Annotated in this window: 55 protein-coding genes and 1 tRNA gene (2 of these 56 cut by a window edge); 12 read left to right on the forward strand and 44 right to left on the reverse strand. The window is 56.2% G+C overall.

Features of this window, described 5'->3' with window-relative positions:
• The 3 genes in view from ybgF to tolB are tightly spaced (at most 40 nt apart) and all read right to left on the reverse strand, a layout consistent with a single transcriptional unit that may run on beyond the window.
• A protein-coding gene (ybgF, locus tag B9Z45_RS03395; protein ID WP_108405826.1) for a tol-pal system protein YbgF crosses the window boundary here: on the reverse strand, positions 1–38 show its beginning. 736 nt of this gene lie to the left of the window's left edge; 38 of the gene's 774 nt are visible here — the first part of the coding sequence; the start codon lies at positions 36–38; the stop codon falls past the left edge of the window.
• 5 nt (positions 39–43) lie between these two features.
• Positions 44–580 carry a peptidoglycan-associated lipoprotein Pal gene (gene pal, locus B9Z45_RS03400; protein WP_108405827.1) on the reverse strand — a complete coding sequence of 179 codons (537 nt, stop codon included), beginning with the start codon at positions 578–580 and terminating at the stop codon, positions 44–46.
• Positions 581–620: 40 nt separating this feature from the next.
• Entirely contained in the window at positions 621–1,913 is a 1,293-nt protein-coding gene (tolB, locus tag B9Z45_RS03405; RefSeq protein ID WP_108405902.1) for a Tol-Pal system beta propeller repeat protein TolB, read from the reverse strand.
• Between the two features lie 99 nt (positions 1,914–2,012).
• On the opposite strand from tolB, the gene msbA reads away from it, so the two are divergent.
• Complete coding sequence (msbA, locus tag B9Z45_RS03410; RefSeq protein WP_108405828.1) at positions 2,013–3,785, forward strand: lipid A export permease/ATP-binding protein MsbA; 1,773 nt, start codon at positions 2,013–2,015, stop codon at positions 3,783–3,785.
• Positions 3,786–3,792: 7 nt separating this feature from the next.
• Here msbA and rng read toward each other — a convergent pair whose 3' ends face one another.
• The 9 genes from rng to B9Z45_RS03455 all read right to left on the reverse strand — a co-directional run bounded on the left by rng (position 3,793) and on the right by B9Z45_RS03455 (position 11,406).
• Complete coding sequence (gene rng / locus B9Z45_RS03415) at positions 3,793–5,265, reverse strand: ribonuclease G (protein ID WP_108405829.1); 1,473 nt, start codon at positions 5,263–5,265, stop codon at positions 3,793–3,795.
• A 68-nt stretch (positions 5,266–5,333) separates the two neighbouring features.
• Positions 5,334–5,936, reverse strand: a complete 603-nt coding sequence (locus B9Z45_RS03420) for a nucleoside triphosphate pyrophosphatase (protein WP_108405830.1) — start codon at positions 5,934–5,936, stop codon at positions 5,334–5,336.
• Positions 5,933–6,400: a 23S rRNA (pseudouridine(1915)-N(3))-methyltransferase RlmH gene (gene rlmH, locus B9Z45_RS03425; RefSeq protein ID WP_108405831.1), complete on the reverse strand. Its 468-nt coding sequence runs from the start codon at positions 6,398–6,400 to the stop codon at positions 5,933–5,935. Before rlmH ends, B9Z45_RS03420 begins: the two co-directional genes overlap by 4 nt.
• A 6-nt stretch (positions 6,401–6,406) precedes the next feature.
• Positions 6,407–7,144: a ribosome silencing factor gene (rsfS, locus tag B9Z45_RS03430; RefSeq protein WP_108405832.1), complete on the reverse strand. Its 738-nt coding sequence runs from the start codon at positions 7,142–7,144 to the stop codon at positions 6,407–6,409.
• Positions 7,144–7,785 carry a nicotinate (nicotinamide) nucleotide adenylyltransferase gene (gene nadD, locus B9Z45_RS03435; RefSeq protein ID WP_108405833.1) on the reverse strand — a complete coding sequence of 214 codons (642 nt, stop codon included), beginning with the start codon at positions 7,783–7,785 and terminating at the stop codon, positions 7,144–7,146. Before nadD ends, rsfS begins: the two co-directional genes overlap by 1 nt.
• Complete coding sequence (hemF, locus tag B9Z45_RS03440; protein ID WP_108405834.1) at positions 7,776–8,696, reverse strand: oxygen-dependent coproporphyrinogen oxidase; 921 nt, start codon at positions 8,694–8,696, stop codon at positions 7,776–7,778. The genes nadD and hemF overlap by 10 nt, the downstream gene beginning before the upstream one ends.
• Positions 8,680–9,375, reverse strand: coding sequence for a 1-acyl-sn-glycerol-3-phosphate acyltransferase (locus B9Z45_RS03445; protein WP_233252059.1), 696 nt, complete (start codon positions 9,373–9,375; stop codon positions 8,680–8,682). Before B9Z45_RS03445 ends, hemF begins: the two co-directional genes overlap by 17 nt.
• Before the next feature lie 15 nt (positions 9,376–9,390).
• Positions 9,391–10,671 carry a phosphoribosylamine--glycine ligase gene (purD, locus tag B9Z45_RS03450; protein ID WP_108405835.1) on the reverse strand — a complete coding sequence of 427 codons (1,281 nt, stop codon included), beginning with the start codon at positions 10,669–10,671 and terminating at the stop codon, positions 9,391–9,393.
• Between the two features lie 9 nt (positions 10,672–10,680).
• Positions 10,681–11,406, reverse strand: coding sequence for a YebC/PmpR family DNA-binding transcriptional regulator (locus tag B9Z45_RS03455; protein WP_108405836.1), 726 nt, complete (start codon positions 11,404–11,406; stop codon positions 10,681–10,683).
• A gap of 71 nt (positions 11,407–11,477) precedes the next feature.
• Between B9Z45_RS03455 and B9Z45_RS03460 the strand changes: the two genes are divergently transcribed.
• Positions 11,478–13,001 (forward strand): helicase HerA-like C-terminal domain-containing protein, encoded by a 1,524-nt coding sequence (locus tag B9Z45_RS03460; RefSeq protein WP_108405837.1) that lies wholly within the window; start codon positions 11,478–11,480, stop codon positions 12,999–13,001.
• Between the two features lie 65 nt (positions 13,002–13,066).
• Here B9Z45_RS03460 and rplI read toward each other — a convergent pair whose 3' ends face one another.
• The 6 genes from rplI to ppsA form a co-directional block, all read right to left on the reverse strand.
• Positions 13,067–13,519 (reverse strand): 50S ribosomal protein L9, encoded by a 453-nt coding sequence (gene rplI / locus B9Z45_RS03465; protein ID WP_108405838.1) that lies wholly within the window; start codon positions 13,517–13,519, stop codon positions 13,067–13,069.
• A gap of 11 nt (positions 13,520–13,530) precedes the next feature.
• Entirely contained in the window at positions 13,531–13,812 is a 282-nt protein-coding gene (gene rpsR, locus B9Z45_RS03470) for a 30S ribosomal protein S18 (RefSeq protein WP_019427495.1), read from the reverse strand.
• Positions 13,813–13,826: 14 nt separating this feature from the next.
• Positions 13,827–14,099 carry a primosomal replication protein N gene (gene priB, locus B9Z45_RS03475; RefSeq protein ID WP_233252060.1) on the reverse strand — a complete coding sequence of 91 codons (273 nt, stop codon included), beginning with the start codon at positions 14,097–14,099 and terminating at the stop codon, positions 13,827–13,829.
• A 32-nt stretch (positions 14,100–14,131) separates the two neighbouring features.
• Positions 14,132–14,497 carry a 30S ribosomal protein S6 gene (gene rpsF / locus B9Z45_RS03480; RefSeq protein ID WP_108405840.1) on the reverse strand — a complete coding sequence of 122 codons (366 nt, stop codon included), beginning with the start codon at positions 14,495–14,497 and terminating at the stop codon, positions 14,132–14,134.
• Positions 14,498–14,591: 94 nt separating this feature from the next.
• On the reverse strand, positions 14,592–16,694 hold the full coding sequence (locus tag B9Z45_RS03485) for a VC_2705 family sodium/solute symporter (protein WP_108405841.1): 2,103 nt from the start codon (positions 16,692–16,694) through the stop codon (positions 14,592–14,594).
• A gap of 33 nt (positions 16,695–16,727) precedes the next feature.
• On the reverse strand, positions 16,728–19,118 hold the full coding sequence (gene ppsA / locus B9Z45_RS03490; RefSeq protein ID WP_108405842.1) for a phosphoenolpyruvate synthase: 2,391 nt from the start codon (positions 19,116–19,118) through the stop codon (positions 16,728–16,730).
• A 142-nt stretch (positions 19,119–19,260) separates the two neighbouring features.
• Here ppsA and B9Z45_RS03495 point away from each other — a divergent pair, with 142 nt between their 5' ends.
• Positions 19,261–20,082, forward strand: coding sequence for a pyruvate, water dikinase regulatory protein (locus B9Z45_RS03495; RefSeq protein ID WP_108405843.1), 822 nt, complete (start codon positions 19,261–19,263; stop codon positions 20,080–20,082).
• Between the two features lie 40 nt (positions 20,083–20,122).
• Here the strand turns inward: B9Z45_RS03495 and glmM are convergent, their stop codons facing one another.
• The 4 genes from glmM to B9Z45_RS03515 form a co-directional block, all read right to left on the reverse strand.
• Complete coding sequence (glmM, locus tag B9Z45_RS03500; RefSeq protein ID WP_108405844.1) at positions 20,123–21,451, reverse strand: phosphoglucosamine mutase; 1,329 nt, start codon at positions 21,449–21,451, stop codon at positions 20,123–20,125.
• A 102-nt stretch (positions 21,452–21,553) separates the two neighbouring features.
• Entirely contained in the window at positions 21,554–22,423 is an 870-nt protein-coding gene (folP, locus tag B9Z45_RS03505) for a dihydropteroate synthase (RefSeq protein ID WP_108405845.1), read from the reverse strand.
• A gap of 63 nt (positions 22,424–22,486) precedes the next feature.
• On the reverse strand, positions 22,487–24,406 hold the full coding sequence (ftsH, locus tag B9Z45_RS03510; RefSeq protein ID WP_108405846.1) for an ATP-dependent zinc metalloprotease FtsH: 1,920 nt from the start codon (positions 24,404–24,406) through the stop codon (positions 22,487–22,489).
• Between the two features lie 106 nt (positions 24,407–24,512).
• Positions 24,513–25,175, reverse strand: coding sequence for an RlmE family RNA methyltransferase (locus B9Z45_RS03515; RefSeq protein ID WP_108405847.1), 663 nt, complete (start codon positions 25,173–25,175; stop codon positions 24,513–24,515).
• Positions 25,176–25,206: 31 nt separating this feature from the next.
• On the opposite strand from B9Z45_RS03515, the gene B9Z45_RS03520 reads away from it, so the two are divergent.
• Positions 25,207–25,680, forward strand: a complete 474-nt coding sequence (locus B9Z45_RS03520; protein WP_108405848.1) for a YhbY family RNA-binding protein — start codon at positions 25,207–25,209, stop codon at positions 25,678–25,680.
• 71 nt (positions 25,681–25,751) lie between these two features.
• On the opposite strand, the gene greA is transcribed toward B9Z45_RS03520, so the two are convergent.
• The 19 genes from greA to rpsB form a co-directional block, all read right to left on the reverse strand.
• Positions 25,752–26,228: a transcription elongation factor GreA gene (gene greA, locus B9Z45_RS03525; protein WP_108405849.1), complete on the reverse strand. Its 477-nt coding sequence runs from the start codon at positions 26,226–26,228 to the stop codon at positions 25,752–25,754.
• 91 nt (positions 26,229–26,319) lie between these two features.
• Positions 26,320–29,580, reverse strand: coding sequence for a carbamoyl-phosphate synthase large subunit (gene carB / locus B9Z45_RS03530; protein WP_108405850.1), 3,261 nt, complete (start codon positions 29,578–29,580; stop codon positions 26,320–26,322).
• 1 nt (position 29,581) lies between these two features.
• Positions 29,582–30,745: a glutamine-hydrolyzing carbamoyl-phosphate synthase small subunit gene (gene carA, locus B9Z45_RS03535; RefSeq protein WP_199221833.1), complete on the reverse strand. Its 1,164-nt coding sequence runs from the start codon at positions 30,743–30,745 to the stop codon at positions 29,582–29,584.
• Positions 30,746–30,945: 200 nt separating this feature from the next.
• Positions 30,946–31,719: an RNA methyltransferase gene (locus B9Z45_RS03540; protein WP_108405851.1), complete on the reverse strand. Its 774-nt coding sequence runs from the start codon at positions 31,717–31,719 to the stop codon at positions 30,946–30,948.
• On the reverse strand, positions 31,719–32,333 hold the full coding sequence (rnhB, locus tag B9Z45_RS03545) for a ribonuclease HII (RefSeq protein ID WP_108405852.1): 615 nt from the start codon (positions 32,331–32,333) through the stop codon (positions 31,719–31,721). Before rnhB ends, B9Z45_RS03540 begins: the two co-directional genes overlap by 1 nt.
• A complete protein-coding gene (gene lpxB / locus B9Z45_RS03550; protein WP_199221834.1) occupies positions 32,305–33,486 on the reverse strand; it encodes a lipid-A-disaccharide synthase in 1,182 nt (393 codons plus the stop codon). The genes rnhB and lpxB overlap by 29 nt, the downstream gene beginning before the upstream one ends.
• The gene (locus B9Z45_RS03555) at positions 33,486–34,586 is read right to left on the reverse strand and encodes a DegT/DnrJ/EryC1/StrS aminotransferase family protein (protein ID WP_108405853.1); all 1,101 of its coding nucleotides are present in this window, start codon (positions 34,584–34,586) and stop codon (positions 33,486–33,488) included. Before B9Z45_RS03555 ends, lpxB begins: the two co-directional genes overlap by 1 nt.
• A gap of 25 nt (positions 34,587–34,611) precedes the next feature.
• A complete protein-coding gene (locus B9Z45_RS03560) occupies positions 34,612–35,553 on the reverse strand; it encodes a Gfo/Idh/MocA family protein (protein ID WP_108405854.1) in 942 nt (313 codons plus the stop codon).
• A 52-nt stretch (positions 35,554–35,605) separates the two neighbouring features.
• The gene (gene lpxA / locus B9Z45_RS03565) at positions 35,606–36,421 is read right to left on the reverse strand and encodes an acyl-ACP--UDP-N-acetylglucosamine O-acyltransferase (protein ID WP_108405855.1); all 816 of its coding nucleotides are present in this window, start codon (positions 36,419–36,421) and stop codon (positions 35,606–35,608) included.
• 6 nt (positions 36,422–36,427) lie between these two features.
• Positions 36,428–36,868, reverse strand: coding sequence for a 3-hydroxyacyl-ACP dehydratase FabZ (fabZ, locus tag B9Z45_RS03570; protein WP_108405856.1), 441 nt, complete (start codon positions 36,866–36,868; stop codon positions 36,428–36,430).
• On the reverse strand, positions 36,865–37,857 hold the full coding sequence (lpxD, locus tag B9Z45_RS03575) for a UDP-3-O-(3-hydroxymyristoyl)glucosamine N-acyltransferase (RefSeq protein WP_108405906.1): 993 nt from the start codon (positions 37,855–37,857) through the stop codon (positions 36,865–36,867). The genes fabZ and lpxD overlap by 4 nt, the downstream gene beginning before the upstream one ends.
• Before the next feature lie 24 nt (positions 37,858–37,881).
• Complete coding sequence (locus B9Z45_RS03580; RefSeq protein WP_108405857.1) at positions 37,882–38,400, reverse strand: OmpH family outer membrane protein; 519 nt, start codon at positions 38,398–38,400, stop codon at positions 37,882–37,884.
• The gene (gene bamA / locus B9Z45_RS03585; RefSeq protein ID WP_108405858.1) at positions 38,400–40,724 is read right to left on the reverse strand and encodes an outer membrane protein assembly factor BamA; all 2,325 of its coding nucleotides are present in this window, start codon (positions 40,722–40,724) and stop codon (positions 38,400–38,402) included. Before bamA ends, B9Z45_RS03580 begins: the two co-directional genes overlap by 1 nt.
• 225 nt (positions 40,725–40,949) lie before the next feature.
• On the reverse strand, positions 40,950–42,143 hold the full coding sequence (gene ispC / locus B9Z45_RS03590) for a 1-deoxy-D-xylulose-5-phosphate reductoisomerase (RefSeq protein ID WP_108405859.1): 1,194 nt from the start codon (positions 42,141–42,143) through the stop codon (positions 40,950–40,952).
• Between the two features lie 16 nt (positions 42,144–42,159).
• Complete coding sequence (locus B9Z45_RS03595; protein WP_108405860.1) at positions 42,160–43,008, reverse strand: phosphatidate cytidylyltransferase; 849 nt, start codon at positions 43,006–43,008, stop codon at positions 42,160–42,162.
• 66 nt (positions 43,009–43,074) lie between these two features.
• On the reverse strand, positions 43,075–43,635 hold the full coding sequence (frr, locus tag B9Z45_RS03600; protein WP_108405861.1) for a ribosome recycling factor: 561 nt from the start codon (positions 43,633–43,635) through the stop codon (positions 43,075–43,077).
• 24 nt (positions 43,636–43,659) lie between these two features.
• Positions 43,660–44,382 carry a UMP kinase gene (gene pyrH / locus B9Z45_RS03605; protein WP_108405862.1) on the reverse strand — a complete coding sequence of 241 codons (723 nt, stop codon included), beginning with the start codon at positions 44,380–44,382 and terminating at the stop codon, positions 43,660–43,662.
• Positions 44,383–44,441: 59 nt separating this feature from the next.
• Positions 44,442–45,335 carry a translation elongation factor Ts gene (gene tsf / locus B9Z45_RS03610; RefSeq protein WP_108405863.1) on the reverse strand — a complete coding sequence of 298 codons (894 nt, stop codon included), beginning with the start codon at positions 45,333–45,335 and terminating at the stop codon, positions 44,442–44,444.
• Positions 45,336–45,413: 78 nt separating this feature from the next.
• A complete protein-coding gene (rpsB, locus tag B9Z45_RS03615) occupies positions 45,414–46,163 on the reverse strand; it encodes a 30S ribosomal protein S2 (protein WP_108405864.1) in 750 nt (249 codons plus the stop codon).
• A 221-nt stretch (positions 46,164–46,384) separates the two neighbouring features.
• Here rpsB and B9Z45_RS03620 point away from each other — a divergent pair, with 221 nt between their 5' ends.
• Together B9Z45_RS03620 and B9Z45_RS03625 are read left to right on the forward strand one after the other, a co-directional pair.
• Positions 46,385–47,740 (forward strand): amidase, encoded by a 1,356-nt coding sequence (locus tag B9Z45_RS03620; protein ID WP_108405865.1) that lies wholly within the window; start codon positions 46,385–46,387, stop codon positions 47,738–47,740.
• 5 nt (positions 47,741–47,745) lie between these two features.
• Positions 47,746–49,236, forward strand: a complete 1,491-nt coding sequence (locus tag B9Z45_RS03625; RefSeq protein ID WP_199221835.1) for an NAD(P)H-hydrate dehydratase — start codon at positions 47,746–47,748, stop codon at positions 49,234–49,236.
• A 97-nt stretch (positions 49,237–49,333) separates the two neighbouring features.
• On the opposite strand, the gene rnr is transcribed toward B9Z45_RS03625, so the two are convergent.
• Positions 49,334–51,610, reverse strand: a complete 2,277-nt coding sequence (rnr, locus tag B9Z45_RS03630; protein WP_108405867.1) for a ribonuclease R — start codon at positions 51,608–51,610, stop codon at positions 49,334–49,336.
• Positions 51,611–51,628: 18 nt separating this feature from the next.
• Here rnr and B9Z45_RS03635 point away from each other — a divergent pair.
• Positions 51,629–51,713 (forward strand) — tRNA-Leu (locus B9Z45_RS03635).
• A 141-nt stretch (positions 51,714–51,854) separates the two neighbouring features.
• Here the strand turns inward: B9Z45_RS03635 and rimO are convergent.
• Together rimO and phaR are read right to left on the reverse strand one after the other, a co-directional pair.
• Positions 51,855–53,252: a 30S ribosomal protein S12 methylthiotransferase RimO gene (gene rimO / locus B9Z45_RS03640; protein WP_108405868.1), complete on the reverse strand. Its 1,398-nt coding sequence runs from the start codon at positions 53,250–53,252 to the stop codon at positions 51,855–51,857.
• Between the two features lie 58 nt (positions 53,253–53,310).
• Complete coding sequence (gene phaR, locus B9Z45_RS03645; protein ID WP_370445801.1) at positions 53,311–53,889, reverse strand: polyhydroxyalkanoate synthesis repressor PhaR; 579 nt, start codon at positions 53,887–53,889, stop codon at positions 53,311–53,313.
• A gap of 187 nt (positions 53,890–54,076) precedes the next feature.
• Here phaR and B9Z45_RS03650 point away from each other — a divergent pair, with 187 nt between their 5' ends.
• The 5 genes in view from B9Z45_RS03650 to B9Z45_RS03670 are tightly spaced (at most 5 nt apart) and all read left to right on the forward strand, a layout consistent with a single transcriptional unit that may run on beyond the window.
• A complete protein-coding gene (locus B9Z45_RS03650; protein ID WP_108405869.1) occupies positions 54,077–54,715 on the forward strand; it encodes a riboflavin synthase in 639 nt (212 codons plus the stop codon).
• Positions 54,712–55,839: a bifunctional 3,4-dihydroxy-2-butanone-4-phosphate synthase/GTP cyclohydrolase II gene (ribBA, locus tag B9Z45_RS03655; RefSeq protein ID WP_108405870.1), complete on the forward strand. Its 1,128-nt coding sequence runs from the start codon at positions 54,712–54,714 to the stop codon at positions 55,837–55,839. The genes B9Z45_RS03650 and ribBA overlap by 4 nt, the downstream gene beginning before the upstream one ends.
• Positions 55,840–55,843: 4 nt before the next feature.
• Positions 55,844–56,350, forward strand: coding sequence for a 6,7-dimethyl-8-ribityllumazine synthase (gene ribH, locus B9Z45_RS03660; protein ID WP_108405871.1), 507 nt, complete (start codon positions 55,844–55,846; stop codon positions 56,348–56,350).
• Positions 56,350–56,892, forward strand: a complete 543-nt coding sequence (gene nusB / locus B9Z45_RS03665) for a transcription antitermination factor NusB (protein ID WP_108405872.1) — start codon at positions 56,350–56,352, stop codon at positions 56,890–56,892. Before ribH ends, nusB begins: the two co-directional genes overlap by 1 nt.
• A gap of 5 nt (positions 56,893–56,897) precedes the next feature.
• A protein-coding gene (locus tag B9Z45_RS03670; RefSeq protein ID WP_108405873.1) for a pyridoxal phosphate-dependent aminotransferase crosses the window boundary here: on the forward strand, positions 56,898–57,388 show its 5' portion. 697 nt of this gene lie beyond the right edge of the window; the window shows 491 of its 1,188 coding nt (coding positions 1–491); the start codon lies at positions 56,898–56,900; the stop codon falls past the right edge of the window.

Consider the following 57,388-nt stretch of genomic DNA (forward strand, 5'->3'; position numbering starts at 1 on the left):
CTGGGCCATACAAACCTGGAAATCAGACGCGCGCTCATGGTTTTCAGTACCGGATTTCGACGCGGCGGTTTTTAGCCAGATCGGCTTCGGCCGCGCCTTGCGCCGCTGGCTTTTCCTTGCCATAACTGACAGCCTCCATCTGACTCTCTGGCACACCCAACAGGCTCAAAGACTGCCGCACCGCCTCGGCGCGCTTTTGACCCAATGCCAGGTTGTATTCACGGCCACCGCGCTCATCGGTGTGCCCTTCAAGGTTGGCCTTGCGTTGTTTGTTGGCTTGCAAGAAACGGGCATGGTTTTCAAGCACAGGGCGGGCTTCTGTGCGGACAACAAAACTGTCGTAGTCAAAATACACCACGTGTGCCACGCCCACAGGGCCAATGCCCGAGCCCGACTTGTCGGCCACCACCGAAGCAACACCAGTTTGAGCAACACCTTGCGGGTCAGCAATGCCTTGTGTCGACACACCCGAAGAAGTGGCGGATTTGTCTTCGACCGGGACATCGTCCAGTTTCACGCCAGACGCACAGCCAGCCAACAGCGCCACAAACAACAAACTGGCCAATAATTTCTTCGTCATGATTTTCCTCGTCAATTATAAAAAGTGAATGTTCAAAATTTCATTTGCGGACCGGACCCCAATGGGGCTCCCGGATGTCGCCACCTTGCCCCGCAAGGCGTGCTTTGATTCGACCGTCCAGTGTGGTGGTCATCAAGGATTCGCGTCCTTGAAAAACCGTTGCATAAACCAACAAGCGGCTATTGGGCGCAAAACTGGGGCGTTCGTCTGCGGATGTATCTGTCAATGCAGTTACTTGGCCAGAGGACAAATCCATCAAATGCAAGCGAAATCCACCGCCTGAACGTGAAACGTAGGCCAACCAACGGCCATCCGGGCTGACTGCTGGAGAGATGTTGTAGGTGCCTGAAAAAGTCACACGCTCGGCAGGCCCGCCTTGCACTGGCATGCGGTAAATTTGCGGGCTTCCACCTCGGTCACTGACAAAAAACAAGGCACTGCCATCGGGCGAAAAAGCCGGCTCGGTGTTGATGCTGCCCGACTGCGTCAAACGGCGAGGCTCGCCGCCATTCAGGTCGATGCGGTACAGCTGAGATCCACCATCCCGGCTGAGGGTTGCGGCCAACCCGTTGCCATCGGCACTCCAGGCAGGCGCACTGTTGGAGCCTTTAAAGTTGGCCACAGCCCGGCGTTGTCCTGTGGACAATTCGTGGACATAGACCACCGGCTTGCGCAGTTCAAACGACACATAGGCCAATTGGGCACCATTGGGCGACCATGAAGGGGAAATGATTGGCTCCGGGCTGCTCAAGGCCGACTTGGCGTTTTCTCCGTCAGAGTCTGCGATCCACAAGACATAGCGGCCACCCGACTTGGTGACATAACTGATGCGTGATGCAAATGCACCCGGGGTGCCTGTGAGTTGCTGGTAAACCCAGTCGGCGATGCGGTGTGCCGACAAGCGCAAGTCGCCTGCAGCCACTGTGTCCTTGAAATCACCTTTGTCCTGACCTTTCACCGCATCCCACAAACGGGCACGCACATCAAACCGGCCATCGGCCAGTCGGGTCACAGAACCCGCCACCAGGGCTTCAGCAGACAACTGGCGCCACGGGGACCAGTCGGGCTGACTGGTCTCATCCAGCAAGGCTGTGCCGGCAGCCAGGCCCTTGAACTGACCGCTGCGCTCCAGATCGGCTTGAACAATCGACGCCAGCTTTTGCGGTGCCGCAGCTTCACCCTTAAAGGGTCCAATCACCACGGGCAACTGGGTCATGCCCACACCTGTCACTTCGACCCGAAACTGGGCCCAGGCGGGCAGGGCCAGCGCACTCAAAACCAGCAGTTTCAAAAGCCTGGGCAATAGGCCAATACGCAATAAATCAAGCTTCATGTCGTTGGGGCGTTCATTGAAATCGAACAAACCGTGATCGTACACCGTGGAAATGACTTTTAAGCCCCACTTCCAGTGGCGTTAACTACAATCTGGCGCATGAGTCAGACCCCACCCCCTTCCAATTCGCCGTCCAGCATCCGGGGAAGGTTGCAGCGCTTGGTTCCCTATTTCGGGGGTCAGAGGGGCATCTGGGCCGTGGCGATCCTGGCCACCCTGATGGCGGCCTTGACCGAACCGATGATTCCAGCCTTGTTTCAGCCCTTACTGGACAAAGGCTTTTCGGAAAACAAACTGCCCTTGTGGACCGTTCCCGCTGCCGTTGTGGGCCTTTTCACAGTGCGTGGAATCGCCAACTTCATCGCGCAATATGCACTTTCCAGGCTGACCAATGACGGGATGGAAAAACTCAGATCGCAGCTTTTTGCCCAACTCATGAAAGCGGACCTGTCGCTTTTTTCAAAGCAATCGGCCAGCGCACTCTCCAACACCATCGTTTACGAAGTCCAGACCGGCGCCTCGCAATTGGTCTCAGCGGTGATTTCACTGGCCCGAGACAGTTTCACACTGATCGCCCTGCTGGGTTATCTGATGTGGCTGAACTGGAAACTCACCCTGGTGGTTTTCACGGTGGCGCCAGGCTTGAGCTGGATCATCAAGGCCTTGTCGCGCAGGCTTTACAGATTGACCAAGGAAAGCCAAAGCGCCACCGACGACCTGGCCTATGTGGTCGAAGAAAACGTGCTGGCGCACCGTGTTGTGCGTCTCCAGGGCGGACAAGCCCACCAAACCGCACGTTTTGGCCACCTGGCCAAAGTGCTTCGCCGACTGGCCCTGAAGACCACCGTGGCATCGGCTGGGATGGCGCCACTCACGCAGATCATGGCGGCTTTGTCGCTGTCCATGGTGTTGGTGATTGCGCTTTACCAAAGTCAGAACGGCGCTTCAGGTGCGACGGTGGGTGGGTTTGTTGCCTTCATCACGGCCATGCTAATGCTGATCGCGCCCATCAAGCGACTGGCCGAAATATCCAGCCCGATCACCCGGGGATTGGCCGCCCTAGAACGGGGCTTGGCCTTGTTGCACGAGGCCAAGGAAGAGACTCAAGGGACGCACACCATTTCGCGCGCACAAGGAGCTGTGGCCTGGCAAGATGTGCATTTGCAGTTCAGTCCGGATGGCCAGCCAGCCCTGTCCGGGGTCACCCTGAAAGTCAACCCCGGCGAAACCGTGGCCTTCGTGGGCACTTCAGGGGCCGGCAAAACCACCCTGGTTCAGTTGCTCCCACGGTTTGTACAACCCAGCTCTGGCGAAGTCTCCATGGATGGCGTCCCTCTTCAGGATTGGGACCTGACCAGCTTGCGGCAACAAATCGCCATGGTCAGCCAGGATGTGGTGATGCTCAACGACACCGTCGCCGCCAATGTGTGTCTGGGGCATGAAGCCAACAAAGAGCGCATTGAAGCCAGCCTGAAAGCGGCCAACTTATGGGACCACATCTTGCAAATGCCCTTGGGAGTGGACACCCTTTTGGGTCACAACGCCAGCCAACTCTCCGGAGGACAGCGCCAGCGCCTGGCGATTGCACGTGCCTTGTACAAAGATGCGCCTATTTTGATTCTGGACGAAGCCACCTCAGCCTTGGACAACGAGTCGGAACGGCTGGTTCAGGACGCCTTGCAAAAGCTCATGCAAGGGAGAACCACCTTGATCGTGGCGCATCGCCTGACCACCATCGAGCACGCAGACCGGGTCGTCGTGATGGCTAAAGGCCGCATTGTCGAACAAGGCACTCCCGCAGAATTGCTGGCCAAGGGCGGCGCCTACGCGCGCTTGCACCACCGGGGCGAAGGTGCCGGCGAAGAGATGTAAGGCCCCCTCAGAGCAATACAACGTCGTATTGCTCTGGACCCATGGACGTTTCAACCTGCAGCGAGATCGGCTTGGCAATAAAGTCCGACAGGCCTGCAAGATGCTGGCTTTCTTCATCCAGCAACAAATCGATCACTGCCGAGGTGGCCAGGATGCGAAACTCGCGTGGATTGAATTGACGCGCTTCTCGCAAGATCTCTCGCAGAATGTCGTACACCACCGAGCGAGGCGTCTTGACGATGCCCTTGCCTTGGCAACTGGGGCAAGGCTCGCACAGCATATGGGCCAACGATTCACGGGTGCGTTTGCGCGTCATCTCCAGCAAGCCCAGGGATGAAAAACCACCCGCCATGGTTTTAACGCGATCGCGGGCCAATTGTTTGCGAAACTCCGCCAGCACCGCCTCTTGGTGCTCTGGGCGGCTCATGTCAATGAAGTCGGCAATGATGATGCCACCCAGATTGCGCAGGCGCAATTGGCGGGCAATGGCTTGTGCCGCTTCGAGATTTGTCTTGAAAATGGTGTCTTCAAAATTGCGTGCTCCCACATAACCACCGGTGTTCACATCCACCGTGGTCAGTGCCTCGGTCTGGTCGATGATCAGGTAGCCCCCTGATTTCAGCTCAACACGACGGCCCAGCGCCTTGGCGATTTCTTCGTCGATGGCATACAAATCAAAAATTGGGCGCTCTCCTTTGTACAACTGCAAGCGCTCGGCCGCTTTGGGCATGAACTCGCGGCCAAAAGCCTCCAGCTTGGCAAACTGCTCTTGAGAGTCGATGCGAATGCTTTGGGTGGCCTCGCCCACCAAGTCGCGCAAGACGCGTTGCAGCAGGGTCAGGTCTTGGTGCAGCAAGGAAGCAGGCGGCAAACGCATCGAGGCCTCCTTGATGCGGGCCCAAGTCTTGCGCAAATACGAAACGTCTTCTTGCAGCTCTTCATCACTGGAGTCTTCGGCATTGGTGCGCAAAATAAAGCCACCACCGGAAGGCCCCACCAAGGCCTGCAGCCTTAGGCGCAAGGCATCGCGCTGTTCTGAGGGAATTTTTTGCGATACGCCGATGTGGTCGTCTTGTGGCAAGAACACCAGATGGCGGCCTGCAATGCTGATCTGAGTAGACAGGCGGGCACCCTTGGTGCCCATGGGGTCTTTGATGACCTGAACCATGATGGCGCGCCCCTCAAACACCTGCTTTTCAATGGGCACCAGGGGTTGGCCCGTTCGGGCCGCTGCAGCCTCTCCCTCTGCGTGCTTTTGCCACACGTCGGCGACATGCAAAAAAGCAGCCTTGTCCAACCCGATGTCGATGAAAGCCGACTGCATGCCAGGCAAGACCCGCGCGACTTTGCCTAAGTAAACATTGCCCACCAGGCCACGCTCCAGCGTACGCTCGACATGCAACTCTTGCACCGCACCAAATTCGACCACTGCGACCCGGGTTTCCTGGGGCGACCAATTGACCAAAATATCTTGTTGCATGGATGGAATCAGGTTGGGGAATTTGAAATCGACTCAACTCGCTCAAGCACACCGCCAAGGCACACAGCTCAACAGCGAATGCCCAAGGACCGCAACAAACAGGCGGTCTCAAAAAGCGGCAATCCCATGATGCCTGAATAACTGCCCCGGATCTGTTCAATATGGGCAGCCGCCCTGCCCTGCACACCGTAGGCCCCAGCTTTGCCCATGGGCTCACCGCTTGCCACATATGCCTTGATCTGCGCGGGAGTCATGGGGGCAAACCGGACCCAGGAAACCGATACAGCCGATAACCGTTTTCGACCCTTTTGAACCGCAACCGCCGTCAAGATCCGATGGGTTTGACCCGCCAAAAGCTTCAGAATCCTTTGGGCATCGGCTTCATGAAGCGGTTTACCCAAAATGTCACGGCCCAGACACACCGTGGTGTCTGCGCAGAGAACCGGGGCTATCGGCAGTCCCTGGTTCTGCATACGCCGAACGGCGGCATCGAGCTTCAAACCTGTGACCCGAGCGACATAACGCGCAGGCGCTTCGGCGCCAAGCACTGCTTCCAAAGACTCTGCGTCCTCTTCAGGGCCAGCCAGCAGCAAGGTATGCGCCACGCCAATTTGGTCCAGCAATTGGCTGCGCCTCGGGCTTTGGGAGGCCAGGTAGATGAAATCGCTCATTCGCGGTGGTAGGGATGGTTGGCGTTGATCGACCAGGCACGGTAGAGTTGCTCAATCAAGAGCACCCGGGCCATGGCATGGGGCAAGGTCAGGTCAGAAAGGCGGATACGCTCGTGCGCGGCCTGCCTGAATTCGGGCGCCAAGCCGTCGGGACCACCGATCACCAGGGCCACATCGTCTCCCCCCAGTTGCCATCCGGTCAGGCGAGCTGCAAGGGCTTGGGTGGTCAGGTGGGTGCCACGCTCGTCGAGCACCACGATGCGGGTGCCACGCGGAATCGCAGCTTCAATCCGAAGACGTTCGGCGGCGTAAAGACTGGTCAGGGTTTTAGAGCCCCGAGGCTCGGTTTTCACAGCCTTGAGCTCCACCTTGAGCTCAGGGGGAAAACGTTTGGCATAGTCATCCCAGGCGGTTTGTGCCCAATCGGGGACACGCAGGCCGACCGCAACGATCAGCAGCTTCATGAAAAATCAATCGGCTTTGCGGCGAGTAGCAGCTTGCACGGCCTTGCGAGCAGGCGCTTTTTTGGCAGCGGCTTTCGCTACGGGTTTGGTAGCCGGTTTGGCGCTGGGTTTGCCCACGGTTTTAACGGTGGGTTTGCTGGTGGCGCGTGTCGGCTTGGCTGCTGGCTTGACGGTTTTCTTGGCAGGGGCCTTGCCCGCTGTTTTAGCCGGCGCCTTGACAGCCGGCTTGACCGATTTGGCGGGCGCCTTCAGTGCTGGTTTGGCTTTGGCGGCAGGAGATGCTGCTGTCTTTTTCGCCGCGGGGGTTTTCACGGTCGCTTTCTTGGCCACCGAATTGCGAATGTGTCCCTTGACTTCGGCAGTCGCAGCCGGTTTGGGCGCACCGAATTTCAAGCGCACAGGGGTACCGCCCCAAATTTCTTCGAGGTTGTAGTAGCTGCGAATGGTCGGCTGCATGATGTGCACCACGGCCTGGCCGCAGTCCACGATGATCCATTCACCATTGCCTTCGCCCTCCATACGGGGCTTGCCAAAACCAGCATTGCGGACTTTGTCGCGCACGCTGGCAGCCAAGGCTTTGGTCTGGCGGTTCGATGTGCCGGATGCAATGATGACCCGCTCAAACAGCGAAGACAGGTGCTCGGTGTCAAACACCTGAATCTCTTGGGCCTTGACGTCCTCCAGTGCGTCCACGATGGCTCGCTGGAGTTTTTGAATGTCTTTTTTGGCAGCGGTTTCGGTCATCAATTGGGCCTGTAAAGGTGGTGTTCGTGAATATAGCGTTCAACAGCGGGGGGTACCAGGCCAGTCATGGCCTGCTCCGAGGCCGCCAGTGCGCGGATGTCCGTGGCACTGTGGGGCATCAGCGGCATCTTCAAGGTGAGAATATGCGCTTGCAACGTGTCAGAAATAGGCGAAGGTGACTGCAGCGTGCCGGGCTCTTCATTCCAGGCACGCACGGCTTTATCCCGCCCTGCGGCGCAGATTATAGCGATGCGCCCAATTTCAGAGATATTTCGCCAGGCTGCCAGAGAGCGGCGCTGGTCGTCACCGATCAACAAATACAACTGCGCACCAGGAAACTCAGCTTGCAGTTCGTGCAATGTGTCCACGGTGTAACTGGGGCCTGTGCGATGTATTTCCCGCTCGTCCACCACCACTTGCGGCAAATGTCCAAAGGCCAGTCGAGCCATTGCCAACCGGTGCTCGGCGCCTGTCAAGTTGCGTGGTTTGTGCCAGGCCTGGCCCGTAGGCAGTACGCGAACCTGGTCAAGTTGCAGTTGCGCGATGGCGGCCTCAAGCAAGGCCACATGCGCCAGATGGGGCGGATCAAATGCTCCGCCAAAGACACCCAGTCGGGTGAATGGAGAAAGGCTCAAACCCAATCCTTGGGCACCAGGAAGTGGCTGAGCAGGCGCTCCTCTGGTGAGCCTGCTTCGTCCTTGCGCTGATACGACCAGCGCACCTCAGGTGGCATGGACAGCAAAATCGACTCGGTGCGGCCACCCGATTGCAAGCCAAAGTGGGTGCCCCGGTCCCAGACCAGGTTGAACTCGACGTAGCGACCGCGGCGGTAAAGTTGAAAATCCCGCTCCCGCTCGCCATAGGCCGTGTCTTTGCGGCGCTGAACAATCGGAAGGTAGGCAGGCAGTAAGGCATCTCCCACGCTTTGCAACATGGCAAAGCTCTGCGCCATACCCAACTCCGAAAAGTCGTCAAAGAAAATGCCTCCCACGCCCCGCTGCTCATAGCGGTGCTTGTTGCTGAAATAATCATCACACCAGGTCTTGAAGCGGGGGTGCAAAGCATCACCAAACGGGACCAGCGCGTCTTTGCAGGTTCGGTGAAAGTGCACCGCGTCTTCATCAAAGCCGTAATACGGTGTCAGGTCCATACCCCCCCCAAACCAGGCCACAGGCGGACCACCCTGGGGCTTGGCTGCAATCATGCGGACATTCATGTGAACCGTGGGCACGTAGGGATTGCGGGGGTGGAACACCAAAGAAACGCCCATGGCCTCAAAGGCCGAACCGGCCAGTTCTGGACGGTGCTGCGTGGCCGAGGGGGGCAACTGCGGCCCGGTGACGTGCGAAAAACCACAACCTGCACGCTCAAAAATACGCCCGCCCTCCAATATTTTGGTGATGCCATTGCCTTGAAGTTTTTCACCTGGATCTTTTTGCCAAGCATCGACTAAGAAAGTTGCTTCATCCATGTCGGCCAGGGCACCGGTGATGCGGGACTGCAAGCCAAGGAGGTAATTTTTGACCGTATCGAGTTCAAACGAAGTGTTCATGGGAAGAATCTTTTGACGGAAAACAGCCATTATTGGGGGGGGCACCTGGAGGTGGCGCAGACCCATGTGGGCTAGGGCTCCAGGGCACGATGGGGGACATTTGGAGTTCATGGAAACCCTTGACACCCGCAAACACACTGGCCATGTGAGCGTAGTCCTCTTCGACCCGTCCTGTTAGATCATAAAAATCCACCATGCTCAAGCAACGCTTGCCCCAATCGAGTTTGACCAAGGCCAAAGGCACCTGCGCACCTGTCGCCAACTGGTAAAAACCGCTGCGCCAACCGGGGGTAAGGCTGCGTGTGCCCTCAGGGGTCACGCCCATCCAGAGCAGTTGGTTTTGAAGTTTGCGCTCCTCAAACAAATGAACCATCTGACCCACCACACCTCGCGAAGAGCTGCGATGGATGGGTATACCCCCCACCCAACGCAACCAAGCTCCAATCACGGGCAACTTGAACAGCGAGTCCTTGCCCCAAAAATGCGCCGGAAAACCCATCGCCCATTTGGCCAGGATGCCAATCGGAAAATCCCAGTTGCTGGTATGCGGGTAGATGATGACCAAGCCCTGGCGTTTTGGTAAACCGTCAAACTCAAGGCGCCAGCCCAGCAGCTTCAAAACCCAGCGGGCCAGGCGGGAACCTTGAAAACTCACGGGTTGGGTCTGTAATGCGCTCATGGAGTGTCTCGTTGTTCAATTTTTCAGGGCGCGGAATCCAATGTCCTTGCGCATCTGCATTCCATCAAATTCAATGGGGCTGGCTGTCTGGTAAGCCTTTTGCTGCGCCTGACGCACCGAGTCAGCCAATGCGGTAACGCAAAGGACACGCCCCCCGGAGGTCAAAATTTGACCGTCCATTTCGGTTGTCCCTGCATGAAAGACCATGGCCTCGTCGTTGTCCTCGGGCAAGCCGCTGATGGGGTCACCTTTGCGCGGATTCACAGGGTAGCCTGCAGCTGCCATCACCACCCCCAGGGCCACCCGGCGGTCCCACTCCATTTCAAGGCTATCAAGGCCTTCTGATGTGGCCGCCATAAGGACTTCCAAAAAATCTGATTTCAGGCGCATCAAAATCGGTTGGGTCTCAGGGTCGCCCATTCGGCAGTTGAACTCCAGGGTTTTGATGCGGCCTTGAGGGTCGATCATCAGCCCCGCATACAAAAAGCCCGTGTAGACGATGCCGTCTTTTTCCATGCCCCGGATGGTGGGCAGGATGACTTCGCGCATGGCGCGGGTGTGCACCTCGGCCGTGACGACCGGCGCGGGCGAATACGCGCCCATGCCCCCTGTATTAGGGCCTTCGTCACCATCGAGCAAGCGTTTATGGTCCTGGCTAGTGGCCAGGGCGGCAACGTGCTTGCCATCGCACAGCACCATGAAACTGGCTTCCTCGCCTTGCAAGAATTCCTCGATCACCACCCGGGCGCCACCCGTGTTGTGGGCCACACCCAGCGCAGTGTCTGTCAGCATGAAATCGATGGCTTCGTGGGCTTGAGCCAACGTCATCGCCACAACCACCCCTTTGCCAGCGGCCAAACCATCGGCTTTGACCACGATAGGGGCACCTTTGCGGTCCACGTAGGCATGGGCCAAGGCCGTGTCGGTGAATGTTTCGAACTCGGCCGTGGGAATGCCATGGCGCTGCATGAAGGCTTTGGAAAAGGCCTTGGAGCTTTCAAGCTGGGCTGCCGCCTGGGTGGGGCCAAAAATGCGTAAACCATGGGCGCGAAAATCATCCACGATGCCCGCAGCCAAAGGCGCCTCAGGGCCGACCAGGGTCAAAAACACGCTGTTGTCGATGGCCCACTGACGCAAGAGCGCCAAATCGGTGATCGGCACATTGATCAGGTCAGGGTCTTTGGCCGTGCCGCCGTTACCAGGCGCCACATAAACCTGCTGAATTCGTGGCGACTGCGCCAACTTCCAGGCCATAGCATGCTCCCGGCCACCACTGCCCACTACCAATACTTTCATCAAACTTCCTTAATCTTCAAACTCTGCATTGTGGAAAACGTTTTGAACGTCGTCCAAGTCTTCCAATACATCCAACAGTTTTTGCATTTTGGCAGCTTCTTCCCCCAAAAGTGACACGGTATTTTCTGCCCGCATGGTCACTTCAGCCATTTCAGCGACCAGTCCCGCTGCTTCCAAAGCGTTTTTGACAGCTTCAAAATCAGCAGGGGCAGTCAACACCTCGATGGCGCCGTCCTCATCGGTGATCACGTCCTCAGCGCCGGCTTCCAAGGCCACCTCCATGACTTTGTCTTCGTTGGTTCCGGGAGCGAAAACCAGCTGACCACAATTTTTAAACTGAAACGCCACCGAACCTTCGGTGCCCAAGTTGCCACCATGTTTGCTCAAGGCGTGGCGCACTTCGGCAACAGTGCGAACTCGGTTGTCGGTCATGGTGTCCAAGATGATGGCGGCTCCCCCGATCCCATAGCCTTCGTAGCGGATCTCTTCGTAGCTCACCCCTTCGAGGTTGCCCGTGGCCTTGTCGACGTTGCGCTTGATGGTGTCAGCGGGCATGTTGGCCGCCTTGGCCTTCTCAATGGCCAGGCGCAAACGCGGATTGGCGCTGACATCACCACCACCGGTTCGGGCCGCCACCATGATTTCACGGACCACCCGGGTCCAGATGCGTTGGCGTTTTTCGTCCTGACGACCTTTTCGGTGCTGAATATTTGCCCATTTACTGTGGCCAGCCATCGGAAATTCCTTGAATGTTGATTTAACCTAGAGTCTGAATTTTACGTTTCACAAGCAGGAGGAAACCAAACATGGCCGAACCAATGCTGATTGCTCAAAATGCGCAGGTCCAATGCCACCTATTGCCCGGACTTGCCAACCGACATGGCCTGATCACCGGCGCCACAGGCACGGGCAAAACCGTGACCCTGCAGACCCTGGCTGAGCAGTTTTCTCGTTTGGGTGTACCTGTCTTCATGGCCGATGTGAAAGGCGATCTGACCGGCATCAGCCAGCCTGGCCGAATTGGCGAAAAACTCGCCGCCGTACTGAAAGACCGAGGCCTCGCCCTGCCCGAACCCGCCGCCTGCCCCACCACTTTGTGGGATATTTTTGGCGAACAAGGGCATCCCGTGCGCGCCACCATCTCGGACATGGGTCCCTTGTTGTTGACCCGCATGTTGGGCCTGAACGAAACCCAGGCGGGCGTTCTGAATCTTGTTTTCAAGATCGCCGATGAGCATGGCTTGCTGCTTTTGGACATGAAAGACCTGCGAGCCATGTTGCAGTATGTGGGTGACAACGCCAAAAACTTCACCACCGAATACGGCAACATCAGTGCGGCCAGCATTGGCGCCATTCAGCGCGGTTTGCTGCAAATCGAAAGCCAGGGTGGCGACCAGTTCTTTGGTGAGCCCATGCTCAACATTGAAGACTTCATGCAAACCGATGCCCAAGGCAAGGGTGTGGTTAACATTCTGGCCGCTGACAAGCTGATGAACTCCCCGCGCTTGTACGCCACTTTTTTGCTGTGGCTGCTTTCTGAATTGTTTGAAGTACTGCCCGAGATCGGCGACGCCGACAAGCCAAAACTTATTTTCTTCTTTGATGAAGCACATTTGCTGTTCAAGGACGCGCCTGCGGCTTTGGTCGAGCGCATCGAACTCGTGGTCCGACTGGTCCGCTCCAAAGGCGTGGGGGTTTATTTCGTCACCCAAAACCCGCTTGATATACCGGACAGCGTTCTGGGCCAACTTGGCAACCGAGTTCAGCATGCCTTGCGCGCTTACACCCCACGCGATCAAAAAGCAGTGGCTGCCACCGCGCAGACCATGCGGCCCAAGGCGGGGCTGAACATCGAAACGGCCATCACCGAGCTTGCCGTAGGTGAAGCCCTCGTGAGTTTTCTGGATGCCAAGGGGCGCCCTTGTGAGACAGAACGCGTATTTGTGCTGCCCCCAGCCAGTCAGCTAGGCCCAATTGCTGCGGCCCAACGGCAATCATTGATCCAGAATTCTTTGGTCGCAGGGATTTACGAAACCGCCAACGACCGCGATTCTGCCTACGAGAAGATCAAGGATCAAACACTGGCGAACAAGGCGGGCACAGCCCAAGCATTACCGGGTATGGCCACAGAAGCAGCGGACAAGGATGGCGGCCTGATGGGCGGCCTGTCAGATCTGATTTTTGGATCCAAAGGCCCACGAGGCGCCCAGCGAGATGGCATGGCCCAGATGGTGGTCAAGAGTGCTGTGCGCACGGTTGGATCGGCCATTGGATGTGAAATCGTGCGCGGCGTGCTGGGGAGCTTGATCGGATCTAGTCGACGCCGGTAATTTTTTCCCAAAAAAAACCGCCTGGTCTTGACCAGGCGGTTCTTTCAAGGGTGAAGACGACCTTATCAGGCAGTCTCGCCCAAAACTGTCACGGTCACGTCGACCACCACATCGGTGTGCAAGGCCACCGCTACAGTGGATTCGCTCACGGTTTTGATAGGGCCGTGAGGCATGCGGATCTGTGACTTGAGCAGCTTGTAGCCTTGCTTGTTCAGCTCTTCGGCAATGTCCTGGTTGGTCACAGAACCAAACAAACGACCATCCACGCCAGCCTTTTGTGACAGCTTGACGACCAGACCCGACAGTTTCTCGCCTTGGGCTTGTGCTTCAGCCAGTTTGGCAGCAGCGGCTTTTTCGAGTTCAACACGGCGAGCTTCAAACTCGGCCTTGTTGTTTTCGGTCGCACGGCGAGCACGGCCTTGAGGAATCAGAAAATTGCGAGCGTAACCGTCTTTGACTTTGACGATATCGCCCAAATTACCAAGGTTCACAACCTTTTCGAGCAGAATGATTTGCATGGTTGGGCTCCTTAGACTTTGTGCTGGTCGGTGTAGGGCAACATGGCCAGAAAGCGCGCACGCTTGATGGCAGTGTTGAGCTGACGCTGGAAAATGGCGCGAGTGCCAGTCAGGCGTGCAGGAATGATCTTGCCGTTTTCGGCGATGAAGTCACGCAAGGTGTCCACATCTTTGTAGTCGATTTCTTCGACGCCGGTCACTGTGAAGCGGCAAAAACGCTTGCGCTTAAAAAGCAGCGATTGGGTATTGCGCTTTGGGCGCTTGTCTTTGTTGAACTTTTTGAACGTGGCCATGGGGCCTCCTGAAATTAATCTTGCTGAAACTCTTGAATGTGCAACACGACACTTTTGCCTTGTCGAGGGGTGGCCAAAAAGCCTTTGAACGTCCAAACACTGCCTACCGCTTGCTTGACCAGAGCTTCTGCCAGGGACCCGAAGGCCAAGGCGCGAAGTTTGAGCTGGACTTTTCGGGCTTGACCGGCCTCTTGTATTTCAGAGGCGTGCTCAAGAATCAAATCCAGAGCGGGCAAACCGGCGGGGGTGTAACGCAGAGCGTTTTGCTCGGCAATACAGGCAGTCAATTCTGTGCTGTTCACTCCTCAACAGGCCAGCATCAAGCGGCGAATTCGGCTTGTTGTGATTTACGGGCTTCTTCGCGCTCGACCGTCTTCATCATGGAAGAAGGACCGGCGTCTGCTTTCTTCTTGAGCACAGTCAGGTGACGCAAAACGGCATCGTTGAACTTGAAGGCATGCTCCAGTTCAGCCATGACGGCTTGATCGGCTTCAATATTGACGCACAGGTAGTGGGCTTTGCCCAGTTTGTTGATCTGGTATGCCAACTGACGGCGGCCCCAGTCTTCAACACGGTGGATGTTGCCACCGCCGGCAGTGATCATGCCTTTGTATCGCTCCAGCATGGCCGGAACTTGTTCGGACTGATCGGGATGGATCAGCAAAATGATTTCGTAATGACGCATTGAGACTCCTTGCGGTTAACCTAAAAGGTTGGAAAAGCCGCCCCCAGCGTCTGTTGGGGTGCGGCAAGGCGAAGCCTCGAATTATAGCTTTAATTCAGAGGCCGGGATAGCCAGGCTCTGAGGCCACGACCTCTTTACGGGGGCCAATCCAACGCGTGGGCACAAGTAAAGTGAGTAAAACCATCACCAAAAGGCCTGCGGGCACACCGAAAACACCTGCAGACAATGGCTGGATACCTAACCATAGGCCGCCAATTGGGTCCAGCCCCCATATTTGGCGAAAACCGGGGGCATTGATGAGCATGTAATAAAGGGTGACACCCAAGCCCGTCAGCATGCCGGCAACAACTGCAAGTCGGTGGACCTTGGGCCACAGCATGCCCAAAACCATGCCAGGGAAAAATGCAGCAGCGGCCAATGAAAAGGAGGTTGATACAAGCGCCAGGATCTCTGCTGGCTTGAAAGCAGCCACGACAGCGGCCAGCATGGCCACGGTCAGCAAAGCAAATTTGGACAAAATGACCCGCCCTTCAGACGATTTGGGTTTGTGCTCTCGCCCTGGCCCGATGTCGTGCACCAAAGCGTTGCTGATGGTCAGCAGCAAGCCGTCTGCTGTCGACAAAGCAGCGGCCAAACCCCCTGCGGCAACCAAGCCTGAGACCACGAAAGGCATTCCACCAAGTTCTGGCGTGGCCAGCATGATCATGTCAGCCCCCAGCTTCAATTCACCCAATTGCAAAACCCGGTCACCATTGACATCAGAAAATTCCAGCAAAGCAGAATCAAGACGCGCCCATTGGGCCATCCAGCTGGGCAAATCCTCAAAACTGCTTCCCACGAGGCTGTTCAACACCTCAAACTTGACCAATACAGCCACAGCGGGGACGCTCAAGTACAGCAAACCAATGAAGAACAAGGACCACGCCACAGAACTGCGCGTTTCGGCCACCGAAGGCAGGGTGTAAAAGCGTGTCAACAAATGCGGCATGCCCGCTGTTCCGATCATGAGGCAAAACACCAAAGCCAAAAAATTGAGGCGGGATTCACCAAACAACTTGACCTCTTCGGGACTGCCATCCGGCTGCCCCGCGAAGGCTTGGGCGTGGGGGGGCATGCCCCCCAAAGGTTTGGCACGCTCACGGTTTTCATGCATGGCGCGAGTCCACTGCTCACGCGCTGAAGCCGCATCGCGCGGCACCGACAACAGCTCACGCCGGGCTTGCGCAATGGCTGCGTAATCGGCAGATTGCGCCTTGAGCGTGCGAATTTTTCCCTCCAACTCTTGGCGCAATTCGATCATTGACTGTTCGACATTCTCCAAACGCGACTCAAACACTTTTGCCCGACGCGCGAACTCTTGACGCACCTCGATTTCAGCAGGGTCGTTGACCAGTTTTTTTTCAATCGCTTCAATTTGGGCCAGTTGCTGCCCATAGACCAAAGGTGCCAGGGGTGTTCCCAGTTGCTTGTAAGCCAGCCAGGAAACGGGAATCATGAAGGCCATCAACAACATGATGTATTGGGCCACCTGGGTCCAGGTGATGGCACGCATACCTCCCAGAAAGGAGCACAGCAAAACGCCGCCCAATCCGAGCAAAATGCCGATTTCAAACTGAACGCCCGTCAAACGGGATGCGATCAGCCCGATGCCATAGATCTGGGCAACCACGTATGTGAACGAGCACAACACCGATGCCAGGGCCGCGATGATGCGAGGCCAGCGTCCGCCATAGCGGCGGTCAAAGTAGTCTGGCAAGGTGTAGAGCTTCATGGCTCGCAAATGGGGGGCGATCAACAATGCGACCAAACAAAACCCACCTGTCCACCCCATCACGTAAGCCAAGCCACCGGGCTGCTGACCACTGCCAGAAAACCCCTGCAAATAAAGTGCACCGGACAAGCTGATGAATGAGGCTGCACTCATCCAATCTGCCGCAGTGGCCATGCCGTTGTACATGGCTGGAATGCGCCGCCCGGCGACGTAATACTCGTCCTCGTCAGAGGTCCGGCTCGAAATGCCAATCAAGGCATAAATCATCACCGTGCTGAATAAAAAGATGGGGCCAATCAAGTTGCGTGACAAGCCCCATCGCTCTGCCAAGGCCATGGCGCCAACCAAGCTGACAAGGATGGCAATGTAAATCAGTACATTGCGATGAAGCCGCCGATGGTATGCCGCAGTTTGAATGGATGCCATACTTTGAGACAACAAAGATCCGTGCTCAAAAAATCAGCGGCCCAGTTGGGTCCAGGTTTCGATCACCGTGTCCGGGTTGAGCGAAATGGAGCTGATCCCCTGGTCCATCAACCAACGAGCGAAGTCCGGATGGTCACTGGGGCCCTGGCCGCAAATACCGATGTATTTGCCTTGTGACAAACAAGCCTCGATCGCTTGCGAAATAAGCGCCGTCACGGCTGGATCGCGCTCATCAAAGTCCATCGCCAGCAGGGGCATGCCTGAGTCACGGTCAAGGCCCAAGGTCAATTGCGTCAGATCGTTCGATCCGATCGAAAAACCATCAAAAAACGCCAGGAACTGCTTGGCCAGAATGGCGTTGCTGGGCACTTCGCACATCATGATGAGCTTCAGGTCGTCTTCGCCACGTCGCAAACCCTGGGTGGCCAGCAAACGGGTCACCTTTTCGGCCTGCCCCAGCGTGCGAACAAAGGGCACCATGATCTGCACATTGGTCAGGCCCATCTCGCCGCGCACACGCTTGATTGCTTCGCATTCCATGGCAAAAGCTTCGCCAAAGTCTTCGCTGATGTAACGCGCTGCACCCCGAAAGCCCAGCATCGGGTTTTCTTCTTCCGGCTCGTATCGGCTTCCACCAATCAGCTTGCGGTATTCGTTGCTCTTGAAATCGGAAAGACGCACGATCACGGGCTTTGGCCAGAATGCCGCAGCGATGCTCGCAACCCCTTCAGCCACCTTGTCCACATAAAACGCACGCGGAGATGCATGGCCACGGGCCACAGATTCCACAGCCTTTTTCAGGTCGGCGTCGATTGCTGGGTAGTCTAGGATGGCTTTGGGGTGCACGCCAATGTTGTTGTTGATGATGAACTCCAGACGCGCCAGTCCGACACCCGCGTTGGGCAGCTGGGCAAAATCAAAAGCCAACTGGGGGTTGCCCACGTTCATCATGATTTTGGTTTTGATCTCGGGCAACACGCCACGCTGGATCTCACTGATTTCGGTTTCGAGCAAGCCGTCATAAATATGGCCGGTATCACCTTCAGCGCAGCTGACAGTCACAAGAGTGCCTTCATGCAACGCTTCCGTGGCGTTACCGCAGCCCACGACCGCTGGAATGCCCAACTCGCGGGCAATGATGGCGGCGTGACAGGTACGCCCGCCACGGTTGGTGACGATGGCGCTAGCCCGCTTCATCACAGGCTCCCAGTTCGGGTCGGTCATGTCTGTCACCAGCACGTCCCCAGGCTGCACCTGGTCCATTTCGCTGATGTTGTGAACAAGACGGACCGGGCCTGTGCCAATCTTCTGACCAATCGCCCGCCCCTCAGCCAGGATCACGCTTTTGCCTTTGAGCTTGTATCGCAGTTCGGGGGTGCCTTTGGCCTGACTTTTGACGGTTTCCGGGCGGGCTTGCAGGATGTAAAGCAAACCATCCGTGCCGTCTTTTCCCCACTCGATGTCCATCGGGCGGCCGTAATGCCGCTCAATGATCACCGCATATCGGGCCAGCTGCTCGACTTCATCATCTGTCAGGCTATAGCGGTTTCGCAATTCAGCAGGCACATCGGTGGTTTTGACCAGCTTGCCAGAAGCGGCTTTCTCTTCTGGGGTGGCAAATACCATTTCGATCAGCTTGGAGCCCAGGTTACGCCGGATGACGCAGCGCTTGCCGGCAGCCAGCATGGGCTTGTGAACATAAAACTCATCGGGATTGACCGCGCCCTGCACCACTGTCTCACCCAAACCGTAGCTTGAAGTGATGAACACCACGTCTTCAAAACCCGACTCGGTATCAATGGTGAACATCACGCCTGCCGCACCCAAATCAGAGCGAACCATGCGCTGAACACCCGCTGACAAGGCCACATCGGCATGGGCAAAACCCTTGTGCACCCGATAACTGATAGCCCGGTCGTTGTAAAGGGATGCGAAGACTTCTTTCATCTTGTGCAGCACATCTTCGATGCCCACCACGTTCAAAAAGCTCTCTTGCTGCCCAGCGAACGAGGCATCAGGCAGATCTTCGGCTGTGGCGGAAGAGCGCACAGCGAATGAAGCATCGAGGTTACTGCCTTGCATGCGAACAAACTCTTCGCGAATGGCTTTTTCAAGATCGGCCGGAAAAGGTTGGTCCACGACCATGGCACGAATTTCTGCACCTGCTGCGGCCAAGGCACGGACGTCCTCGGTGTCCAGGGCATCCAGTCGGGTGTTGATGCGCTCGGTCAAGCCACCGAAGGCCAGAAACTGCCGAAAAGCATGGGCGGTCGTGGCAAAACCTGTCGGCACACGCACTCCGGAAGGCAACTGGGAAATCATCTCCCCCAAACTGGCGTTTTTGCCACCGACCGACTCCACATCGGTCATGCGCAAATGCTCAAACGGGACGACCAGGGCGGTCTCACTGAAAAGATCAGGCATTAAAAGCTCCAAAGTTAAAACCAGGCTCCATGAGGCAGGACGGGGTTTTGTTGTTCTTGGTGTGAACCGCCGTCCGGGGTGCCATGGATAATCAGATCATTTTAGGGGGCTCGGCACCCCGTCATTTAATTTTTTCAAGCCCATGTCAAAACGCACTGTCTTTTTCGTTTCCGATGGCACTGGCATCACTGCCGAGACTTTCGGCAACGCCATCCTGGCCCAGTTCGACATGAAAACCAGGCATGTGCGTCTGCCCTTTACAGACACCATCGACAAAGCCCACCAGGCGGTGCGGCAGATCAACCACACCGCTGACACCGAAGGCAACAAGCCGATCGTATTCACCACCTTGGTGAACATGGATGTGCTCAAAGTCTTACAAGCGCATTGCCAAGGCATGCTGCTGGACATGTTTGGCACCTTCGTGAATCCGCTGGAAAACGAGTTGGGCATCAAGTCACATCACCGGGTGGGTCGTTTTTCGGATGTGAGCAAAAGCAAGGAATACCACGACCGCATTGAGGCCATCAACTTCTCTTTGGCCCATGACGATGGGCAATCCAACCGCGATCTTGACTCTGCCGAGGTGATTTTGGTCGGTGTGAGTCGAAGCGGAAAGACACCAACCAGCCTATATTTGGCCATGCAGCATGGGCTGAAAGCTGCCAACTACCCCTTGATCCCCGAAGACTTTGACCGCAAGCAACTGCCACCAGCCTTGGTGCCACACCGTAAAAAAATCTTCGGCTTGAGCATTCATCCCGATCGGCTGGCTGAAATTCGCGCCGAACGTCGGCCCAACTCACGTTACGCCAGTCTGGAAAATTGCCGCATGGAAGTCTCTGAGGCAGAAGCCATGATGCGCCGGTCTGGCATCCGCTGGCTGTCCACCACTACCAAATCGATCGAAGAAATTGCGACAACCATCTTGCAAGAAATCAAGCCCGACCGGTTGATTTATTGAGCCTCTGGCTTACCGCCATTGCAACGACAAGGCGGTGGATTCACGCGAGTGTTGCAGCGATCCGTTCGGCGCACTTGCGAGCCTGCAAGGCAACGCGTGCCTCCACCATCACACGAACTAAAGGCTCGGTGCCACTGGCGCGAATCAAAACACGCCCAGAATCGCCCAACTCAGACTCCGCAGCCCGCTTGGCATCCCATAAAGCTTCATGGCCTTCCCAATCAAAGCCTGGCGCCAAACGCACATTGATCAAGGTTTGCGGAAACAGTGTGATGTCCTCGAGCAGTTGCGCCATTGTCTGACCACTGCCCACGCAGGCTTGCAGCACCTGCAAAGCACTCACCAAACCGTCTCCCGTGGTGTGCTTGTCAAGGGCTAACAAATGGCCAGAGCCTTCACCACCCAGCAGCCAGCCTTTGTCGTGCAAGACTTCCAGCACATAACGGTCACCCACTTTCGCTCGCACAAATTGAACACCGCGTCGCTTGAATGCCAATTCGACAGCCAAGTTGGTCATCAAGGTGCCCACGACCCCCGGCACGGCTTCATCACGGGCCAGTCGGTCAGCGACCATCAGATACAACAGCTCATCGCCGTTGAAAAGGCGGCCAGTGGCATCCACAAATTGCAACCGATCGGCATCACCATCCAGAGCAATGCCGTAATGGGCACCATGGTCCTTGACAGCCTGCACCAAGGCCTCGGGGTGCGTGGCCCCCACAGCCTTGTTGATGTTCAGTCCGTCGGGCGAACAACCGATCGCGATCACCTCGGCGCCCAGTTCGTGAAACACTTTGGGGGCAATTTGGTAGGCCGCACCATGGGCCGCATCTACCACGACCTTCAATCCTTTGAGTGTCAAATCGTTCGAAAAGGTGCTCTTACAAAATTCGATGTAACGCCCCGCAGCGTCGTTGAGGCGACGGGTTTTTCCCAGAGCGGCTGAATCCACCCAGGCCGGGTCCTCCAGAAGCATGGCCTCAACCGTCTCTTCCCAGGCATCCGATAGTTTTTTGCCTTGTGCACTGAAAAACTTGATGCCGTTGTCAGCAAAGGGGTTGTGGCTTGCGCTGATCACAACACCCAAAGAAGCACGCTGCGCACGGGTCAGATAAGCAACAGCGGGGGTGGGTACAGGACCCAGCAAAACCACATCAACCCCTGCTGAATTGAACCCTGACTCGAGTGCACTTTCGAGCATGTAGCCGGAAATACGGGTGTCTTTGCCGATCAGCACGGTCGGGTGCGCCTCTTGAGACTTCAAGACACGGCCCACAGCATGCGCCAACCGCAAAATGAAATCCGGCGTGATGGGGCTTTGCCCCACTGTGCCGCGGATACCGTCTGTGCCGAAATATTGACGCGCCATGAAAACAGTCCTGATTTTTGTAATAAGTTCTGGAATTTTAGCTGCCCGGGCAACCACTGATCCTGACAACAAGCAGGGATTTAGCGCATCAGCGCACCTAAGTTATTGAATGGCTTGCCAGACTTTAAGAGCATCCACCGTCTCCTTGACATCGTGCACCCTGACCACAGAGGCACCCCGCTCCACAGCCAACAAGGCTGCTGCCACACTGGCCGACTGTCGCTGGGCAGGTTCTGGCACCTGCCCCTCTTTGGACAACACCGCGCCCAAAGCCGATTTGCGCGACCAACCCGCCAGAATGGGGTACCCCAAACCCAACAACTCAGCCTGCCTGGCCAATAATTGAAAGTTCTGGGCCACTGTTTTGCCAAAACCAATGCCTGGGTCAAGCACCAATCTTTGCGCAGCGATCCCTTGCGCTAAAAGCACACGGACGCGATCTTGCAAAAATGTCTCCACCACTGCGAGCACATCGCCGGCCATGGTCTCCGTTTGCATGGTTTGGGGATCACGGTGCATGTGCATCAAACAGACGCCACACCCCGGATGGGCCGCAATCACACGCTCTGCACCCGGTTGCCGCAAGGCCCAAATATCGTTGATGATGTCCACACCGCAATCCAGCACGGCCTGCATCACCTCAGGTTTGTATGTGTCTACAGAAATCGGCACATGCCAACGAACAGCTTCACGAACAAATGGCATAAGTCGAGCCAACTCCTGAGACAACGGCACAGCAGTTGCCCCTGGGCGCGTAGACTCGCCACCAATGTCCAGAATTTGAGCACCGTTGTCCAGCAATTTTTCTGCATGGCGCAAGGCTTGGGCCGTCAGCGCTTGCTGGCCACCATCCGAAAAAGAATCGGGCGTGATGTTCACAATGCCCATGACCCAGGGGCGAGAAAGGTCCAAGTCAAATCGCGCAGTCTGCCAGCGCTTTGCGACATTCAGTTCTGTTTGTTGGCATGCCATATGGGTTACTCCATGAAAAACGGAGCCCTAAGGCTCCGCTTCTGTTGCGCTGCTACTGCTAAATCAAGCAGCCGTGGTTGCCGGCTCTGGCTGAACCACAGTTGAACCACCACCGCTACTGCCACCTCCAGAGGGGGGTGTTCGGGGTGTCCAATCTTTGGGTGGCAGGGGATCACGCCCAGCCATGATGTCATCGATCTGGTCTTTGTCGATGGTTTCCCATTCCAGCAATGCTTTGGCCATGCCATGCATCTGGGCGCTGTGCTCTTCAATCAGACGACGCGCAACATTGTATTGCTCATCAATGATTCGGCGCACTTCCATATCCACCTTCTGCATGGTGGACTCGCTCATGTTGGTGGTCTTGGTGACTGAGCGACCCAGAAACACTTCACCCTCATTTTCAGCATAGACCATGGGGCCCAAAGCATCGGTCATTCCGTAACGCATGACCATGTCTCGGGCAATGGTCGTGGCGCGCTCAAAGTCGTTGCTGGCACCCGTGGTCATCTGGTGCATGAACACTTCTTCTGCAATGCGACCGCCGAACAGCATGCTGATCTGGTTCAGCATGAATTCCTTGTCGTAGCTGTAGCGGTCTTTTTCAGGCAGGCTCATGGTGACACCCAAGGCGCGGCCACGTGGAATGATTGTCACCTTGTGAATCGGGTCGCACTTGGGCAAAAGCTTGCCGATCAAGGCATGCCCAGCCTCGTGATAGGCCGTGTTGCGACGCTCTTCTTCGGGCATGACCATGCTTTTACGCTCTGGGCCCATCAGGATTTTGTCTTTGGCTTTTTCAAAGTCGACCATCTCCACCACGCGGGCGTTGCGACGCGCTGCCATCAATGCCGCTTCGTTGCACAAATTAGCAAGATCAGCACCACTCATGCCTGGTGTACCCCGGGCAATCACCTCGGCCTTCACGTCCTGGCCGATCGGCACTTTGCGCATGTGCACGTTCAAAATTTGCTCACGCCCACGAATGTCCGGCAGGGTCACGTAGACCTGGCGGTCAAAACGGCCTGGGCGCAACAAAGCCGCATCCAAAATGTCCGGACGGTTGGTCGCAGCAACCACGATCACACCCAGGTTGGTTTCGAAACCATCCATCTCGACCAGCATCTGGTTGAGGGTCTGTTCGCGCTCGTCGTTGCCGCCACCCAGGCCTGCGCCACGCTGGCGACCGACCGCGTCAATTTCGTCAATGAAAATGATGCAAGGCGCGTTCTTTTTGGCGTTCTCGAACATGTCGCGAACACGGGAAGCACCCACGCCCACGAACATCTCGACAAAATCTGATCCGGAGATGCTGAAAAACGGCACTTTCGCTTCACCCGCGATGCCTTTGGCAAGCAGAGTTTTACCGGTGCCAGGAGGACCCACCAAAAGCAAACCGCGGGGAATACGGCCACCCAATTTTTGGAAACGTTGGGGATCTTTAAGGAAGTCAACCACCTCTTTAACTTCTTCTTTGGCTTCATCACAACCTGCAACATCAGCAAAAGTGGTGTTGTTGTTGTTTTCGTCCATCATGCGTGCCTTGGACTTGCCAAAGCTGAACGCACCGCCTTTGCCACCACCTTGCATCTGCCGCATGAAATAAACCCAGACACCGATCAACAGCAGCATGGGCCCCCAGCTGACCAGCAATGTCATGAGCAAGGAGCCCTCCTCGCGAGGCTTGACATCGAACTTGACGCCGCTGCTGATCAAATCGCCCACCAAGCCACGGTCAAGATAAGTGGCCGTTGTCTTGATGCGTCGGTCATCGTTTGTGATGGCGATAATCTCGGTGCCACCAGGGCTCTCGGAAATGGTGGCGCTCTTGATCCGGTTGCTGCGAACCTCTTCCAGAAAGTCTGAATAGCCAACAGCATTCGCACCTGCGACACCACGGTTGTCAAACTGTTTGAACAAGGTGAACAGCACCATGGCAATCACCATCCAAACGGCAATTTTGGAAAACCAAGGGTTATTCAAGAGAGTCTCCAATCGAAAAAAATTACTGTTGTTATTCTAGGCCTGCCACATGCCGGCAAGCGCTAAAGATGTTGTTTTAGCCCTCGGAAACCGAGGAATTACCCACTCAAATGGGGTTGATCAGACCCATGCCCACCAAAAAAGTCTCCGAAGACTTGTCCCGAGAAGCCTTGGGCTTGATCGGCTTGACCACTTTGAACGTTTCCTTGAACATCTTCACGATCTGACTGTAGCCGCTGCCATGGAAGACTTTGACCACCAAGGCCCCTTGCGGTTTCATGTGATTTTGGGCAAATTCCACCGCTAACTCAATCAAATGTGTGATGCGCGCCGCATCCGACGACTCGATGCCCGACAAATTGGGGGCCATGTCAGACACGACCACATCCACTTGGCGGCCCTGCAATGCGGACTCCAAAATGGCCGAGACCTCGTTTTCGCGAAAATCCCCTTGGATAAATTGAACACCCTCCACCGCGGCCATGGGCAAAAGATCCAAGGCAATGATGGTGCCATTCAGCCCCCCCACAGCCGCCCCGTCCGGTGACAACCTCCTGCGCAGGTACTGGCTCCAGGCGCCCGGGCTTGAACCCAGATCGACCACCAGATCTCCTGGACGGATCAAGCCAAGGGTTTCGTCAATTTCTTTCAGCTTGTAGGCTGCCCGAGCACGGTATCCCTCTCTCAGAGCTAATTTCACGTAGGTGTCATTGACATGGTCGTTCAACCAGGCTTTGTTGACCTTTTTACTTTTGGTTTTGACTTTCATTCTTATGCGTCCTTGCGGGGATAATACGGGGATGTCCCAAATACAACTTACACCTGCCGAGCGCAAAGTTTTTCGCGCCGATGCCCATCACCTCGACCCGGTTGTCATGATCGGTGGCGATGGCCTGACCCCTGCTGTCATCAAGGAAACCGAAGCGGCCTTGAATGCACACGGCCTGATCAAGATCCGCGTTCTGGGCGATGATCGTGCCGCACGCGAGGCCATGTTTACCCAACTCAGTGACCAGCTCAGTGCGGCTCCAATCCAGCACATTGGTAAATTGCTAATTCTTTGGCGCCCTCAGCCCGAAAAAATCAAGGAAGCCGACGAAGACCGCAAAGCAGGCCCACGCGACTTCAAGATCCTGAAATACAGCTCGCGTGGCGGTCAACGCCCAGAGGTCAAAACAGTTCGCGTCCTGGGCAACCAGCGCCTGGCTGCGGGAGGACAAATCAAGCGGGCCAAGCCAAAACAAAAATCAATCAAAAAAGGTCGCCTGGACTAAACCCAGAAACAAGCCTTGGCGGCCTCTTTGGAAGCCAATAAGGCCGATTGCTCATCGGTCTCGACCGTCAATCAAATATACGAAACACCTACGATTTCGTAGCGGCGTAAGCCACCCGGTGCCTGCACTTCGGCCACGTCGCCCTCTTCCTTGCCAATCAACGCGCGCGCAATCGGACTGCTGATGTTGATCAACCCCAGCTTCAAATCGGCTTCGTCCTCCCCCACGATCTGGTAATTGACCACCTCACCCGTACTCTCGTCTTCGAGTGCCACGGTTGTTCCAAACACCACGCGACCGCCTGCGTCCACAGAGACGGGATCGATGATTTGCGCAGCCGACAGCTTGCCTTCAATTTCCTGAATGCGGCCTTCGACGAAGCCTTGCCGGTCTTTGGCCGCATCGTATTCAGCGTTCTCGCTCAGGTCGCCCTGGGCTCGGGCTTCAGCAATGGCTTGAATCACGCCGGGGCGGTCCACGGTTTTGAGTCGGTGCAACTCGTCCTTGAGCTTTTCAGCCCCGCGTTTTGTAATCGGGATTGTCGACATGTTCAGTTCTCCAAAAAGCAAACCGCCGAGTGTTGAAACTCGGCGGTCATTCACAACATTATGCCTTGCAACAAAGTGCAAGGCATCGGGTTCACGCGGCCAACTGGGCGTGCATTTCCTGAAGCGAAATAACGTCCAGCTGATCCATGTACTTCATGCCCTCTACGGCCGCTTCTGCGCCTGCAATGGTGGTGAATGTCGTGACCCGATTGAGCAGCGCTGAAGTGCGTATGTGACGCGAATCGGCGATCGCATTTCGACGCTCTTCGACCGTATTGATCACCAACACCACTTCATTGTTTTTAATCATGTCCACAATATGGGGGCGACCTTCGGTCACCTTGTTCACGGTAGCACAGCCCACTCCTGCAGCCTGGATGGCTGCAGCCGTGCCTTTGGTTGCGATCAATTCGAAGCCTTGCGCCACCAACTGTCGAGCCGCTTCAATCGCACGGGCCTTGTCGGTGTTCTTCACCGAAATGAAAACCTTGCCCGATGGTGTTCCATCTGCCTTTGTCGGGCGCGGCAGTTTGGTGCCTGCTCCCAATTGGCTCTTCACAAAGGCTTCGCCAAAGGTTTTGCCGACCCCCATGACTTCGCCTGTAGATTTCATCTCGGGGCCAAGGATGGTGTCCACACCTGGGAACTTGACAAAGGGGAATACCGCTTCTTTCACACTGAAGTACGGGGGCGTGACTTCCTTGGTGACGCCTTGCGATGCCAACGACTGGCCCGCCATGCAACGGGCAGCAATCTTGGCCAAGGGCATGCCCGTGGCCTTGGAAACATAAGGCACAGTGCGAGATGCGCGGGGGTTAACTTCCAGCACGTAGATGACATCTTTGCCATCGATGTGCTGAATGGCGAACTGCACGTTCATCAAGCCGACCACGTTCAAAGCGGCTGCCATCGCTGCCGATTGACGTTTAAGCTCGTTCACGGTTTCGGATGACAGGGAGTAAGGGGGCAGCGAGCAAGCCGAGTCGCCGCTGTGCACGCCGGCTTGTTCGATGTGCTCCATCACGCCACCGATAAAGGTCTTGCCTTCTGGATCGCGCAGGCAATCCACATCGCACTCGATGGCATCGTTCAGAAATCGGTCCAGCAAAACAGGTGAATCGTGCGAAACCTTGACCGCTTCGCGCGTGTAACGCTCAAGATCGCGCTGCTCATGCACAATTTCCATGGCACGACCACCCAACACATAGCTGGGACGCACAACCAGTGGGTAGCCCAGTGCAGCGGCTTTTTCCAGCGCTTCCGGCTCTGTCCGGGCGGTGGCGTTGGGCGGCTGACGCAAACCCAGCTCTTGCAACAGCTTTTGAAAACGCTCGCGATCTTCTGCCGCGTCAATCATGTCAGGGCTGGTCCCGATGATGGGTACACCCGCAGCTTCCAGATCCAGTGCCAGCTTCAAAGGCGTTTGCCCCCCGTATTGAACAATCACACCGGTTGGTTTTTCTTTGTCAACAATCTCGAGTACATCCTCAAGCGTCACTGGCTCAAAGTACAAGCGGTCCGAGGTGTCGTAATCGGTCGACACGGTTTCAGGGTTGCAATTGACCATGATGGTTTCGTAGCCATCCTCGCGCATGGCCAATGCTGCATGAACACAACAATAATCGAACTCGATGCCTTGACCGATTCGGTTAGGCCCCCCACCAAGTACCATGATTTTTTTGTTCTGGGTAGGCTCAGCTTCGCACTCACCGTCGCCATTTCCCTCGTAGCACGAATACATATAGGCGGTATCGGTCGAGAATTCGGCCGCACAGGTATCCACGCGTTTGTAGACGGGGCGAATCTTCAAGGCGTGGCGGCGGGCCCGCACAACATGTTCGGTCGTTTTGAGCAACTTGGCCAAACGGCGGTCAGAAAAACCTTTCTTTTTAAGCGCACGCAATTCTTCAGCCGTGATGGCTTCCAGATTGGTGGTTTCAAGTTCCAGTTCTATCTTGACGATTTCTTCAATCTGCACCAAAAACCACGGGTCGATCTTGGTCAAGGCAAACACCTCGTCCACACTCAGGCCCATGGCAAACGCATCGCCGACATACCAAATGCGCTCGGGACCGGGCTCACCAAGTTCTTTTTCGAGCACTTCGCGGTCTTGGGTTTTCTCGTTCATGCCGTCCACGCCGACTTCCAGCCCGCGCAGGGCTTTCTGAAAAGACTCCTGAAAAGTGCGCCCGATGGCCATGACCTCGCCCACCGATTTCATCTGGGTGGTCAATCGGCTGTCAGCGGTAGGAAATTTTTCGAACGCGAAACGAGGTATCTTGGTGACCACATAGTCAATGCTGGGCTCAAAGCTCGCAGGGGTGGCGCCACCTGTGATGTCGTTGCGCAGTTCATCAAGGGTGTAGCCCACAGCCAGTTTGGCGGCCACTTTGGCGATCGGGAAACCCGTGGCTTTGGAAGCCAACGCCGATGAACGCGACACGCGGGGATTCATCTCGATGACCACCATGCGACCATCTTGCGGGTTGATAGAAAACTGGACGTTGGATCCCCCCGTGTCCACGCCGATTTCGCGCAAAACTGCCAAAGAGGCATTGCGCATGATCTGGTATTCCTTGTCGGTCAGCGTTTGTGCAGGCGCCACAGTAATCGAGTCACCGGTATGGACCCCCATGGGGTCGAGGTTTTCGATCGAGCAGATGATGATGCAGTTGTCCGCCTTGTCGCGAACCACTTCCATCTCGTACTCTTTCCAACCCAAAAGCGACTCTTCAATCAACAATTCGGTGGTCGGCGAAGCCTCCAGCCCACGCTTGCAAATGACTTCGAACTCTTCGGGGTTGTAGGCAATGCCACCGCCTGTGCCACCCAAGGTGAAACTGGGGCGAATGACCGTGGGAAAGCCCAGGGTCTTTTGCACTTCCCAGGCTTCTTCAAGACTGTGAGCGATGCCCGAGCGCGCAGAGCCCAGACCGATCTTGGTCATGGCGTCCTTGAACTTCAGACGGTCTTCGGCTTTGTCAATGGCTTCGGGCGTGGCGCCGATCAGCTCAACTTTGTACTTCTCAAGCACGCCGTTGTGCCACAAGTCCAGTGCACAGTTGAGCGCAGTCTGCCCACCCATGGTGGGCAAGATCGCATCAGGCCGCTCTTTGGCAATGATTTTTTCAACTGTTTGCCAGGTGATGGGCTCGATGTAAGTCACATCGGCAGTGGCCGGGTCGGTCATGATCGTGGCGGGGTTGCTGTTGATCAGGATGACCTTGTACCCCTCTTCGCGCAAAGCTTTGCAAGCCTGGACGCCGGAGTAGTCAAATTCGCAAGCCTGACCAATGATGATCGGTCCAGCTCCAATGATGAGGATGCTTTTGAGGTCGGTGCGCTTGGGCATATTATTTCGCCTCCATCAAATGGATGAAGCGGTCAAAAAGGTAAGCAATGTCATGGGGGCCTGGCGAAGCTTCAGGGTGTCCCTGAAAGCAAAAGGCAGGCTTGTCAGTGCGGGCCAATCCTTGCAAAGTGCCGTCAAACAAGGATACGTGGGTAGCACGCAAGTTGGTGGGCAATGATTTTTCGTCCACTGCAAAACCGTGGTTCTGGCTGGTGATTGAAACACGGCCAGTGTCAACATCCTTGACTGGATGGTTGGCGCCGTGGTGCCCAAACTTCATCTTGAAGGTTTTGGCACCACTGGCTAAGGCCATGATCTGGTGACCCAGACAAATGCCGAATGTGGGAATGCCGGTTTCAATCAGTTCCGCTGCAGCAGCGATGGCGTAATCGCAAGGCTGTGGATCGCCAGGGCCGTTGGACAAAAAGATGCCATCAGGTTTGTGCTTGAGCACGTCTGCTGAATGGGTCTTGGCAGGCACCACCGTGACTTTGCAGCCTCGTTCGGCCAGCATGCGCAAGATGTTTTTCTTGACGCCAAAGTCATAAGCCACTACATGGAATCTGGGCGATGCCTGGGTGCCGTAGCCTGCACCCAATGTCCACTCGGTTTGCGTCCACTCGTAAGGCTGATCAACTGTGACTTTTTGTGCCAGATCCAGACCCGCCATGCTGGGGGTGACCCTGGCTGCGGCGATCGCCTGATCAATCAAGGCCTGAGTGATCTGCTGTCCTTGGGCCAAGCCCACGATGGCCCCATTTTGAGCCCCCTTGGTGCGAAGGATCCGAGTCAGTTGGCGAGTGTCGATATTGGCAATGGCCACTGTACCGCTGTCTGCCAAATAAGAGGAAAGTGTTTGGCTGGAGCGGAAATTGCTCGCGATCAAAGGCAAATCCTTGATGATCAAACCAGCGGCATGGACTTTGTCAGCTTCGATGTCTTCCACACTGATCCCGTAGTTGCCGATATGCGGGTACGTCAGGGTGACGATCTGCTGGCAATAGCTGGGGTCGGTGAGGATTTCCTGATAGCCGGTGATCGAGGTGTTGAACACCACTTCGCCGACTGTGGAGCCGGGAGCTCCGATCGAATTACCGATAAAGACCGTGCCGTCTGCAAGCGCCAATATGGCGGGCGGGAAGGTTCCCTGAAGAGACAAAAGCACTGGGTTCTCCGGAATAGTTCGGGTACGCCTCAGCACTCACAAGAGATTTGATCTCTTTTTGGCTGCTTGTTCGAGGATTGGGCCTGGGATGGACTGTGGCGTACTGGTTGATGCGGGAAAGCCTCTCATTATAGCTGAGGACCACTCGAAAACCCTGACGATTTGCCCACAAATCAAGCCAGCCCTTCAGCAAAAGGGACTCAACAGCTGGCGGTTGCGCTGGCGTGCAGGCAAATGGCTGCCGCAGTGGCCACATTCAGTGATTCTTCGCCACCGGGCTGGGCAATGCGCACTTTTTGATGTGCCAATGCCATCAAACTGTCACTCACACCCTGCCCTTCATGCCCAAAGACCCAGGCGCATTTTTGCGCTAAAGCGTTGCTCTGCAGCAATGCGTGTAAAAAAGGGCCCTCATGAGAACTGGTGGTCAATATGGGAACCTGCAAGGCAGCCACATCGGCTTCGCTGGCGGATTCGACCATGTGCAAAGCAAAATGAGCGCCCATACCAGCCCGGAGAACCTTCGGGGACCACAGAGCCGCAGTGCCCTTGATGGCCAGCACCTGGCGGTAACCAAAAGCCGAAGCACAACGCAATATGGCCCCAACGTTGCCTGCATCCTGAAGGCGGTCCAAAACCACGGTCATGGCATCCGGCAAGATGTTTTTTTCTGACGCCCAGTCCACAACAAAACCCATTCGGGCAGGCGACTCCAGGCCACTCAAGCTGGCAAACAGGGTGTCAGGCAAAACAAACAACTGATCACTCAGACCTGCCCACTGCGGCCCTTGTTCTTCAAAAAAGGACGCGCACAACACAATCTGTAGCGGACGAACACCTCGCTCGAGGGCGGCACGGCAAAGGTGATCGCCTTCAAGCCAGAACTGCGAAGCCTTTCGGTAGGCGGTGCCGTCTTGCGCGAGGCGCCGCCAAGTCTTGACTTGCGGGTTTTCTCGAGAGGTGATCAGGTTCATCACTTGCTCCTGACCACCGGGGCAAATGTCATCCTGTGGCAGTCTGCAGGTCCATGCATTTGCAATGCTTCCAGATGTTGGGCAGTGCCATACCCCTTGTGTTGATCAAAGCCATACAAGGGATACCGCTCGTGCATGGCCTGGCACAAGCGATCACGGTGCACCTTGGCCAAGATCGAAGCCGCCGAAATAGCCGGCACCAACGCATCACCTTTCACAATGGCTTCTGCCCGGATGGTCAGCATCGGCAGACGGTTGCCATCGATCAGCACCATTTTGGGCGGAAGTCGCAAAGTTTCAACAGCTCGCTTCATGGCCAGCATCGTGGCTTGCAAGATGTTCAACTGGTCAATTTCCTGCACACTGGCCTCTGCGATTGAAAAACACAAAGCCCGCGCCCTGATTTCGTCAAACAGGCTCTCCCGGCGCTTGGCTGTGAGTTTTTTGGAGTCGTTCAAGCCGGAGATGGGGTTCAACTCGTCCAGAATCACGGCGGCCGCCACGACCGGGCCCGCCAGCGGCCCGCGCCCGGCCTCATCAACCCCGGCCATCAGGCCAGCGGTGTCCCAATTCAAGGTTTTTTGCTCAATCAGCAAGGATTTTCTGGATCGCATGGGTCGCCAGCGTCGGCATGTCCTGACGCAGTTGAAGGTGCAACTCGGTAAAGCGCTGCTGAATATTGGCCACAGCAACAGGATCGTCCAGCCACTGCAACACGGCTTTGGCCAAGGCCTCGGGCTGAACCTGTTCTTGCAAAAATTCGGGGACCAGGCTTTCATTGCACAGGATGTTGGGCAAACCAATCCAGGGCAGTAAGCGCTTGCGGTTGGCGATCTGCCAGGACAACCATTGCATTCTGTAAGCAATGACCATGGGGCGCTTGTGCAAAGCCGTTTCGAGCGTCGCGGTACCACTGGCCACCAGCGCCACATCGCAGGCAGCCTGCACCTCATGGGAACGCCCCATCACCAAATGCACATGGCCATGCATGCCAGCTTGTGCGATGGCTGCCTCGATCATGGGTTTCAAGGGGCTGTGGGTGGGCAAGACAAATTGCAACCCGGGGCGAACCGTCAGCATTTGACGTGCGGCTTGAAGGAATGCAAGGGCTAGACCTTTGACCTCAGAAGGTCGGCTGCCCGGCAACAAGGCCACCACGGTGACATCGGCGGGCAGGCCCAGAGCCAGGCGTGCTTTCAAGCGGTCAGGCTGCAACGCAATCACATCGGCCACAGGATGCCCGACAAAGGTGCCCTCAATGCCATGCTGCGCCAACAAGGCGGGCTCAAACGGGTAAATGCACAAGACATGGTCCACGCTGTCGCGAATTTTCTGAACGCGCTCCGGGCGCCACGCCCAAATGGATGGGCACACCAATTGAACCGTGGGAACGCCCTGCTTGCGCAGCAAGCGCTCCACCGGCAAATTAAAGTCAGAGGCGTCCACACCAACATACAAATCAGGGGGAGAAGCCAGCAATTCCTGAATCAGGCTTTGACGAATTCCGTTGATGTGGCGGTAACGCCAAAGCGCCTCGACCAAACCACGCACGGACAACTCATCACAAGACCAGCGCGACGTGAAACCCGCCGCATCCATCTGCGGCCCGCCAATGCCTGAAGCATTCAGATCAGGCCAGGTTTTACGCATGCCCTGCAACAACAACGCGGCAAGCATATCGCCAGAACGTTCAGCCGCAACCATGCTCAAACGCAAGTCTTGCTTGATTGCTGCGCCTGGAAGTGGCGGCGCGCCTTGCACAGACATCACGCCTTCAAAGCTTGTCGAATAACGCCACAGACTTCATCCACGGCATCGTTGCTTAATTCGGGGTAAATGGGCAAGGACAAACAGCGCTCAGTCACAGATTCGGTCACAGGAAAGCTGGCCCCAGCTGCGATCGAAGCAAAGACTTTTTGCCAGTGCAAGGGCACGGGATAGTAAATAGCACTGGCAATTTTTTGCTCGGTCAGCGCCTGCTGAACGGCTGCACGGTCATCGGTCAACAAAGTGTACTGGTGGAAAACGTGCAAGCCCACGCCATCTTCAACCGGTGTCTGCAACTTCAGCCCCGCCAAGCCAGCGTTGTAACGATGGGCAACCCTGCGACGCTCTTGGTTGTAATGGTCGATCAGGGGCATCTTGGCCCGCAACACCACCGCCTGCAACTCGTCCAGGCGACTGTTGTAACCAATGATGTCGTGGTAATAGCGAACTTTGCTGCCATGGTTGCGCAACATGCGTAATTTTTCAGCCATCGCATCTGACTGCGTGGTCACCATGCCGCCGTCGCCGTAGCAGCCCAGGTTCTTGCTGGGAAAAAAACTGAACGCGGCAACATCCCCCATCGCGCCGGTTTTACGGCCACCGATATCGGCGCCAAACGATTGCGCGCAATCTTCAACGAGCTGCAGCTTGTGCTCTTTGGCCAAATCCATCAAAGGCGCCAGGTCGGCGGGTTGCCCAAACAAGTGGACTGGCAACAAGGCTTTGGTTTTCGGAGTGATGGCGCGCCGCGCCTGCGCTACATCGATGTTGAAGGTGCCAGGATCGATGTCCACAAACACCGCTTTGGCCCCCACATAAGCAATCGCCTCGGCAGTGGCGATGAAGGTAAACGGTGAGGTGATGACTTCGTCACCAGGCACGATGTCTGCAGCCAGCAAAGCCAGGTGCAAGGCATCCGTGCCATTGGCGCACGTGATGGCATGGGCCACACCCAAATAAGTCGACGCCTCTTGTTCAAACGCCTGGACGTTGGGACCCAATATGAATTGCGCAGCACTCAAGGCATTCAAGAAAACAGGTTCAAGTGTGGGCTGGAGGTCACGGTATTGAGCGACCAGATCGACCATAGGAATGCGCATGGCTTGCCTTTTAAATATTCAAAAATCAGGAAATCAGACGGGTGGCTTCTGTGATGCGCTGCACGGCTTCCAGCGCACGTCGACCCGCTTCACCACTCACCTTCGGCGGGCGTTTGTGGCGAATACTGTCAACAAAGTCAGCTATTTCGGCAAACAAAGGATCGGCTTCGCCAAAGGATTGCTCTTGCCGATCAATAGCCAACTCAGCATCGGCCAGCGCGTCGGGCGCTCCGCGGTAGGTAGTCAATGTACGTGCTTGAAAATCCAGCGAGTGGCACGCCTGCTTTTGAAACACACGCATTTTTCTCTCGCTCTTGGCACTCACACGGCTGGCGGTCACGTTGGCTACGCAGCCGTTGGCAAAGCGAATCCGGGCATTGGCAATGTCTATGTCCGAAGTCAGCACTCGGGCACCGGAACAGTCCACACTTTCAAGGTCGCTATCGACCAACGACAAAATCAGGTCGACATCGTGAATCATCAAGTCGAGCAACACACTCACATCTGTGGCCCGCGGCTTGAAAGGCGCCAGACGTGAACTGTCAATGAACCGGGGATCAGACAGCAACGGCTCCAATGCCAAAGCGGCAGGGTTAAAGCGCTCCAAGTGTCCAACCGCCAGCACACAATGGTTTTCTTTGGCCAAACGGATTAACTCATCCGCCTGTTTCAATGTTGTGGTCATGGGCTTTTCAACAAGGACATGCACGCCCGCTCGCAAAAACTCGACGCACACATCGTAATGGCCTTGTGTAGGCACCGCTATGCTGACCGCATCGACCTTGCCAAGCAGTGCCCTGAAGTGTGTGAAAGCAGCGCAATTCAAAGGGCCGGCAACGGCATCGGCCTGCTCCTGGCGGTTGTCCACCACAGCAACGAGCTCACATTCCGGAATTTTGGCGTACTTTTGGGCATGAAATTTACCCAAATAACCAACGCCAATGACGGCACAACGCAACAGGGCCACAGGGCCCTCCTTTCGAGCACGGGCCGGGAAAGACTCCTGACCCTTGTATTGATCAATCAACCGAACGCCGCCGCGAACGCACGATACCGACTTTGGGCGAAACTGCTCCAAGAAAGTCGAGCATCATGTCCACATCGCCTTGTGCTTCAGGCTTGTCTAGGGCGATCTGAAGGATGCGTTCTTTAGCAGCTTCAAGCGTCAAATTTTCACGGTATAAGACCTTGTGCATGGCACGCACTGCGGCAATTCTGATGGGAGAAAAACCACGACGGCGCAAGCCTTCGGCGTTCACAGTGCGTGCCGCAGCAGGCTGGCCCTGACACATCACATAAGGTGGCAGATCGGCAAACAACAAGGTGCACATGGCCGTGAAGCTGTGTGCCCCCAGACGCAAGAACTGACGCACCACGGTAAAGCCGCCCAGGATCACCCAGTCACCCACATGGACATGGCCTGCCAACTGGGAGTTGTTGGCAAAAATTGTGTGGCTTCCGATGTGGCAGTCATGTGCCAAATGAACATAAGCCATGAACAGGTTGTCGTCACCAACCTGCGTCACGCCACCACCATTCACAGTGCCCGCATTGAAGGTGCAAAACTCACGGATGGTGTTGTCGTTGCCAATCACCAGTCGGGTCGGCTCACCCGCATACTTTTTGTCTTGTGGCGCAGCACCCAGCGAGGTGTAACTGTGGATGTGGTTGTTTTGCCCAACGGTGGTAAATCCCTCAATCGTGCAGTGTGAGCCGACTGTGGAGCCTGCACCAACGACCACGTTAGGACCGATGATGGTATAGGGACCAACGGTCACGGACGCATCCAGCTGAGCAGCCGGATCAACCAGAGCTGTGGAATGGATAGTGGCCATAAGTCCTCAGGCAATCTTTCGCATGGTGCACATCAATTCGGCCTCACAGGCGAGTTCCAAGCCCACTCGGGCCTGGGCCTTGAACTTGAAAATGCCCGCTTTCATGCGGTCAAGTTGCACCTCAAGGGTCAGCTGGTCGCCAGGCTCCACCGGGCGCTTGAAGCGTGCACCATCAATCCCTGCAAAGTAATAAATGGTGTTGTCATCTGGCGCTGCATCCAGGGTGTCAAAAGACAACAAGGCAGCAGCCTGCGCCAAGGCTTCCAGCATCAACACACCCGGCATGACCGGTCGGTGCGGAAAATGGCCTGCGAAAAAAGGCTCGTTGATGGTCACGTTCTTCAAGGCTTTGATGCGCGCACCTTTTTCAATCTCCAGCACGCGATCGACCAACAGAAATGGATAACGGTGCGGGAGTTGCTTGAGAATTTTATGAATGTCCATCATGGCTGAGGTTCCTTGTTATTTTGAATGCTGGCCTCTAGGGCTTTGATACGCTCACGCAACCGAGACAGTTGCTTGAGGCTGGCGGCGTTTTTTTCCCAACTTGCGTTGTTGTCGATTGGAAACATCCCCGTGTACTGCCCTGGCTGCAAAATGGACCGTGTGACCACCGAAGCTGCAGAAATGTGCACGTGATCTGCCAAGCGCAAATGGCCCAGCACCACCGCACCGCCGCCCACGGTGCAGTGCGCACCAATTCGGGCACTGCCGGCAACCCCAACGCAACCTGCCATGGCCGTATGACGACCCACATGCACGTTGTGCCCGATCTGAATGAGGTTGTCGAGTTTGACCCCATCATCGATCACGGTGTCGTCCAATGCACCCCGGTCAATGCAAGTGTTGGCACCGATTTCCACATCGTTGCCAATGCGAACCGCCCCCAACTGTTCAATTTTTTCCCACTCGCCTTGATGGGGCGCAAATCCGAACCCGTCAGCACCAATGACAACGCCTGAATGCACGAGACAGCGTGCGCCGATCTTGCAGTCCTCACCCACAGTCACGCGAGATTTGAGAACCGTTCCGGAACCCACTACAGCGCCACGCTCAATCACGCACAAAGGTCCGATCACGGCATCAGCAGCAATCAGCGCGTCAGGGGAGATGACCGCACTGGGATGAATTCGCGGACTTTCTGCTTTGTGGTGAGCACGCTTCCACAGTTGGGTCAGGCGCGCAAAATACAAATAAGGGTCTTCGGTAATGATGGCTGCAAGTCGGTTCGAAACTTGCCCCTCAAAGGCAGGGTCAACAATCACACAGCCCGCAAGGCTCTCTGTCAATTGGCTTTGGTATCTGGCTTGGCTTAAAAAACTGATTTGGTCAGGCTGGGCATTTTGCAGTGGGGCCAATCCCGAAACTTGCATAGTGGAAGGCCCCAACAGACGACCACCCAGTGCCTCAACGATAGCGCCAAGCGTCAGTGACACCATTTCAACCAGGCCTGTTGCCTGTTATTTACCCACCGAGGCATTGAGGGCCTTGATGACTTTTTCAGTGATGTCGTGCTTGGGGTTGAAGTAAGCAGCGTCCTGAAGTATCAGGTCGTACTTCTCTGACTCAGCAACTTGCTTTACCGCACGCCCTGCTTTTTCGAAAAGCATTTGATTTTCTTCATTTTTGCGAGCGCCCAAATCCTCCTGAAACTCCCGCTGGCGTCGTTTCAAGTCACGATCAAGTTCAATCAACTGTTTTTGCTTGGTCACCCTTTGCGCTTCCGACAGTGTGGGCGCGTCGCGCTCGAACTTTTCGGCAGAAACCTTGAATGCACTGATGGCATCGTTCAAATCTTTCTCCCGCTTCAGGAATTCCGACTCCAATTTCGCTTGAGCGGCTTTGGCCACATTGGAGTCACGCAGGATACGGTCTGTGTTGACAATGCCAATTTTGAAATCCTGGGCTTGGACCACAGAAGTCAAAAGGGATGCCCCAACAAGCAGCGCGGCAATAAAGTACTTGGAAAGCGTTTTCATTAGAAGGATGTTCCGATTTGGAATTGTAGTCGTTGAATTTTATCGTTTGTCTGCTTGCGAATGGGCATCGCATAGGACAAGCGCAGGGGGCCCATGGGTGAAATCCAGCTCAGACCGATGCCGGCAGACGCACGTAACTCAGCAAGTGACAGTTTTTGTTCTTCAGCAAACGCACTGCCTACATCGGTAAAACCGTAGAGGCGAAGCGTTTTGTCGTTGCCCGCGCCAGGGAAAGGCATCATGAACTCTGCGTTCAAAACCACTTTTTTGGGACCACCTAGGTAAACCAACGCTGAAGTGGTGTCATTTTGAATTGTTCGCTCTGATGGCCCAAGAGTGGATTGCTCAAACCCGCGAACACTGCCCAAGCCACCCACATAAAAGTTCTTGAACAAGGGGAACTCTTGACCACTCAGGCCCTTGCCCCAACCCACGTCGGCATTCACAGCCAGCGTGTATTTTTTACTTAACGGGAAATACTGCTGGTATTGGTAATTGCTGCGGAAATAACGCACGTCACCAGCAAGGCTCAAATCAGCGTTTAACCTTTGATAAGTCCCCCTGGAAGGCACCAAGGCGCTGTCTCGCCCGTCCCGAGCCCAGCCTAGGGTTAAAGGTATAGCGGTACTGGTGGCACCGAAATCATTAGCGTATTTTAGGTAGGGGTAAGGCAGACCCGTTCCCGTTTTTATTTGGGTCTGCTCGGCGTTTGCTCCTACAAAAACAGTGTCTGTCTCTGTCACCGGTACGCCAAAACGAAGCCCTAAGCCTGAATTGACCAGGCTGTAGGAATTGATGTCACCTAAATAGGGCCGCGTGGTTCGCTGAAAAACATCAAGGGTCCTGGAAATGCCGTTTTGTGTGAAGTAGGGGTCCGTGGTGCTCACGACCAAGTTTCGGTTGTACTTGCTGGTGTTGACTTCAACGGCCAGGTAATTGCCTGAACCAAAAGCATTTTCCTGGCGAATACCAAAGCTCAAGGTCACTTTTTCTGCCGAGGAAAAGCCTGCCCCCAGCGAAATACTGCCTGTCGGCTTTTCTGCCACGGTGAACATCAAATCAACTTGGTCGGGTGTGCCGGGAATCTCGATGGTTTCCACGTTCACGTCCGTGAAAAAGCCCAAACGGTCGACTCTGTCGCGTGACAGTCGAATTTTGTCACCGTCGTACCAAGCGGCCTCAAACTGGCGAAATTCGCGGCGGATCACTTCATCGCGGGTGCGGTTGTTGCCTGCCACCAAAATGCGCCGAACATAAGCACGGCGTGAAGGTTCGGCCTGCAGGACAAACTGAACACGGTTGTTTTGTCGGTCAATTTCAGGCTTGGCTTCCACCTTGGCGAAAGCAAAACCAAACTTGCCGAAATAATCGGTGAACGCCTTTGTAGTCTCCGCCACGGTCTCCGCGTTGTAAGGTTTGCCAACGCCGATTTTGACCAAGGCCTTGAATTCGTCGTCCTTGTCGAGGTAGTTGCCCTCCAACTTGACCCCCGAGACCACGAATCGTTCCCCTTCGGTCACATTGATGGTGATGGCCATTTCCTGTTTGTCTGGCGACATGGCCACTTGGGTGGAGTCAATGCGGAACTCCAAAAAGCCCCGAGACAGATAATAAGAACGCAGTGACTCAAGATCGGCATTGAGCTTTGTTCTGGCATAACGATCGGACTTGGTGTACCAACTCATCCAACCGCCCGTGTCCAGATTGAACTGGTCACGCAAATTGGATTCAGAGAACGCCTTGTTTCCCACAATCTGAATCTGCTTGATCTTTGCCGGTCCACCTTCTGTGATGGTAAAGCTCAAATTGACGCGGTTGCGATCGACAGGCGTTGCTGTGCTCACCACTTCAGCGCCGTAAAGACTGCGGCTGATGTACTGACGCTTGAGTTCTTGTTCGGCCTTGTCAGCCAAAGCCTTGTCGTAGGGCCGGCCTTCGGCCAACCCCACCTCTTTCAAGGCTTTGAGCAGAACATCTTTGTCAAACTCTTTGAGGCCGATGAACTCGACCATCGCCACAGATGGGCGCTCTTCCACCACAACCACCAGCACGTCACCCTGGGTTTCAACACGCACATCCTTGAACAAACCCAAGGCAAACAAAGCGCGAATGACTGCGGCGCCTTTTTCGTCTGAGTATTGGTCTCCGACACGCAATGGCAGAGATGCAAAAACAGTTCCTGCTTCAATTCGCTGCAGACCCTCGACACGAATGTCTCGGACAGTGAACGGATCGACGGCCCAAGCAGGCATGCAGGCCATCAAGGAAATCGCCACGGTCAAAGCAGCAGGTTGAAGGCGCGAACGAATGTCAAAAAAATTCATGGAGCAACCATATAAAGATCAAGCGCTGAATGTAGGCATGGTCACAAACAGCTCAAAAACCCATGTGAAAAACCGGCCAAATCGCCGCAATTTGGCTGTGCCAAAACGCTTATGTTGCTTTCATAAGCAAAGTCCATGCGGGTCATGGCGCTTAAGCCAAGATAATACACCTCGGGGGGCAGGACAAGGCGGGCATGACAAGCAGATTGCGGCTGACACAATCAATCAACCCAGTCTTGCAACCACCGTGCGCGCAGCCTCTCTGGTTCGTCGGTCAAGCCCCAGCAAAGCCTCGAGATTTTCAGGACGAGAACTGACCACCGCATTGAGGGTTGCTTCATTGACGTGGTGTATTTGGTCAAACCGAATTTGGTGCTTCAAAAATGCGTCTACAGCGATTTCATTGGCCGCATTCAGCACGGCGCAACTGCCCGGTGTGCCGTTCAGAGTGTCCCATGCCAGCTTGAGACCTGGAAACCGCATGGGGTGTCCGTGATCGTCCAAGGACTCGAACGTCATGGCTGCCAGGGAATGGAAATCGAGCGCACCAGCACCGGACACAATGCGCTCGGGCCAGCTCAAGCCATAAGCAATGGGCACCCGCATGTCAGGCGTGCCCAACTGGGCCACCACCGAGTTGTCTTTGTACTGAACCATGGAATGAATCACGCTTTGGGGATGAATCACCACCTCCAATTGTTCAGGGGCCAAACTGAACAAATAACGCGCCTCAATGACCTCAAGGGCCTTGTTCATCATGGTGGCCGAGTCGACTGAAATCTTGCGCCCCATCACCCAGTTGGGGTGGGCGCAGGCCTGATCAGGAGTGACATCTTTGAGGCTGATCGGATCACGGCCTCGAAATGGCCCACCAGATGCCGTCAAAATGATTTTGTGAACGCGCCGCTGCCATGTGGTTGGATCCTCTGGCAATGATTGAAAAATCGCCGAATGCTCACTGTCAATCGGCAGCATCACTGCCCCGCCCTCACGCACAGCTGACAGGAACAGCTCGCCGCCCATCACCAAGGCCTCCTTGTTGGCCAAGAGCAACTTTTTGCCTGCTCGCGCCGCAGAAAGGCAGGGCGACAAACCAGCAGCGCCCACGATGGCCGCCATGACCGCATCGACTTGAGGCGCTGCTGCGACCTCATCCAAAGCCGCAGCCCCGCACCTGACCACTGTTTTCAACCCTTCAGCGCGAAGTTTTTCGGCCAATAAGCGGGCCGCATCTTCATGGACCATCACAGCCACTTCGGGCTTGAATTGGGCACATTGGGCAACCATCAAATCAACCTGGGTCGATGCCGTCAAGGCATACACGGCAAATTGCTGCGGGTGTCTGGCCAAAACGTCCAGCGTGCTTTTGCCGATCGAGCCCGTACTGCCCAAAATGGTGATGCGTTGAACCGATTGCATAAATGGCCTTTTTATCTCAGATCCAGAAAACCAGCATCATGGCCAATGGCAAAGTGGGCAACAAAGCATCCACACGGTCCAAAACCCCGCCATGTCCAGGCAACAGGCCCGAGCTGTCTTTCATGCCCGCACTTCGCTTGACCAGCGACTCGACCAAATCACCCACCACACTCATGGCAGACATGAACAACAAAGCCGGCAAAGCGACAAACCAGCCTTTGGCAAACAACAATGAATAAAAACTCAAGTTGGTGAGCGCCCAACGGTGATCAACTTCAGCCCATAAAACGGCCACCACAAGGACACCCAACATGCCGCCAAAAACGCCTTCCCAGCTTTTGCCAGGACTGATGCTGGCCGCCAACTTGGTTTTGATCCAGCGACCACCCAGCGCCTTGCCAAAGAAATAGGCAAACACATCGGCCGCCCAGACCAGCACCAAAACAGACAACAGAAAATTGATCCCAATCTGGTGAGCCTGCGCCATGGCGACCCAAGCCAAGGTCAAAAGCAACAAGCCTACGACCCAACGCACAGAGCGTGGCCAAAGTCCCCAACCCGTCACGCCGCGCTGGACCATCCACGCTCCCAGCAGCACCCAAGTGGCACCAGCAATAAGCCAAACCAGTGGCGGCGTGCGTTGCACCCAGCCCATCTGTTCAGCCACTGCGCAAGCCATCAAACACATCACTGCGCCGGCCCAAACCGCCCCAGAAGGCATGGCATTTAACCGGCCCCATTCCCAGGCCCCCGCAGCGATCAGAACCACGGTCAAGCCCATGAAGGGCCAGGGATTTGTGGCAAACAAGGCAGGGAGCAGCAAGCCCATAAGGACGAGTGCGGTGATAACTCTTTGTTTGAGCAAGGCTTCTCCAGAAAAAAGGCCGCCTGTGGGCGGCCTTTCAGGCCGCAGAAACCACGGAGGGGATGCTCAAACCGCCATGATTTCTTGCTCTTTGGCGGTCACCAACTGGTCTATCTCGGTCATTCGCCTATCGGTCAATTTTTGGGTATCTGCTTCTGCGCGTTTTTGATCGTCCTCAGAAACCTCTTTGTCCTTGACCAGTTTCTTGACAGCTTCATTGGCATCACGGCGCAAATTCCGGATGGCTATCTTGGCATTTTCACCCTCTGTGCGGGCCAACTTGGTCATTTCCTTGCGGCGCTCTTCGCTCATGGCGGGCATGGGCACACGGATCAAGTCACCCATGGATGCAGGATTCAGGCCCAGATCGCTTTCACGAATGGCTTTTTCAATCTTGGCACCCATGCCTTTTTCCCAAGGCTGAACGCTGATGGTGCGCGAATCCATCAAGGACACATTCGCTACTTGTGAAAGGGGCAACATGGATCCGTAATAGTCAACCTGTATGGTGTCCAGCAAAGCCGGGTTGGCGCGACCGGTGCGAATACGGGTCAGGTTGTTCTTGAAAGCCGCAATGGATTGCTCCATTTTGGTTTCGCTTGTTTTCTTGATGTCTGCAATGGTCATGGGGTTCTCCTCGTCAGAACGGGCTCAAGCATAAACCAGCGTGCCTTCGTTTTCGCCCATCACAACGCGCTTCAAGGCGCCGTTCTTGATGATCGAAAACACCTTGATCGGCAGTTTCTGGTCGCGGCATAAGGCAAAAGCTGTGGCATCCATGATGCCCAAATTGCGTGAAATGGCTTCATCGAAGCTGATGGTGCTGTAGCGGGTAGCCTGCGGGTCTTTTTTCGGGTCAGCCGTGTACACACCGTCCACCTTGGTGGCCTTCAGAACCATCTCGGCACCAATTTCGGCACCGCGCAAGGCCGCAGCCGTGTCGGTCGTGAAAAATGGGTTGCCTGTTCCCGCAGCGAACACCACCACTTTGCCTTCTTCAAGATATTGCAAAGCTTTGGGGCGAACATAAGGCTCCACCACCTGGTCGATACCAATGGCAGACATGACGCGCGCGGTCAGGCCGGCCTTGTCAAGCGCATCGGCCAAGGCCAAGGAATTCATGACCGTGGCCAGCATGCCCATATAGTCGGCTGTGGCTCGGTCCATGCCCACGGCGCCACCGGCGACACCCCTGAAGATGTTGCCACCACCAATCACCACAGCCACCTGAACGCCTAGTTGATTGATCTCAGCGATCTCTTGGGCCATGCGAACAATCGTGGCACGGTTGATGCCAAAAGCATCGTCCCCCATCAAGGCCTCACCCGACAGCTTGAGCAGAATGCGCTTGAAGGCTGGTTTGGCTGAAGACATGTTGGACTCCTTGGATATCAATGGGGACGATGGTATGGCAACACAAGCGCTGGATGGAATCAGGCTGCGCCTTGCGCAGCGGCCACTTGGGCAGCCACTTCAGCCGCAAAGTCGTCCACTTTCTTCTCAATGCCTTCGCCCACGACATACAAAGTGAAAGCCTTCACTGTGGTGCCAGCGGCTTTGAGCATTTGCTCAACAGTTTGCTTGTCGTTTTTGACGAAAGACTGGTTAAACAAAGACACTTCTTTGAGGTACTTTTGAACTGAGCCGTCGACCATTTTGGTCACGATGTCAGCAGGCTTGCCTGACTCGGCAGCTTTGGCTGCAGCCACCGAACGCTCTTTTTCGATCAAGTCGGCGGGCACTTCGGCACTGGTCAGGGAGACAGGCTTCATGGCAGCCACGTGCATGGCAACGTCTTTGGCGGCAGTTTCGTCACCTTCAAACTCGACCAGAACACCGATGCGGGTGCCATGCAAATAATTGGCGATCTTCGCACCACTGGCAGCACGCTTGAACCGGCGAAAGCTCATGTTCTCGCCGATCTTGCCGATCAAGCCTTTGCGCACATCTTCGAGGGTAGGGCCGAAGCTGTCCTGGCTGTAAGCCAATGCGCCCAAGGCGTTGATGTCAGCCGGATTGTGCTCCGCGACCAATTTGGCTGCAGCATTGGCCAAGGCCAAAAAACTGTCGTTTTTGGTGACAAAGTCGGTTTCGCAGTTGACTTCGATCATGGCACCCGTGGTGCCGTTGACAAAGCAGGTCACCACGCCCTCGGCGGTCACTCGCGATGCGGCCTTTCCGGCCTTGGTGCCCAGCTTGACACGCAACAATTCTTCTGCCTTGACCATGTCGCCTTCAGCTTCGGTCAAAGCTTTTTTGCACTCCATCATTGGGGCATCGGTTTTTGCACGCAGTTCAGCGACCATGCTTGCGTTGATTACAACCATTTGATTTCTCCGTATTCAGTCTAAAAGTCAGATTAAAAAAAAGGGGCCACAAAGCCCCTTTCATCGCATTTTGGGGAATCAGGCCGAAGCGTTGTCCGCTTCAACAAACTCGTCAGCACCTTCAGTGACCGCCTTGACCACGTCGTTGACCGCATTGGCGCGGCCTTCGATGATGGCGTCGGCAATGCCACGGGCGTACAAAGCTACGGCCTTGGCCGAGTCATCGTTGCCGGGAATGATGTAATCAATGCCTTCTGGCGAGTGGTTGGAGTCGACCACACCGATCAATGGAATGCCCAATTTTTTGGCTTCCGAGATAGCGATTTTGTGGTACCCCACGTCGATCACAAAAATGGCGTCAGGCAAGGCCGCCATGTCCTGAATGCCGCCAATGTCTTTTTCGAGCTTTTCCATCTCGCGCTTGAACATCAGTTGTTCTTTTTTGCTCAGGCTTTCAAGGCCGACTTCTTGCTGCGCCTTCATGTCCTTCAAACGCTTGATCGACGTTTTGACAGTTTTAAAGTTGGTGAGCATGCCGCCCAACCAACGCTGATCAACGAACGGAACACCTGCGCGCTTGGCTTCAGCAGCCACCAGATCACGCGCTTGGCGCTTGGTGCCTACCATCAGGATGTTGCCGCGGTTGGCGGACAACTGTTTGGCGAACTTGATCGCATCCTGAAACATCGGGAGAGACTTTTCCAGGTTGATGATGTGGATCTTGTTGCGGTGGCCAAAGATGAAAGGGGCCATCTTGGGGTTCCAGAAGCGGGTTTGGTGACCAAAGTGGACACCGGCTTCCAGCATTTCGCGCATGGTAACGGACATAAAAATACTCCAAAGGTTAGGTCTAAAATCCGGTCCACTGATCTCGCTCAGCCAAAAAACTGAGCGAAACACCTTGACGGGACGGATTCGCGGATGAACTTCGCTTGATCAAGATCACTGATTGAGGCCTTGTTTTCACATGACACTCCGAAGACAGCGACTTCACTCGGCAAAGCCTTAGGATTATAGCATCCTGCCCCCACCCAAGAGAGCCCAAGCCCATGAAAGCTGACCTGATCGCCACCCGTCAAGCCATTTTGGATGGCACACGCCATCCCCAGTCCGTGGCAGAAGACTGCTTCGCGGTCGCGCAAAGTCGGGCTTGCCAGGATGTTTTCATTCAACTCGACCCCGATCAGCTTTACCATACCGCCTCCAGCGCGAGCGCTGCAAAAAGACCGCTCGCGGGACTGTCGGTGTCGATCAAGGACCTCTTTGACGTTCAAGGGCAGATCACGGCAGCCGGCTCGGTGGTCTTGAAAACCCGGCCGCCTGCATCGAGCGACGCTGTGGCTGTTGCCCGCTTGCGGGCTGCTGGCGCGGGACTGATCGGACGCACCAACATGGTCGAATTTGCCTTTTCGGGTGTTGGCATCAACCCGCACCATGGCACACCAGCCGCCTGGGATGCCTTGACCGACACCCCTGTAGGCAGCCCCGAAGTGCCCTACGCGCCGGGTGGCTCCAGTTCAGGGGCCGCCGTGTCGGTCGCGACAGGCGCAGCATTCATCGGCCTGGGTTCGGACACCGGCGGGTCCATCCGCATCCCGGCCGCCCTGAACGGCATCGTTGGGTTCAAGAACACTGCCAGACGTGTGCCCACTCAGGGCGCCCTGCCCTTGTCCACCACACTGGACACGGTTTGCGCCTTGACCCGCACGGTCCGGGACACTGTTTTGGCGCATGAAATCCTGTCAGGCAGAAAAGTACCCACAGCACGGAAACCTTTGTCAGCCTATCGGTTGGCTGTTGCCCAAAATGTCATGCAGGACAGCATGGACAGCGGTGTCACCCGGGCTTTTGAACGCAGTCTGAAGAACTTGCGTGCCGCTGGTGCTCAGATTGAAGAAATTCCGTTGGCCGAGCTTCAGGACATCGGCCCCATGATGGCCACCGGCGGCTTCAGCCCAGCCGAGAGTTTTGCCTGGCACCGGGACTTGATCACACAACACGCAGACCAGTATGACCCCAGGGTGGCGCATCGCATTCAACGCGGCGCTCAAATAACGGCCCACGATTACATCCACCTGCAAAGCGCCCGCAACGAATGGATTCGCCGGATGGAAAGCAGGCTGCAGCGCTTTGACGCCGTCCTCTCGCCGACCATACCCATCACCGCACCCCGCTTGAGTGAGCTTGCGCCAGGTGCTGAACGCGATCACGCTTTCTTTCGTGTTAACGCCTTGCTGTTACGCAACACCAGCGCAGTCAATACGCTCGACGGTTGCGCCATTTCATTGCCCTGCCACGTCCCCGGTGAGTTGCCCGTGGGCATGATGGCCTGGCATGCAGCCATGCATGACGATGCCCTTCTTCAATTGGCTCTGCTGATGGAGCCGATCCTGCAAAAGCATTGAGTCAAATGGAAAAACTGTCCCCCACATCGGGCTGGCCTGTGCATGGGCAGGGCAGCATTCGGACTCTGGAGTCGCAGCGCCAAGCACTCAGCCCAACCCCGCTCATGCAAATGGCAGGCTTGGTAACCGCCCAGTTGGCCCTGGCCATGGCACCGCACTGCCAGCGCATCTGGGTGGCAGCAGGCCCGGGCAACAATGGCGGCGATGGCCTGGAGGCTGCGCTGAATTTGCACCAATGGGGCAAGTCGGTCCGGGTCAGCCTCATGGGTCAAGCCTCCAAGCTGCCTGCTGACGCCTTCGCAGCCAGGCAACGGGCCCATGAGGCAGGCGTGCAAATCACATCGGAACCGCCCGAGCAGTGGCTGCAAGAAATGGGTCCATTGGACTTGTGCATCGATGCACTTCTGGGCATTGGGGCCACTCGGCCACTCAGCGCCAACATGCAAAGCTGGGTGCAAATTATCAACCGCTCCCGGGCCCTGGTCTTGGCCATCGACGTGCCAACCGGCCTGAACCCGGAATCAGGACAACTGCTGGGTGGAGAAACCGACACAAGCTTGCTTGTTAAGGCCAGTCAGACCCTCACTTTCATAGCCGCAAAACCTGGACTTTTCATGGGACATGGCCGGGATGCTTGCGGGCAAATTTGGTTGGAGACCCTAGGCCACCCCTCGGAAGTCAGCAGCTTGCCAGCCCAAGCCCTTCTCAACATGGTTTGGTTACAAGCCCCAAAAACCCACGCCAGCCACAAAGGCAGTCACGGCGATGTCGCTGTGATCGGCGGTGAAGCCATGGCCTCGCGCGGAATGGGCATGACCGGGGCCGCTGTTTTGGCAGCGTCCGCCGCCTTGCATGCCGGAGCGGGGCGAATTATGTTGAGCTTGCTTTCAGGCCAAGCCTCAGAGAGTGCCCCCCCAGACCTGATGCAGCGTGATTGGCGGCAACTGGATTTAGAGCATTTGCATGTGGTGTGTGGTTGCGGAGGTGGCGAAGCTGTGCGACCAGTCTTGCCTGCGGTGTTGCAACGAAGTGCACAGTTGGTGCTCGACGCCGATGGCCTGAATGCCCTGGCGCAAAGCAAAGCACTGCAAGGGCTGCTGAGACAGCGGGCAGCCTCTCAACCAACGGTCATCACACCCCACCCCCTTGAAGCGGCACGCTTGCTCCAAACCAGCACTGCACAAGTACAAAGCCATCGGCTGAAGGCCGCGCAGGATCTGGCTGCCTTGTTCAACTGCACTGTGGTGTTGAAAGGCTCGGGGACGGTCATTGCCACACCTGAAGAAACACCGCGCATCAATACCTCTGGCAACGGTCGTCTGGCCACGGGCGGCACCGGCGATGTTTTGGCCGGGCTGATTGGCGCCCGCATGGCGCAAGGCCTGAGCCCATTTGATGCCGCCTGTTCAGCGGTTGCACAACATGGCCAATTGGCCAGTGACTGGCCAGAAGGGCAAGCCCTGACGGCCAGCCGTCTTGCCAGGCGCTTGTGCTGATAAAAAAACAAGCCTGAACGGCAAAAAGCCAGGCGCGAAGGCCTGGCTTTTTGACCGCATCGGTCGATTCAATGCAGCTTCAATTTGAAGCAACACCTCAACGCCGAGGTTTGGTAGTCCTTGAGCCCTTTTTCTTGACAGAGGCCTTCTTCACAGAAGCCTTGAGGGCTTGAATGGGGGATCGGTTGCGCTCTGCATCGGCCAAACGCCGATCCTGGGAGCCAGGCTTTTTGCCACGCCCACCCTCTGATGGCAAAGAAACGCCCTTGTCACGCATGGCACGCGGCACCAGATCGTCCCCGGGATGGACCAATCTGAAATCGATTTTGCGGCCATCCAGATCCACGCGGCTGACCTGCACGTGCACACGGCTGCCAATGGCGTAGCGAATACCTGTGCGCTCACCGCGCAACTCCTGGCGCAACTCATCGAAGCGGAAGTACTCACCGCCCAACTCAGTGATGTGGACCAAGCCCTCAACATACAAAGAATCCAGGGTCACAAAAATGCCGAAGCTGGTGGCAGCCGAAACCACCCCGCCGTATTCTTCACCCAAATGCTCGCGCATGTATTGGCACTTGAGCCAGGCCTCCACATCGCGACTGGCCTCGTCGGCACGACGCTCATTGGCACTACAATGCAGGCCAGCAGCTTCCCAGGCACGCTGGTCAGCAGCGGACATGCGCACACGCGGCGCCTGCGACTCGGGCGAATCGCCTTTGGCCGCTCGGCTTTTCTCCAGCCGCTTGCTAAGCTTGGCGTGCGCCTCACCTGGCACGGGCAAGCTGGGCAGCGTATAAGTTCGGCCCAACAAAATGGCCTTGATCACCCGGTGCACCAGCAAGTCCGGGTAACGCCGGATCGGGCTGGTGAAGTGGGTGTAAGCCTCATACGCCAAGCCAAAATGCCCACTGTTCACTGGCGTGTAAATGGCCTGCTGCATCGAACGCAACAGCATGGTGTGGATCTGCTGTGCATCCGGGCGGTCTTTGGTGGCTTGTGCAATCTTCTGAAACTCGGAGGTGTGCGGGTCATCACTTATGCTCAGCCCCAAGCCCAGGGCCTTGAGGTAATTGCGCAGGATGTCTTTTTTCTCGGCGGTTGGGCCTTCGTGCACCCGGAACAACCCAGGGTGCTTGCCCTGCTGAATGAAGTCGGCGCTGCACACGTTCGCTGCCAGCATCGCCTCTTCAATCAGACGGTGAGCCTCATTGCGCACTCGGGGTACGATCTTTTCAATCCTGCCGCTCTCGTCGCACACAATCTGCGTTTCGGTGGTCTCAAAGTCCACCGCACCACGCACCGCGCGCGATGCCAGCAAGGCTTTGTAAACGTCATGCAAGTTCATCAAGTCAGTCACGCGCTCTTTGCGCTTGGTGGCTTCAGGCCCGCGGGTGTTGGCCAAAATCGCCGCCACTTCGGTGTAAGTGAAACGCGCATGGCTGTGCATGACAGCCGGGTAGAACTGGTAGGCATGCACATCGCCCTTGGCATTGACCAACATGTCACAGACCATGCACAGACGGTCGACATCGGGGTTCAATGAACACAATCCATTCGACAACTTTTCGGGCAACATGGGGATCACCCTGCGCGGAAAATAAACGCTCGTGGCCCGGTCATAGGCATCGATGTCAATGTCGCTTCCGGTCTGCACATAGTGGCTCACATCGGCAATGGCCACCAGCAAACGCCAGCCTTTGCCGCGGCCTACCTTGGCTGGTTCGCAATACACCGCATCGTCAAAGTCACGGGCATCTTCGCCGTCAATCGTGACCAAGGGCACATCGCGCAGATCGATCCGGTCCTTGCGGTCCTTGGCAAGCACTTTGTCAGGCAGGCCCTTGGCCTGCTCAATACAACCCACAGAAAACTCATGGGGCACGCTGTACTTGCGCACTGCGATCTCGATCTCCATGCCCGGGTCGTCGACCTCACCCAGCACTTCTTTGACGCGGCCCACAGGCTGACCGAACAAGGCAGGCGGCTCGGTCAACTCGACCACCACCACCTGCCCCGGCTTGGCCGTGCCCGTTGCACCTTTGGGGATCATCACATCCTGGCCGTAGCGCTTGTCCTCGGGCGCGACCAGCCACAAGCCGCCTTCCTGCAGCAAGCGGCCAATGATGGGCTGCTCAGGGCGCTCGACGATCTCGATGATGCGCCCTTCAGGTCGGCCTTTGCGGTCTTGACGGACGATGCGAACCTTGACGCGATCACGGTGAAGCACCGCCCGCATTTCATTGGGGGACAAATAAATGTCAGATTCGCCGCTGTCACGAATCAGGAACCCGTGACCATCCCGGTGTCCCTGCACACTGCCTTCGATTTCTTCCAGCAGGCCGCCGGGTTGTGCTAATTTTTTGATATACAATCCTTTGGTTCCTGAGGCGCCCAGATGGCGGAATTGGTAGACGCACTAGTTTCAGGTACTAGCGAGTAACATCGTGGAGGTTCGAGTCCTCTTCTGGGCACCAATCTTATCCAAACCGATAATTTAAAAACATCAAAAGCCGTTGATTTTTCATCAACGGCTTTTTTGTTGCCTGCTCCGAAACCACTGGCAATGCGGCGCATGCCGACATGCAAGGGTTCGGACGGCAACCCACCGAAAATCATCAAACCGGAATCCCCACCAAATCGTGGCCTTCCACGCTGACGATACGGGCTCGGGTGAATTCGCCAACTTTAAGAACTTTGCTCAACTTCTCGGGCGGCAACAACCGCACCACACCATCGATTTCAGGCGCATCCCCAAAACTGCGGCCAATGCCACCGCGGCGGCCCATGGCCGGCGCCGAATCCACCAGCACCTGCATGCTGGAGCCTACACGCTGGTGCAAGCGGGCAATGGACACTTCTTCTGCAACAGCCATGAAACGGGCACGGCGGTCCTCACGCAAAGCTTCAGGCAACATGCCGGGCAACTCGTTGGCTGCAGCACCTTTGACGGGGCTGTAGGCAAAACAGCCTGCGCGGTCAATTTGCGCTTCACGCAAAAACCCCAACAAGTGCTCAAACTCTTCTTCGGTTTCGCCCGGAAATCCGGCAATGAAGGTGCTGCGAATGACCAATTCGGGGCACAGTTCGCGCCAGCGCTGTATGCGCTCCAGATTTTTCTCACCGCTGGCAGGGCGCTTCATGCGTTTGAGCACATCGGGATGGCTGTGCTGAAAAGGCACATCCAGGTACGGCAAAACCAGTCCTTGCGCCATCAGGGGAATGATGTCGTCCACACTGGGATAGGGGTAGACGTAATGCAATCGCACCCATGCGCCGTGCTCGCGGGCCATCTCACCCAGCGCCTGCACCAGTTCAAGCATACGGGTCTTGACGGGCTTGCCATCCCAAAAGCCAGTGCGGTATTTCACGTCTACGCCATACGCTGAAGTGTCCTGACTGATAACCAGCAGTTCTTTCACGCCGCCGTTGAACAAGGCTTGAGCCTCTTTGAGCACATCGCCAATCGGGCGAGACACCAAATCACCCCGCATGGACGGGATGATGCAAAACGTGCAGCGGTGGTTGCAGCCTTCACTGATCTTCAAGTAAGCATAGTGACGCGGCGTGAGTTTCAAGCCCGCTTCGCCGAAAGCGCCAGGCACCAAGTCCAGAAACGGATCGTGGGGTTTGGGCAAATGCTTGTGCACCGCATCCATCACCTCCTGCGTGGCATGGGGCCCGGTCACCGCCAGCACGCTGGGGTGCATTTCAAGGACCATGTTGCCACCACCCTCGCCCGTTTTGGCACCCAGGCAACCCGTCACGATCACCTTGCCGTTTTCGTTCAGTGCCTCGGCAATCGTGTCCAGACTCTCCTGGATAGCTTCGTCAATGAAGCCGCAGGTGTTGACGATGACCAGGTCAGCGCCCTCAAAAGTTTTGGAGGTCTGGTAACCCTCGGCGCTCAGTTGCGTGAGGATCAATTCGGAATCGGTCAGTGCTTTGGGGCAGCCAAGGCTGACAAAACCCACCTTTGGGGTGGCAAGGGGCGCAGTTGCGTTCATTTCACTCATCCCTGCATTGTCCCTGCAAAAACGGCCCTTCGAACAGAAAAGGGCATCAATACACCCCTCAAGCCTTGAAACCCAGCGCACCCAGCAACTGCTCGGTATTTTTCTGGATCTGCTTTTGCATCTGATCTTGCATTTGTGCCATGACGTTTTGGGAGGGATTGGCCAAACCGGAAAACATGCTTTGCATCAAAGGCGTCTGCCACTGCATGAACTGCGCCCAGACCTCGGGGCTCAGGGTCGGACTGGATTCACCCAGTTTGCTTTGCCAATCCATGAACGACTGGACATGATTCTCCAGGTAAGAGCCCATGTGGCCCTGCATAGCATGACCATAAAACCGGATGATGTTGGACAACACCGCCTCGCTGAACATGGGCACACCCGCAGACTCCTCTTCGAGAATGATCTGCAACAAGATGGATCGCGTCAGGTCTTCACCCGTTTTGGCATCCAGCACCACCAAAGGTTCGGCCGCCATGACCAGTTTCTTGATCTCGGCCAGGGTGATGTAGCCAGCGGTTTCGGTGTCGTACAAACGCCGGTTGGGGTATTTCTTGATCGTCCGAACAGCTTCAGGGGTGCCCGTCAGGGCCGATTGGGCAGACTTGATCGATTTAACAAGGGACTTGACCGGCAATGGAAACTCCTGGTGACAGACTGAAATTGAGAAATCTGCTGCAATGCAACATTCTAGGCACAGCCCAAGACCCCTCAAGCCTTGGTTTTCCCTGATATCGCCAAGACGTCACTGCTAAAACCTGCTGCGCGCTTTTTTCTTGCACGCCCGTCCGATTAACCTTCTTTACCTGCGAAAATACACAGCTATGTTCACCGGAATCATCACCGGCGTGGGGCGAATCGTCGCCATTCACGACCTGGGTCGCTCTTTACAACACGGCAAGCGCCTCACCATCGAGGCCCCCGCCGGGTATCTTGACGATGTCGGTCTGGGCGACAGCATCGCCCTTAATGGCGCTTGCATGACCGTCACCACGTTTGCCCCTGAGAGCCGTCAATTCACGATCGACATCTCGGCAGAATCCCTGGACAAAACCAGCGGACTCGACCAGGCAGGCACCGTCAACCTCGAAAAAGCACTGCGCGCCAACGACCGTCTGGGTGGTCACATCGTGTCCGGTCACGTTGATGGCGTGGGGCAAGTCAGTCACTTTGCACAAATCAGTGAAAGCTGGGAACTACGCGTCACTGCCCCTCAGGCACTGGCCAAATACCTGGCCTACAAAGGCTCCATCACAGTCAACGGCGTCAGCCTGACCGTTAACAGCGTGTCCGATCGAGCCGAAGGCTGCGAAATCAGCATCAATCTGATTCCCCACACGGTTGAAAACACCGCGCTCGGCGGCCTCAAGGCAGGCAGCCGGGTCAACCTCGAAATCGACACCGTGGCCCGCTATGTTGAGCGCATGCTCAGTCTCGAAGCGACACAACAGGACAAAACATGAACACCCCCGTGCAACTGAAACCCGTGGCCATTTCTCCGGTAGAAGAGATCGTGGCCGATATGAAAGCCGGCCGAATAGTGATCCTGGTCGACGAAGAAGACCGTGAGAACGAAGGTGATCTGGTGCTCGCTGCCGACCATGTCACGCCCGAAGCCATCAACTTCATGGCCCGTTTTGGCAGGGGCCTGATTTGCCTGACCCTGACTCGCGAACGCTGTGAATTCCTTCAGCTGCCCCCCATGGCCGCCAGAAACGGCACCTTCTACAGCACCGCCTTCACTGTGTCCATTGAAGCCGCTGAAGGCGTGACCACCGGCATCTCTGCCGCTGACCGCGCCAAAACCGTGCAAGTGGCCGTAGCGCGCAACAGTCAGGCCTCTGACTTGGTGCAACCCGGTCACATCTTTCCCCTCCAGGCCGTGGACGGTGGCGTGCTCATGCGTGCAGGCCACACCGAAGCGGGTTGCGACCTGGCCGCCATGGCCGGGTGCAGCGCCTCCTCGGTGATCTGCGAAATCATGAAAGACGATGGCACCATGGCCCGTCTGCCCGATTTGCAATTGTTTGCGGCCGAGCACGGCCTGAAGATCGGCACCATTGCCGACCTGATCCAGTACCGCAGCCGCAACGAATCACTGGTTGAGCGCATCGGCAGTCGTACCCTGCAAACCGCGCACGGTGAGTTCACTGCGCATGCTTTCCGCGACAAACCCAGTCAAACCGTGCACCTGGCGCTGGTCAAAGGCCAGTGGTCTGCGGAATCGGAAGTGCCGGTTCGAGTGCACGAGCCACTGTCCGTGCTGGATGCGCTGGAGGTCAACCGATCCATGCATTCATGGAGCCTGGACGCCAGCTTGCAATACATCAACGCCCAAGGCTGCGGCGTGGCCGTGTTGCTCAACTGCGGTGAATCGGCCGAGCAGTTGCTGGCGCAATTTGAAGGCCGTGCCCGCTCGGCGCAAGCGCCCGAACGCGGCAAGATGGACCTGCGCACTTACGGTGTCGGTGCCCAAATCCTGCGCGAATGTGGCGTTCACAAAATGAAACTCATGGGCCAGCCCCGCCGCATGCCCAGCATGATGGGTTACGGCCTCGAAATCACCGCTTACATCCCCAAGGAATAAAAACATGCTCGAAGCCAACAAAGGCCAAGCCGAAGAACTCGACGGTCAATTTCTGCACATCGGCATTGTGCAAGCCCGTTTCAACGAAGACATCACCAATGCACTCGCGAAAGCCTGCATCGAAGAATTGCAAGCCCTGGGTGTAACCAGCATCGACCACGTCATGGTGCCAGGCGCCCTGGAAGTACCCGTGGCCTTGCAAGCCATGGCCGAGCGAGCCGAATACGACGCGCTCATCGCCTTGGGCTGCATCATCCGTGGTGAGACTTACCACTTTGAATTGGTGGCCAACGAGTCGGGTGCTGGCGTTAGCCGGGTGTCACTGGACTACAACCTGCCCATTGCCAACGCGATCCTGACCACCGAAAACCTGGAACAAGCCATCGTGCGTCAAACCGACAAAGGCCGCGATGCAGCCCGTGTCGCGGTCGAAATGGCCTGCATCATGGACGACCTGGCCGCAGACATGGCCGAGCTGGCCGATGACCTCGACGACGAAAAGACCGCTTGATGAACGAAGAAACCAGCTCACCAGACACCTCCTCGGAAAGCGCCAAAACGGGCACGTCCGGCTCACGCAAGTCCTCGGCAAAGCCTGCCCGCAGCAGGTCGCGTGAATTTGCACTGCAAGCGCTTTACCAGCACATCGTTGGCCGCAACGAAACCGCCGACATCGACCTCTTCACGCGCGACTTGTCGGGCTTTCACAAAGCTGACTCGGCTCACTACGACGCGCTGCTCTACGGATGCACAGAACAGGCCCTGGCATTGGATGCCCTGATCCTGCCCAAACTGGACCGCAGCTTTGCTGAAATTTCGCCCGTCGAGCACGCCATCATGTGGATCGGCGTCTATGAAATGCAGAACTGCCTGGACGTGCCATGGCGCGTGGTCCTGAACGAGTGCATCGAGCTGGCCAAGGACTTTGGTGGCACCGACGGCCACAAATACGTCAACGCCGTGCTCAATGGCCTGGCGCCCGAACTGCGCAGCGCTGAGGTTCAAGCCTATCGACAGGCTGCGCCCCAGCCAGGTCGCGACCGATCAATTTGATTGCCATGCGCATATCCCAACGCGCTCAGCGCATTGAGCCTTTTTATGTGATGGAGGTGGCCAAGGCTGCCTCCCGAAAAGCCCGAGAGGTCGCGCACACCGATCGACCCGTGGTGTTTCTGAACATTGGCGAACCCGACTTCACCGCCCCGCCCCGGGTACAACAAGCAGCACAAGCAGCGATTCGGTCAGGCCAAACACAATACACCCCGGCGCTGGGCCTGGACACCCTGCGACAAGCCATCAGCGACTGGTACGGCACGCGATTTGGCGTATCGGTGCCCGCCAGCCGCATCGTGGTCACAGCGGGCGCATCGGCGGCGCTGCAACTGGCCTGCCTGGCGCTGATCGACCGGGGCGATGAAATCCTCATGCCCGACCCAAGCTACCCCTGCAACCGCCACTTTGTGAGCGCTGCTGAAGGCACTGCGGTGCTGGTACCCACCAAGGCCGAAGAACGCTATCAACTCAGCGCCAACAAAGTAGCTGCGGCCTG

Origin of the sequence: Limnohabitans sp. 2KL-17 (genome assembly GCF_003063415.1) — a bacterium.
In the GTDB taxonomy this organism is placed as follows: domain Bacteria; phylum Pseudomonadota; class Gammaproteobacteria; order Burkholderiales; family Burkholderiaceae_C; genus Limnohabitans_A.

Excerpts from the sequence above, each read along its gene's own strand:
- pal (WP_108405827.1), bottom strand. The coding sequence starts at position 580 with ATGACGAAGAAATTATTGGCCAGTTTGTTGTTTGTGGCGCTGTTGGCT.
- tolB (WP_108405902.1), bottom strand. The coding sequence starts at position 1,913 with ATGAAGCTTGATTTATTGCGTATTGGCCTATTGCCCAGGCTTTTGAAA.
- msbA (WP_108405828.1), top strand. The coding sequence starts at position 2,013 with ATGAGTCAGACCCCACCCCCTTCCAATTCGCCGTCCAGCATCCGGGGA.
- rng (WP_108405829.1), bottom strand. The coding sequence starts at position 5,265 with ATGCAACAAGATATTTTGGTCAATTGGTCGCCCCAGGAAACCCGGGTC.
- B9Z45_RS03420 (WP_108405830.1), bottom strand. The coding sequence starts at position 5,936 with ATGAGCGATTTCATCTACCTGGCCTCCCAAAGCCCGAGGCGCAGCCAA.
- rlmH (WP_108405831.1), bottom strand. The coding sequence starts at position 6,400 with ATGAAGCTGCTGATCGTTGCGGTCGGCCTGCGTGTCCCCGATTGGGCA.
- rsfS (WP_108405832.1), bottom strand. The coding sequence starts at position 7,144 with ATGACCGAAACCGCTGCCAAAAAAGACATTCAAAAACTCCAGCGAGCC.
- hemF (WP_108405834.1), bottom strand. The coding sequence starts at position 8,696 with ATGAACACTTCGTTTGAACTCGATACGGTCAAAAATTACCTCCTTGGC.
- B9Z45_RS03445 (WP_233252059.1), bottom strand. The coding sequence starts at position 9,375 with ATGAGCGCATTACAGACCCAACCCGTGAGTTTTCAAGGTTCCCGCCTG.
- purD (WP_108405835.1), bottom strand. The coding sequence starts at position 10,671 with ATGAAAGTATTGGTAGTGGGCAGTGGTGGCCGGGAGCATGCTATGGCC.
- B9Z45_RS03455 (WP_108405836.1), bottom strand. The coding sequence starts at position 11,406 with ATGGCTGGCCACAGTAAATGGGCAAATATTCAGCACCGAAAAGGTCGT.
- B9Z45_RS03460 (WP_108405837.1), top strand. The coding sequence starts at position 11,478 with ATGGCCGAACCAATGCTGATTGCTCAAAATGCGCAGGTCCAATGCCAC.
- rplI (WP_108405838.1), bottom strand. The coding sequence starts at position 13,519 with ATGCAAATCATTCTGCTCGAAAAGGTTGTGAACCTTGGTAATTTGGGC.
- rpsR (WP_019427495.1), bottom strand. The coding sequence starts at position 13,812 with ATGGCCACGTTCAAAAAGTTCAACAAAGACAAGCGCCCAAAGCGCAAT.
- rpsF (WP_108405840.1), bottom strand. The coding sequence starts at position 14,497 with ATGCGTCATTACGAAATCATTTTGCTGATCCATCCCGATCAGTCCGAA.
- B9Z45_RS03485 (WP_108405841.1), bottom strand. The coding sequence starts at position 16,694 with ATGGCATCCATTCAAACTGCGGCATACCATCGGCGGCTTCATCGCAAT.
- ppsA (WP_108405842.1), bottom strand. The coding sequence starts at position 19,118 with ATGCCTGATCTTTTCAGTGAGACCGCCCTGGTCGTCCCGTTTGAGCAT.
- B9Z45_RS03495 (WP_108405843.1), top strand. The coding sequence starts at position 19,261 with ATGTCAAAACGCACTGTCTTTTTCGTTTCCGATGGCACTGGCATCACT.
- glmM (WP_108405844.1), bottom strand. The coding sequence starts at position 21,451 with ATGGCGCGTCAATATTTCGGCACAGACGGTATCCGCGGCACAGTGGGG.
- folP (WP_108405845.1), bottom strand. The coding sequence starts at position 22,423 with ATGGCATGCCAACAAACAGAACTGAATGTCGCAAAGCGCTGGCAGACT.
- B9Z45_RS03515 (WP_108405847.1), bottom strand. The coding sequence starts at position 25,175 with ATGAAAGTCAAAACCAAAAGTAAAAAGGTCAACAAAGCCTGGTTGAAC.
- B9Z45_RS03520 (WP_108405848.1), top strand. The coding sequence starts at position 25,207 with ATGTCCCAAATACAACTTACACCTGCCGAGCGCAAAGTTTTTCGCGCC.
- greA (WP_108405849.1), bottom strand. The coding sequence starts at position 26,228 with ATGTCGACAATCCCGATTACAAAACGCGGGGCTGAAAAGCTCAAGGAC.
- carB (WP_108405850.1), bottom strand. The coding sequence starts at position 29,580 with ATGCCCAAGCGCACCGACCTCAAAAGCATCCTCATCATTGGAGCTGGA.
- B9Z45_RS03540 (WP_108405851.1), bottom strand. The coding sequence starts at position 31,719 with ATGAACCTGATCACCTCTCGAGAAAACCCGCAAGTCAAGACTTGGCGG.
- rnhB (WP_108405852.1), bottom strand. The coding sequence starts at position 32,333 with ATGCGATCCAGAAAATCCTTGCTGATTGAGCAAAAAACCTTGAATTGG.
- lpxB (WP_199221834.1), bottom strand. The coding sequence starts at position 33,486 with ATGTCTGTGCAAGGCGCGCCGCCACTTCCAGGCGCAGCAATCAAGCAA.
- B9Z45_RS03555 (WP_108405853.1), bottom strand. The coding sequence starts at position 34,586 with ATGCGCATTCCTATGGTCGATCTGGTCGCTCAATACCGTGACCTCCAG.
- lpxA (WP_108405855.1), bottom strand. The coding sequence starts at position 36,421 with ATGGCCACTATCCATTCCACAGCTCTGGTTGATCCGGCTGCTCAGCTG.
- fabZ (WP_108405856.1), bottom strand. The coding sequence starts at position 36,868 with ATGATGGACATTCATAAAATTCTCAAGCAACTCCCGCACCGTTATCCA.
- B9Z45_RS03580 (WP_108405857.1), bottom strand. The coding sequence starts at position 38,400 with ATGAAAACGCTTTCCAAGTACTTTATTGCCGCGCTGCTTGTTGGGGCA.
- bamA (WP_108405858.1), bottom strand. The coding sequence starts at position 40,724 with ATGAATTTTTTTGACATTCGTTCGCGCCTTCAACCTGCTGCTTTGACC.
- ispC (WP_108405859.1), bottom strand. The coding sequence starts at position 42,143 with ATGCAATCGGTTCAACGCATCACCATTTTGGGCAGTACGGGCTCGATC.
- frr (WP_108405861.1), bottom strand. The coding sequence starts at position 43,635 with ATGACCATTGCAGACATCAAGAAAACAAGCGAAACCAAAATGGAGCAA.
- pyrH (WP_108405862.1), bottom strand. The coding sequence starts at position 44,382 with ATGTCTTCAGCCAAACCAGCCTTCAAGCGCATTCTGCTCAAGCTGTCG.
- tsf (WP_108405863.1), bottom strand. The coding sequence starts at position 45,335 with ATGGTTGTAATCAACGCAAGCATGGTCGCTGAACTGCGTGCAAAAACC.
- rpsB (WP_108405864.1), bottom strand. The coding sequence starts at position 46,163 with ATGTCCGTTACCATGCGCGAAATGCTGGAAGCCGGTGTCCACTTTGGT.
- B9Z45_RS03620 (WP_108405865.1), top strand. The coding sequence starts at position 46,385 with ATGAAAGCTGACCTGATCGCCACCCGTCAAGCCATTTTGGATGGCACA.
- B9Z45_RS03625 (WP_199221835.1), top strand. The coding sequence starts at position 47,746 with ATGGAAAAACTGTCCCCCACATCGGGCTGGCCTGTGCATGGGCAGGGC.
- rimO (WP_108405868.1), bottom strand. The coding sequence starts at position 53,252 with ATGAGTGAAATGAACGCAACTGCGCCCCTTGCCACCCCAAAGGTGGGT.
- B9Z45_RS03650 (WP_108405869.1), top strand. The coding sequence starts at position 54,077 with ATGTTCACCGGAATCATCACCGGCGTGGGGCGAATCGTCGCCATTCAC.
- ribBA (WP_108405870.1), top strand. The coding sequence starts at position 54,712 with ATGAACACCCCCGTGCAACTGAAACCCGTGGCCATTTCTCCGGTAGAA.
- ribH (WP_108405871.1), top strand. The coding sequence starts at position 55,844 with ATGCTCGAAGCCAACAAAGGCCAAGCCGAAGAACTCGACGGTCAATTT.
- nusB (WP_108405872.1), top strand. The coding sequence starts at position 56,350 with ATGAACGAAGAAACCAGCTCACCAGACACCTCCTCGGAAAGCGCCAAA.